At 72.0% G+C, this 56,971-nt stretch carries 56 protein-coding genes (1 of these 56 cut by a window edge); 12 read left to right on the top strand and 44 right to left on the bottom strand.

Annotated elements, in window-relative coordinates; genetic code table 11:
- Window positions 1-676, bottom strand: partial view of a site-2 protease family protein gene (locus tag ABZ805_RS14795; protein WP_358439618.1) — the 5' portion only. 608 nt of this gene lie to the left of the window's left edge; only the first 676 of its 1,284 coding nucleotides appear in the window; its start codon is at window positions 674-676; its stop codon lies off the left edge, out of view.
- Window positions 676-1,974 (bottom strand): 1-deoxy-D-xylulose-5-phosphate reductoisomerase, encoded by a 1,299-nt coding sequence (dxr, locus tag ABZ805_RS14790; protein ID WP_358439615.1) that lies wholly within the window; start codon window positions 1,972-1,974, stop codon window positions 676-678. Before dxr ends, ABZ805_RS14795 begins: the two co-directional genes overlap by 1 nt.
- A gap of 163 nt (window positions 1,975-2,137) precedes the next feature.
- Between dxr and ABZ805_RS14785 the strand changes: the two genes are divergently transcribed.
- The 4 genes from ABZ805_RS14785 to ABZ805_RS14770 all read left to right on the top strand — a co-directional run bounded on the left by ABZ805_RS14785 (window position 2,138) and on the right by ABZ805_RS14770 (window position 4,800).
- Window positions 2,138-2,416 (top strand): GlsB/YeaQ/YmgE family stress response membrane protein, encoded by a 279-nt coding sequence (locus tag ABZ805_RS14785; RefSeq protein ID WP_358439612.1) that lies wholly within the window; start codon window positions 2,138-2,140, stop codon window positions 2,414-2,416.
- Window positions 2,417-2,606: 190 nt separating this feature from the next.
- Complete coding sequence (locus ABZ805_RS14780) at window positions 2,607-2,891, top strand: DUF2631 domain-containing protein (RefSeq protein ID WP_358439610.1); 285 nt, start codon at window positions 2,607-2,609, stop codon at window positions 2,889-2,891.
- 158 nt (window positions 2,892-3,049) lie between these two features.
- Window positions 3,050-4,105, top strand: a complete 1,056-nt coding sequence (locus ABZ805_RS14775; protein WP_358439607.1) for a hypothetical protein — start codon at window positions 3,050-3,052, stop codon at window positions 4,103-4,105.
- Window positions 4,106-4,311: 206 nt separating this feature from the next.
- A complete protein-coding gene (locus ABZ805_RS14770) occupies window positions 4,312-4,800 on the top strand; it encodes a carbonic anhydrase (protein ID WP_358439605.1) in 489 nt (162 codons plus the stop codon).
- A 423-nt stretch (window positions 4,801-5,223) separates the two neighbouring features.
- On the opposite strand, the gene rlmN is transcribed toward ABZ805_RS14770, so the two are convergent.
- Window positions 5,224-6,333: a 23S rRNA (adenine(2503)-C(2))-methyltransferase RlmN gene (gene rlmN, locus ABZ805_RS14765; RefSeq protein ID WP_358439602.1), complete on the bottom strand. Its 1,110-nt coding sequence runs from the start codon at window positions 6,331-6,333 to the stop codon at window positions 5,224-5,226.
- A 112-nt stretch (window positions 6,334-6,445) separates the two neighbouring features.
- Here rlmN and ABZ805_RS14760 point away from each other — a divergent pair, with 112 nt between their 5' ends.
- Genes ABZ805_RS14760 through ABZ805_RS14745 form a run of 4 tightly spaced genes read left to right on the top strand, consistent with a single transcriptional unit; the run spans window position 6,446 to window position 9,717 of the window.
- Window positions 6,446-7,399, top strand: a complete 954-nt coding sequence (locus ABZ805_RS14760) for a metal ABC transporter substrate-binding protein (RefSeq protein WP_358439599.1) — start codon at window positions 6,446-6,448, stop codon at window positions 7,397-7,399.
- Complete coding sequence (locus ABZ805_RS14755; RefSeq protein ID WP_358439596.1) at window positions 7,396-8,118, top strand: metal ABC transporter ATP-binding protein; 723 nt, start codon at window positions 7,396-7,398, stop codon at window positions 8,116-8,118. Before ABZ805_RS14760 ends, ABZ805_RS14755 begins: the two co-directional genes overlap by 4 nt.
- A complete protein-coding gene (locus ABZ805_RS14750) occupies window positions 8,115-8,993 on the top strand; it encodes a metal ABC transporter permease (protein WP_358439594.1) in 879 nt (292 codons plus the stop codon). The genes ABZ805_RS14755 and ABZ805_RS14750 overlap by 4 nt, the downstream gene beginning before the upstream one ends.
- Window positions 8,994-9,036: 43 nt before the next feature.
- Window positions 9,037-9,717: a metal-dependent transcriptional regulator gene (locus tag ABZ805_RS14745; protein WP_358439592.1), complete on the top strand. Its 681-nt coding sequence runs from the start codon at window positions 9,037-9,039 to the stop codon at window positions 9,715-9,717.
- A gap of 3 nt (window positions 9,718-9,720) precedes the next feature.
- On the opposite strand, the gene ABZ805_RS14740 is transcribed toward ABZ805_RS14745, so the two are convergent.
- The 7 genes from ABZ805_RS14740 to rpsB form a co-directional block, all read right to left on the bottom strand.
- On the bottom strand, window positions 9,721-10,200 hold the full coding sequence (locus ABZ805_RS14740) for a hypothetical protein (RefSeq protein WP_358439589.1): 480 nt from the start codon (window positions 10,198-10,200) through the stop codon (window positions 9,721-9,723).
- A gap of 443 nt (window positions 10,201-10,643) precedes the next feature.
- Entirely contained in the window at window positions 10,644-11,387 is a 744-nt protein-coding gene (locus ABZ805_RS14735; RefSeq protein WP_358439586.1) for a class I SAM-dependent methyltransferase, read from the bottom strand.
- A 30-nt stretch (window positions 11,388-11,417) separates the two neighbouring features.
- Window positions 11,418-12,263 carry a phosphatidate cytidylyltransferase gene (locus tag ABZ805_RS14730; RefSeq protein WP_358439584.1) on the bottom strand — a complete coding sequence of 282 codons (846 nt, stop codon included), beginning with the start codon at window positions 12,261-12,263 and terminating at the stop codon, window positions 11,418-11,420.
- A gap of 182 nt (window positions 12,264-12,445) precedes the next feature.
- Window positions 12,446-13,003, bottom strand: a complete 558-nt coding sequence (frr, locus tag ABZ805_RS14725) for a ribosome recycling factor (RefSeq protein WP_358439581.1) — start codon at window positions 13,001-13,003, stop codon at window positions 12,446-12,448.
- Window positions 13,004-13,100: 97 nt separating this feature from the next.
- Window positions 13,101-13,850 carry a UMP kinase gene (pyrH, locus tag ABZ805_RS14720; RefSeq protein ID WP_358439578.1) on the bottom strand — a complete coding sequence of 250 codons (750 nt, stop codon included), beginning with the start codon at window positions 13,848-13,850 and terminating at the stop codon, window positions 13,101-13,103.
- Window positions 13,851-14,040: 190 nt separating this feature from the next.
- Entirely contained in the window at window positions 14,041-14,856 is an 816-nt protein-coding gene (tsf, locus tag ABZ805_RS14715; RefSeq protein ID WP_358439575.1) for a translation elongation factor Ts, read from the bottom strand.
- A gap of 207 nt (window positions 14,857-15,063) precedes the next feature.
- Entirely contained in the window at window positions 15,064-15,891 is an 828-nt protein-coding gene (gene rpsB / locus ABZ805_RS14710) for a 30S ribosomal protein S2 (protein WP_358439572.1), read from the bottom strand.
- Between the two features lie 579 nt (window positions 15,892-16,470).
- Here rpsB and ABZ805_RS14705 point away from each other — a divergent pair.
- Window positions 16,471-17,088, top strand: coding sequence for a M23 family metallopeptidase (locus ABZ805_RS14705; RefSeq protein ID WP_358439570.1), 618 nt, complete (start codon window positions 16,471-16,473; stop codon window positions 17,086-17,088).
- Here the strand turns inward: ABZ805_RS14705 and whiG are convergent.
- The 21 genes from whiG to ftsY all read right to left on the bottom strand — a co-directional run bounded on the left by whiG (window position 17,069) and on the right by ftsY (window position 38,726).
- A complete protein-coding gene (gene whiG, locus ABZ805_RS14700) occupies window positions 17,069-18,163 on the bottom strand; it encodes an RNA polymerase sigma factor WhiG (protein WP_358439567.1) in 1,095 nt (364 codons plus the stop codon). The genes ABZ805_RS14705 and whiG overlap by 20 nt on opposite strands.
- A complete protein-coding gene (locus ABZ805_RS14695; RefSeq protein WP_358439565.1) occupies window positions 18,138-19,115 on the bottom strand; it encodes a tyrosine recombinase XerC in 978 nt (325 codons plus the stop codon). Before ABZ805_RS14695 ends, whiG begins: the two co-directional genes overlap by 26 nt.
- A gap of 91 nt (window positions 19,116-19,206) precedes the next feature.
- A complete protein-coding gene (locus ABZ805_RS14690; protein ID WP_358439563.1) occupies window positions 19,207-20,352 on the bottom strand; it encodes a DNA-processing protein DprA in 1,146 nt (381 codons plus the stop codon).
- Between the two features lie 97 nt (window positions 20,353-20,449).
- A complete protein-coding gene (locus tag ABZ805_RS14685; protein ID WP_358439562.1) occupies window positions 20,450-21,967 on the bottom strand; it encodes a YifB family Mg chelatase-like AAA ATPase in 1,518 nt (505 codons plus the stop codon).
- Window positions 21,968-22,381 carry a YraN family protein gene (locus tag ABZ805_RS14680; protein WP_358439559.1) on the bottom strand — a complete coding sequence of 138 codons (414 nt, stop codon included), beginning with the start codon at window positions 22,379-22,381 and terminating at the stop codon, window positions 21,968-21,970.
- Window positions 22,382-22,683: 302 nt separating this feature from the next.
- Window positions 22,684-23,010, bottom strand: coding sequence for a DUF2469 domain-containing protein (locus tag ABZ805_RS14675; protein ID WP_224959986.1), 327 nt, complete (start codon window positions 23,008-23,010; stop codon window positions 22,684-22,686).
- A 30-nt stretch (window positions 23,011-23,040) separates the two neighbouring features.
- Window positions 23,041-23,808, bottom strand: a complete 768-nt coding sequence (locus tag ABZ805_RS14670; RefSeq protein ID WP_358439556.1) for a ribonuclease HII — start codon at window positions 23,806-23,808, stop codon at window positions 23,041-23,043.
- A 2-nt stretch (window positions 23,809-23,810) separates the two neighbouring features.
- A complete protein-coding gene (gene lepB / locus ABZ805_RS14665; RefSeq protein ID WP_358439553.1) occupies window positions 23,811-24,725 on the bottom strand; it encodes a signal peptidase I in 915 nt (304 codons plus the stop codon).
- 286 nt (window positions 24,726-25,011) lie between these two features.
- Window positions 25,012-25,371: a 50S ribosomal protein L19 gene (rplS, locus tag ABZ805_RS14660; RefSeq protein ID WP_224959983.1), complete on the bottom strand. Its 360-nt coding sequence runs from the start codon at window positions 25,369-25,371 to the stop codon at window positions 25,012-25,014.
- 208 nt (window positions 25,372-25,579) lie between these two features.
- Window positions 25,580-26,350, bottom strand: coding sequence for a tRNA (guanosine(37)-N1)-methyltransferase TrmD (gene trmD / locus ABZ805_RS14655; RefSeq protein WP_358439550.1), 771 nt, complete (start codon window positions 26,348-26,350; stop codon window positions 25,580-25,582).
- 68 nt (window positions 26,351-26,418) lie between these two features.
- Complete coding sequence (gene rimM / locus ABZ805_RS14650; protein WP_358439547.1) at window positions 26,419-26,949, bottom strand: ribosome maturation factor RimM; 531 nt, start codon at window positions 26,947-26,949, stop codon at window positions 26,419-26,421.
- A gap of 7 nt (window positions 26,950-26,956) precedes the next feature.
- On the bottom strand, window positions 26,957-27,196 hold the full coding sequence (locus ABZ805_RS14645; protein WP_184481725.1) for an RNA-binding protein: 240 nt from the start codon (window positions 27,194-27,196) through the stop codon (window positions 26,957-26,959).
- Window positions 27,193-27,636, bottom strand: a complete 444-nt coding sequence (gene rpsP / locus ABZ805_RS14640; RefSeq protein ID WP_358439543.1) for a 30S ribosomal protein S16 — start codon at window positions 27,634-27,636, stop codon at window positions 27,193-27,195. The genes ABZ805_RS14645 and rpsP overlap by 4 nt, the downstream gene beginning before the upstream one ends.
- A gap of 326 nt (window positions 27,637-27,962) precedes the next feature.
- Entirely contained in the window at window positions 27,963-28,754 is a 792-nt protein-coding gene (locus ABZ805_RS14635; RefSeq protein WP_358439540.1) for a type II CAAX endopeptidase family protein, read from the bottom strand.
- A gap of 159 nt (window positions 28,755-28,913) precedes the next feature.
- A complete protein-coding gene (locus ABZ805_RS14630) occupies window positions 28,914-29,990 on the bottom strand; it encodes an amidohydrolase family protein (protein WP_358439537.1) in 1,077 nt (358 codons plus the stop codon).
- Window positions 29,987-31,564 carry a signal recognition particle protein gene (gene ffh / locus ABZ805_RS14625; protein ID WP_358439533.1) on the bottom strand — a complete coding sequence of 526 codons (1,578 nt, stop codon included), beginning with the start codon at window positions 31,562-31,564 and terminating at the stop codon, window positions 29,987-29,989. The genes ABZ805_RS14630 and ffh overlap by 4 nt, the downstream gene beginning before the upstream one ends.
- A gap of 171 nt (window positions 31,565-31,735) precedes the next feature.
- Window positions 31,736-33,703: a DEAD/DEAH box helicase gene (locus ABZ805_RS14620; RefSeq protein ID WP_358439530.1), complete on the bottom strand. Its 1,968-nt coding sequence runs from the start codon at window positions 33,701-33,703 to the stop codon at window positions 31,736-31,738.
- Between the two features lie 330 nt (window positions 33,704-34,033).
- A complete protein-coding gene (locus ABZ805_RS14615) occupies window positions 34,034-34,618 on the bottom strand; it encodes an AAA family ATPase (protein WP_358439527.1) in 585 nt (194 codons plus the stop codon).
- A 517-nt stretch (window positions 34,619-35,135) separates the two neighbouring features.
- Window positions 35,136-35,474: a P-II family nitrogen regulator gene (locus tag ABZ805_RS14610; protein WP_358439525.1), complete on the bottom strand. Its 339-nt coding sequence runs from the start codon at window positions 35,472-35,474 to the stop codon at window positions 35,136-35,138.
- The gene (locus ABZ805_RS14605; RefSeq protein ID WP_358439522.1) at window positions 35,471-36,808 is read right to left on the bottom strand and encodes an ammonium transporter; all 1,338 of its coding nucleotides are present in this window, start codon (window positions 36,806-36,808) and stop codon (window positions 35,471-35,473) included. Before ABZ805_RS14605 ends, ABZ805_RS14610 begins: the two co-directional genes overlap by 4 nt.
- Before the next feature lie 376 nt (window positions 36,809-37,184).
- On the bottom strand, window positions 37,185-38,726 hold the full coding sequence (ftsY, locus tag ABZ805_RS14600) for a signal recognition particle-docking protein FtsY (RefSeq protein ID WP_358439519.1): 1,542 nt from the start codon (window positions 38,724-38,726) through the stop codon (window positions 37,185-37,187).
- A gap of 108 nt (window positions 38,727-38,834) precedes the next feature.
- On the opposite strand from ftsY, the gene ABZ805_RS14595 reads away from it, so the two are divergent.
- Together ABZ805_RS14595 and ABZ805_RS14590 are read left to right on the top strand one after the other, a co-directional pair.
- Window positions 38,835-40,043, top strand: a complete 1,209-nt coding sequence (locus ABZ805_RS14595; RefSeq protein ID WP_358439516.1) for an anhydro-N-acetylmuramic acid kinase — start codon at window positions 38,835-38,837, stop codon at window positions 40,041-40,043.
- Window positions 40,040-41,551 (top strand): sodium:solute symporter, encoded by a 1,512-nt coding sequence (locus tag ABZ805_RS14590; protein ID WP_358439513.1) that lies wholly within the window; start codon window positions 40,040-40,042, stop codon window positions 41,549-41,551. The genes ABZ805_RS14595 and ABZ805_RS14590 overlap by 4 nt, the downstream gene beginning before the upstream one ends.
- A gap of 119 nt (window positions 41,552-41,670) precedes the next feature.
- On the opposite strand, the gene ABZ805_RS14585 is transcribed toward ABZ805_RS14590, so the two are convergent.
- From ABZ805_RS14585 to ABZ805_RS14565, 5 genes are all read right to left on the bottom strand, one after another.
- Window positions 41,671-42,252 (bottom strand): hypothetical protein, encoded by a 582-nt coding sequence (locus tag ABZ805_RS14585; protein ID WP_358439510.1) that lies wholly within the window; start codon window positions 42,250-42,252, stop codon window positions 41,671-41,673.
- Window positions 42,253-42,355: 103 nt separating this feature from the next.
- Window positions 42,356-43,219: a protocatechuate dioxygenase gene (locus ABZ805_RS14580; protein ID WP_358439507.1), complete on the bottom strand. Its 864-nt coding sequence runs from the start codon at window positions 43,217-43,219 to the stop codon at window positions 42,356-42,358.
- Window positions 43,220-43,323: 104 nt separating this feature from the next.
- A complete protein-coding gene (gene smc, locus ABZ805_RS14575; RefSeq protein ID WP_358439504.1) occupies window positions 43,324-47,160 on the bottom strand; it encodes a chromosome segregation protein SMC in 3,837 nt (1,278 codons plus the stop codon).
- 102 nt (window positions 47,161-47,262) lie between these two features.
- Window positions 47,263-47,577: an acylphosphatase gene (locus ABZ805_RS14570; RefSeq protein ID WP_358439674.1), complete on the bottom strand. Its 315-nt coding sequence runs from the start codon at window positions 47,575-47,577 to the stop codon at window positions 47,263-47,265.
- 501 nt (window positions 47,578-48,078) lie between these two features.
- Window positions 48,079-48,477: a hypothetical protein gene (locus ABZ805_RS14565; RefSeq protein ID WP_358439501.1), complete on the bottom strand. Its 399-nt coding sequence runs from the start codon at window positions 48,475-48,477 to the stop codon at window positions 48,079-48,081.
- Between the two features lie 223 nt (window positions 48,478-48,700).
- Here ABZ805_RS14565 and ABZ805_RS14560 point away from each other — a divergent pair, with 223 nt between their 5' ends.
- Window positions 48,701-49,591 carry an NBR1-Ig-like domain-containing protein gene (locus tag ABZ805_RS14560; protein ID WP_358439499.1) on the top strand — a complete coding sequence of 297 codons (891 nt, stop codon included), beginning with the start codon at window positions 48,701-48,703 and terminating at the stop codon, window positions 49,589-49,591.
- Between the two features lie 334 nt (window positions 49,592-49,925).
- Here ABZ805_RS14560 and ABZ805_RS14555 read toward each other — a convergent pair whose 3' ends face one another.
- The 8 genes from ABZ805_RS14555 to ABZ805_RS14520 all read right to left on the bottom strand — a co-directional run bounded on the left by ABZ805_RS14555 (window position 49,926) and on the right by ABZ805_RS14520 (window position 56,619).
- Entirely contained in the window at window positions 49,926-50,555 is a 630-nt protein-coding gene (locus ABZ805_RS14555) for a nucleoside/nucleotide kinase family protein (RefSeq protein WP_358439496.1), read from the bottom strand.
- Complete coding sequence (locus tag ABZ805_RS14550; RefSeq protein WP_358439493.1) at window positions 50,552-51,913, bottom strand: sugar porter family MFS transporter; 1,362 nt, start codon at window positions 51,911-51,913, stop codon at window positions 50,552-50,554. The genes ABZ805_RS14555 and ABZ805_RS14550 overlap by 4 nt, the downstream gene beginning before the upstream one ends.
- 205 nt (window positions 51,914-52,118) lie before the next feature.
- Entirely contained in the window at window positions 52,119-52,931 is an 813-nt protein-coding gene (locus ABZ805_RS14545) for an ESX secretion-associated protein EspG (protein WP_358439671.1), read from the bottom strand.
- A 2-nt stretch (window positions 52,932-52,933) separates the two neighbouring features.
- Complete coding sequence (locus tag ABZ805_RS14540) at window positions 52,934-54,196, bottom strand: hypothetical protein (protein ID WP_358439490.1); 1,263 nt, start codon at window positions 54,194-54,196, stop codon at window positions 52,934-52,936.
- A 24-nt stretch (window positions 54,197-54,220) separates the two neighbouring features.
- Window positions 54,221-54,760 carry a DUF3558 domain-containing protein gene (locus ABZ805_RS14535; RefSeq protein ID WP_358439669.1) on the bottom strand — a complete coding sequence of 180 codons (540 nt, stop codon included), beginning with the start codon at window positions 54,758-54,760 and terminating at the stop codon, window positions 54,221-54,223.
- A 65-nt stretch (window positions 54,761-54,825) separates the two neighbouring features.
- On the bottom strand, window positions 54,826-55,188 hold the full coding sequence (locus ABZ805_RS14530) for a hypothetical protein (protein ID WP_358439487.1): 363 nt from the start codon (window positions 55,186-55,188) through the stop codon (window positions 54,826-54,828).
- 231 nt (window positions 55,189-55,419) lie between these two features.
- A complete protein-coding gene (locus ABZ805_RS14525) occupies window positions 55,420-56,025 on the bottom strand; it encodes a DUF3558 domain-containing protein (RefSeq protein ID WP_358439666.1) in 606 nt (201 codons plus the stop codon).
- Window positions 56,026-56,061: 36 nt separating this feature from the next.
- Window positions 56,062-56,619, bottom strand: coding sequence for a DUF3558 domain-containing protein (locus ABZ805_RS14520; RefSeq protein WP_358439663.1), 558 nt, complete (start codon window positions 56,617-56,619; stop codon window positions 56,062-56,064).
- Window positions 56,620-56,971: the final 352 nt, after the last annotated feature.

Genomic DNA, 56,971 nt, shown 5'->3' with positions numbered 1-56,971 from the left:
CCACCACGATCGGCACCGAGCCGGACGAGGCGCGGATGGCCTTCTGCAGCTCGGTCCACGACGTGTAGGGCGTGCCGTTGAACTCGACGATCCGGTCGCCGGGCCGGAAGTCGGCGGCCGCGGCGGGCGACGGCGGCGCACCGGGCGGGCAGGTGCCCTTGTCCTGCGCGTCGGCGGACACCACGCACTCGCTGATGGACGAGACGGTGGTGGTGAGCTCGGGCTTGCCGTAGCCCATCAGGATGCCGGCGAAGATGAGCACCGCGAGGATCAGGTTCATGATCGGCCCGGCGGCCATCACGATGATCCGCTTCCACGGTGCGCGCTGGTAGAACTGCCGGTGCGCGTCCTCCGGGGTGACCTCCTCGGCGGCGGCCTCCCGGGCGTCCTCGATCATCACGCGCCACGGCGCGGAGGAGGCGGTGCGCCCGTACTCCTCGTCCCGCTTCGGCGGGAACATGCCGATCATGCGGATGAAGCCGCCGAACGGGATCAGCTTCACCCCGTACTCGGTCTCCCCCGGCTTGCGGGACCAGACGGTGCGGCCGAAGCCGACCATGTACTGGGTGACCTTGACGCCGAACAGCTTCGCGGTGAGCAGGTGACCGAGCTCATGCCAGGCGATGGACAGCAGCAGTCCGACGAAGAACAGGACGATGCCGACGATGACCAGCATCACTGCACCTTCCCTGCCGCTACGAGCTCGCGGGATTTCACTCGGGCCCACTCCTCTGCTGCGAAGACCTCGTCCACGCCCTGCGGTTCACCGCGCCACTGGTCGGCCGCCGCGAGGGTCCGCTCCACAGTCTGCACGATGCCGGTGAAACCACTGTTTCCTCCGACGAACGCGGCCAGCGCCTCCTCGTTCGCCGCGTTGAAGATCGCGGGCAGGCAGCCGCCGGTGGAACCGGCGTGCCGGGCCAGCGAGACCGCGGGGAACGCCTCGTCGTCGAGCGGCTCGAACGTCCACGAGGAGGCCTCGGTGAACGACAGCGGCGGCGCGGCCTTCGCGATCCGGTTCGGCCAGTCCAGGCCCAGCGCGATCGGCAGCCGCATGTTCGGCGGGCTGGCCTGCGCCAGCGTCGACCCGTCCACGAAGGTGACCATGGAGTGCACGATCGACTGCGGGTGCACCACCACGTCGATCCGGTCGTAGTCGACGTCGAACAGCAGCCGCGCCTCGATCAGCTCCAGGCCCTTGTTCACCAGCGTCGCCGAGTTGATCGTGACGACGGTGCCCATCGCCCAGGTCGGATGCTTGAGCGCCTGCTCCAGCGTGACGCCCGCTAGTTCCTGCCGGGTGCGGCCGCGGAACGGCCCGCCGGAGGCGGTCAGCACCAGCCGGTCCACCTCGTCGGCCCGGCCGCCCGCCAGGCACTGCGCCAGCGCGGAGTGCTCGGAGTCGACCGGCACGATCTGGCCGGGCTTCGCCGCCCGCAGCACCAGCGAACCGCCCGCGACCAGCGATTCCTTGTTCGCCAGCGCCAGGGTCGCACCCGTCTCCAGCGCGGCCAGCGTCGGCTTCAGCCCGCGCGAACCGTCCACCGCGTTGAGCACCACGTCGGCCGGGGTGCTCTGCACCAGCTCGGTCGTCGACTCCGGCCCGGCGAGCAGCCGCGGCAGCCGGAACCCGCCGGTGGAGTAGCCGAGCCGCTGCGCCTCCGCGTACAGCGCCAGCTGCACGTCCTCGGCCGCGGTGCCCTTGGCGACGGCGACCGCGTCGACGTCGAACTCCAGCGCCTGCGCGGCCAGCGCGGCCGGGTCGCTGCCCCCGGCGGCGAGGCCCGCGACGCGGAACCGGCCGGGGTTGTTCCGGATCACGTCCAGCGCCTGGGTTCCGATCGACCCCGTCGACCCGAGGATCAGCACGCTGCGCGGGGTCCCGCGCGCGGCGTTCGGCTCGGCGGCACCTGCCTGGCCGCTGGGGACGGGGGATTCGGGGCGCGCGCTCGAGGCGGGGGTCGCGGTGTCCATCACCCGCCATTCTTCCCGAAGGAGGCGCCCACCGGTCGCTCGCGGTGCGCGAACCCGCGATCAGCGTCACGATCGGGGGGTAGGCCCCGGGCATCGGACGCCTGGACCAGCGGTCAGCGCCGCTGGCACAGCGTCCACTCACCAGGCAGGAAGGGGTAGCGCCATGGGCATCATCGGATGGATCGTTCTCGGGTTGATCGTGGGCGCCATCGCCAAGTTGATCATGCCGGGCAAGGATCCGGGCGGGATCCTCGTCACCTTGCTGCTCGGTGTGGTCGGGGCTTTCGTCGGCGGCCTGATCGGGAAGTGGGTGTTCAACGTCGGGCTGGACAGCTTCTGGTCGTGGCGGACGTGGCTGCTGGCCATCGTCGGTTCGATCATCGTGCTGGGCATCTACCGGCTGATCGTCGGCCGGACCGGGAAGGCCGCCAAGGGGGGCTAGCGCTCTCCGTCCACTCCCAGGAAGCCGCGGAACGGGTTCGCCCGTTCCGCGGCTTTGCGCTGTGGCGGGGGTGCGTCACCAGGGCACCGGCGCGCACCCGCCCTATGCGAAGATGGCCTACGCGTGGCGCGTGCCGCGCCGAGTAGCAGGTTCAACCGCCCCGGTGGCCGGTTGTGGCGCAGGAGGGTACGTGGCGAGCACGGAACTGGAGACCAAGCCCAGTCAGGCCATCGACCCGGCAGACGAGCCGTCGGTCGAGTGGGGCTGGCACGGCGGATTCCCCAAGGCCACGCAGGCCGCCGGCTGGTTCACCGTCTTCGCCATGCTGATCATGCTGGTGGGCAACCACCAGGGCATCCTCAGCGGCGGGCACGCCTTCAAGACCGAGGACATCTGGCTGATCGGCATCGCCGTGATCGTCGCGATCGGCCTGCTGGCCGACCTGCGCCGCCGCCGCAAGGGCTTCCGCCGCTGAGGCGGTGCGTCACCCGGGGCCTTGCCCCGGTTGGGACGTTCGAGTGGCAGCGTGCACCCGCTCGGCGGAGCGGTCCCCGAGCCGACCTGCGACGATGATCAGCACCTGAGTCGAGGTCGCCCGATCGGGTTTGCCACGGGAGGTCTACGTTTCGCTGCGTGGGCCACTACCCGGAGCCGCAATTGCACCGGTGGGTCCTGGCACGGCTGGGGGCGGCGGGCGATGAGCTCGCCGGATTGCTGGGTGCTCGGGGCCGCGACCGGATACCGCACGAGTTCCTGGCCGATCCTGCGCGGATCGACGCGCACGCGCTCTGCCTGGAGCTGGACGAGCGCAGCGCCGTCCGCTCCCTCCGATTGCCCGAGGCCTTCCTCGACGAGGTGGCCGGGGCCCGTGCGCCGGAACGGCTGCCCGAGGTGCTGCACGAGGTGGAACGCCTCGACCGGCTGCGGGAGCTGCGGCTGCCGCCGGACGTGTTCGCCGACGTCCCGCCGGAGACCGTCGACTGCTGGCGGCACCGGGCGCTGAACGGCCTGCCCATCGAAGCGGCGAGCGCCCGGTTGCCGCTGCTGGCCGCGTTGTGCTGGCACCGGCAGGGCGAGCTGACCAGGGAACTGCTGACCGTGCTGCTCGCGCTGATCGACGAGCTGCGGGCGCGCGCCGGGGCGCGGCTGCGGGCGGCGGAAGCGGAGTTCGACGGGCGCTGGGGATCCTGGTCCCCTCCCGCGGACCACGTGAACGCGCTGCTGCACCGCCCCGCGGAGCCGGTCCGGTGCAGGGCCGCCCGGGCCGCCCTGCACGTCACCTACACCTCCGACCACCGGGAACTGCTGGCCGCGCTGCTGCACGTGCTGGACTTCCGCAGCAGCGACCGGCGCCGCTGGCCGCTGCTGGCGGCCTTGGGGGAACTGCTCGAAGGCCCCACCCGGGTGTGGGGCGAGGGCCGCTACCTGCCGTCCGGGGTCGACGTACCGGTGCGCGGCGTGGTGCCCGCGGGCTGGCTGGTCGGCGTGGTGGACCGGCACGGCCGGGTGGACCGGACCGGCTACGAGCTGTGCGTGCTGCTGACCTTGCGGGAGGCCGTGCGCGAGGGCGCGGTGACCGTTCCCGGTTCCGCCGAGCCGCGCGCGGGCATCGGCCGTGCGATCGGCGAGTGCCTCTCCTGGCCCCCGGACGCGGCGGCGCTGAGCACCACCGGTCCGCCACTCGGGTGACGCGGCGTCCCACCACGTGGCGCGCCCTTGCGCGCACCGCGCGTCGCGCATGGAGTGGGCGGATGACCGGTGCGGTGCTCACCCCGTTCTGGCCGGCTCGGCGTGGATCGCTGTTCGACCAGGCGTGTCGACGGGCCGCGCAACCCCTGCGCGGCCGCTCCCGCTCGGCACGCCCACCGGCCAGCACGACGAGGAGGTCACCGATCATGTCGGTCACCGATGAACTGCTCCGCAACAACGAGGTCTACGCGGCGGGCTTCGCCGGCCCGCTCCCGCTGCCGCCGTCGAAGCACGTCGCCGTGGTGGCGTGCATGGACGCCCGGCTGGACGTCTACCGCGCGCTCGGGCTGCGCGAAGGCGAGGCGCACGTGATCCGCAACGCGGGCGGGGTGATCACCGCGGACGAGATCCGGTCGCTCGCGATCAGCCAGCGCCTGCTCGGCACCGAGGAGATCGTCCTCGTCCACCACACCGACTGCGGAATGCTCACGTTCACCGACGAGGAGTTCGCCGCCACCCTGCGGCAGGAGACGGGGGTCGAACCGGGCTGGACGGCCGAGGCGTTCGACGACGTCGCCGCGGACGTCCGGCGATCGCTGCGGCGGATCCTCGACGACCCGTTCATCCCGCGGAAGAGCTCGGTGCGCGGGTTCGTCTTCGACGTCGCCACCGGGAAGCTCGACGAGGTGAGCTGACCCGCCCGGGGCCGACCGGACAGCGCGGTGCGAGGGGAAGGAGCGCTGTCCGGCCGGCGACGACCCGATGCCGGTCGGGGGGTCTCGACATCGGACCTGGTGGTCCGGCGTCGCCGGGACCACGGCCAGCATGATCTCCGCGCAGCGCGTATTTCCAGAGGCCCCACACGGTCGATGGACATCCCTTGCGCGGGCCGCGCCGCAGCGGCGCCGGAACCGCAGCACCGGCCCGCACCGCACCGTTCGCGCAGGTCAACGAGGAGCGCCCGGCACCGGGCGATGCGTGCGGATGCAACCGGATCGGCGGTGCGGCGCTCCGGGAACCTGCCGATCCGGATCATCCGACTTGATGAAGCGGCGTGGCGACGATCTCCGGGCGAGCTGATCCGGGCTCAGGCGGCCGGGGTGAGCCCGGCTCGGCGGTCAGGCCTCGGCGGCGAGCTGCCCGCAGGCCGCCGCGATCTCCTGGCCGCGGGTGTCGCGGACGGTGCACGGCACGCCCGCGTCGCGGACGCGCTGCACGAACTCGCGCTGCACCGGCTTCGGCGAGGCGTCCCACTTGCTGCCCGGCGTCGGGTTCAGCGGGATCAGGTTCACGTGCGCGAACTGCCCGAGGTGCTTGTGCAGCAGCTTGCCCAGCAGGTCCGCGCGCCACGGCTGGTCGTTGATGTCCCGGATGAGGGCGTACTCGATCGACACCCGGCGGCCGGTGTGGTCGGCGTAGCCGCGCGCGGCCTCCAGCACCTCGGCGACGTTCCACCGGTTGTTCACCGGCACCAGCGTGTCCCGCAGTTCGTCGTCCGGGGTGTGCAGCGACACCGCCAGCGTGACGTGCAGCTGCTCCTCGGTCATCCGCTTGATCGCGGGCACCAGGCCCACGGTGGAGACCGTCACCGAGCGCTGCGACAGGCCGAGGCCCTCCGGCGCGGGGTCGCAGATGCGGCGCACCGCGGAGATCACGCGCTTGTAGTTCGCCAGCGGTTCGCCCATGCCCATGAACACCACGTTGGACAGCCGACCCGGCCCGCCGGGCACCTCGCCGTCGCGCAGCATCGCGGCCGCGGTGCGCACCTGGTCCACGATCTCCGCCGTGGACAGGTTCCGCTGCAACCCGCCCTGCCCGGTCGCGCAGAACGGGCAGGCCATGCCGCAGCCCGCCTGGCTGGAGATGCAGACGGTGGCGCGGTCGGTGTAGCGCATCAGGACGCTCTCGATGAGCGTGCCGTCGTGCGCCCGCCACAGCGTCTTGCGGGTGGTGCCCTCGTCGGTGTCCAGCGTCCGCACCTGCGTGAGCAGGGTGGGCAGCAGGTCCGCGCCGAGCTTGGCCCGGCTCGCGGCGGGGATGTCGGTCATCGACTCCACGTCGGCGTTGAGCCTGCCGAAGTAGTGGTGCGCGAGCTGCTTCGCGCGGAACGGCTTCTCCCCGAGCTCGCCCACCGCGGCGCGGCGCTCCTCCACCGACAGGTCGGCGAGGTGACGAGGGGGCAGACCGCGCTTGGGCGCGTCGAAGACCAGCGGAAGTGAAGTCGACATAGCGCCCACCAGTGTCCCACGGCCCGGAGCCGACCTCGTCGGCACGTCCGGGTCGGCACGCCGAGGACCCGCGGCCCTGGTTCGACCCCACCCCATCGGTTAATGTTTCGGCGTGCCGAAATTTCACTCTCCAGCGCGGCGAACTTTCCGCGGCAGGCGGGCCGCGGCGGGTCTCGCCGCGGTGGCCGCGGCGCTGCCGCTCGTCGCCGGGTGCGGCGCCGGGCTCGGACGGGCCGACGACGGCAAGCCCTCGGTGGTCACCACCTTCACCGTGCTCGCCGACATGACCAGGGCCGTCGCGGGCGACCGGATCACCGTCGACTCGATCACCAAACCGGGCGCCGAGGTGCACGGCTACGAACCCACCCCCAGCGACCTGCTCACCGCGGCGAAGTCCGACCTGGTGCTCGACAACGGGCTCGGCCTGGAGAGCTGGTTCGCCCAGTTCGTGGAACGCAGCGAAGCCCCGCACGTGACGCTCAGCACCGGCGTCGACCCGATCCCCGTCGAAGCGGGCGGCACCCGCGGCGCCGCCAATCCGCACGCCTGGATGTCCCCGCGCAACGCCGAGATCTACGTGGCGAACATCCGCGACGCGCTCACCCGGATCGACCCCGCGCACGCCGCCGAGTTCCGCGCCAACGCCGACGCCTACACCCGGCGGCTCGACGAGATCGACCACTACCTGCGCACCGAGCTCGACCGCATCCCCCCGCAGCAGCGGGCGCTGGTCACCTGCGAAGGCGCCTTCTCCTACCTGACCAGGGACGCCGGGCTCCAGGAGGCGTACCTGTGGCCGGTCAACAGCGAATCCGAAGGCACCCCGCAGCAGATCAAGAACACCACCCGCTTCGTGCAGCAGCGGCGCGTGCCCGCCGTGTTCTGCGAATCCACCGTGAACGACAAGGCGCAGCGCCAGGTCGCCGAGGAGACCGGGGCGCGGCTCGGCGGCACCCTCTACGTCGACTCGCTGTCCGAGCCCGGCGGACCCGTGCCCACCTACCTGGACCTGCTGCGGCACGACGCCGAGACCATCGTCGCCGGACTCTCCGGAGGTGCCCGATGAGCGTGCGGGCCAGTCACGTCACCGTCTCCTACCGCGACACGCTCGCCCTCGACGACGTGACCGTGGACATCGCCTCCGGCCAGGTCTGCGGGCTGCTCGGGGTCAACGGCTCGGGCAAATCCACCCTGTTCAAGGCGCTGATGGGCCTGGTGCGACCGGACCGCGGCGAGATCCGGCTGCTCGGCCGCGACCCGAAGCGCGCCCGCCGCGACGGGCTCGTCGCCTACGTGCCGCAGTCCGAGGCGATCGACGCCACGTTCCCCGTCACCGTCGCCGACGTGGTGCTGATGGGCCGCTACGGGCGGATGGGGATCACCCGCCGCGCCCGGCCCGCCGACCGGGCCGCGGTCGCCGACGCGCTGGACCGGGTCGGGCTCACCGACCTCGCGCGCAACCCCATCGGCGCGCTCTCCGGCGGTCAGCGCAAGCGCGCGTTCGTCGCCCGCGGCATCGCCCAGGGCGCCGAGCTGCTGCTGCTCGACGAACCGTTCGCCGGGGTCGACAAGGGATCCGAGGCGATGATCGCCGCGCTGCTGCGGGGACTGCGCGACGAGGGCCGCACCATCATGATCTCCACGCACGACCTCGCGGGCGCCCCGGCCCTGTGCGACGAGGCCGTGCTGCTGCACCAGCGGGTCCTCGCACAAGGCCCCGTCGACGACGTGCTCGCCCCCGAAGTGCTCGCCCGCACCTTCGGCGTGCCGGGAGGAATCCGATGAACGACCTCGCGATCTGGCTGCTCGAACCCCTCCAGTTCGGCTTCATGCGGCGCGCGCTGCTGGTCAGCGTGGTGGCGGCGCTGGTGTGCGCGGTGCTGTCCTGCTGGGTGACGCTGATCGGCTGGTCGCTGCTCGGCGACGCCGTCTCGCACGCCGTGCTGCCCGGCGTGGTGCTGGCCTACGTGTTCGGGCTGCCGTTCTCCGTCGGCGCGTTCCTGTTCGGCGGCCTGTCGGTGGCCATGATCGGCGCGGTGCGCGGCACCACGAAGCTCAAGGGCGACACCGCGATCGGCGTGGTGTTCACCGGGCTGTTCGCGCTGGGCGTGGTGCTGATCTCGCGCATCCCCAGCCAGGTCGACCTCAACCACATCCTGTTCGGCAACGTCCTCGGCGTCACCGACGGCGACATCGCGCAGGTGCTGGTGATCAGCGCGATCACGCTGGCGGTGGCGATGCTGAAGCGGCGCGACCTCACGCTGTACGCGTTCGACCCCACCCACGCGCACGCCATCGGGCTGCGGCCGCAGCGGATCGGCGCGCTGCTGCTGACGATGCTGGCGCTGACCGTGGTCGTCGCGCTGCAGGCCGTCGGCGTCATCCTGGTGACCGCGATGCTGATCACGCCGGGGGCGACCGCGTTCCTGCTCACCCGGCGCTTCCACCGGATGCTCGCCGTGGCCGCCGCGCTGTCGGTCGGCAGCGGCGTCGCGGGCACCTACCTGAGCTTCCACCTGGACACCTCGACCGGCGGGATGATCGTGTGCTGCCAGGCCGCACTGTTCCTGCTCACCTACCTGTTCGCCCCCGGACAGGGCCTGCTGCGGGAGCTGCGGCGGCGGCACGCGCGGCGCGCGGAAGCGGCCACCGCCGGATAGTCCACCCACTCGTGGCACCGCCCGGTCTCCTATCGTGGGTGCCATGACGAGCATGGCCGAACGCCCCTCGGCGTCCGTGGAGGACTACGTCCGGGCGATCTACGGGCTCACCGAGCGCGGGGTGGCCGTGACCAACGCGACGCTGACGCAGCGGCTGGGGCTCAGCCCCTCCTCGGTGTCCGGGATGATCACGAAGCTGGCCCAGCTGGGGCTGGTCACGCACATCCGCTACCGCAGCGTCGAGCTCACCGCCGACGGCCGCCGGCTCGCCTACGACGTGCTGCGCAGGCACCGGCTGCTGGAGCTGTTCCTGGTGGAGGTCCTCGACTACACCTGGGACGAGGTGCACCCGGAGGCCGACGCGCTCGAACACGCCGTCTCCGACGAGCTCATCGAGCACATCGCCGCGAAGCTCGGCCACCCCACCCACGACCCGCACGGCGACCCCATCCCCACCGCGGACGGCGTCGTCGAGAAGCCCACCACCCGGCTGCTCGACCAGGTCGAACCGGGCACCATCGGCACCATCGCGCGGGTCTGGGACACGGACTCGGAGCTGCTGCGCTACCTCACCGACCACGGGATGACCCTCGGCGCGCGCATCGAGGTGGTGGAACGCAAACCGTTCGGCGGACCGCTCGTGGTGCGCGTCGGGGAGGCCGCGGAGGCCGAGACCCACTTCCTCGGCACCGAGATCGCCGGCACCCTGTCCATCCGCAGCTGAGGCTCAGGAGGCGCGGCGGTCCTGCCCGGGGTGCTGCGGCTCCTCGGCTTCCTGCTCCCCGACTTCCGGTTCCTCGACTCCCGGCGCCTCGTCCTCGGCGCCGCTCGCCCCGTAGAGCTCGTCGGCGAGCAGCCGGTCGTGCAACTCGTCGGTGCGGTGCGCGCCGAGCACCGCGAGCAGCAGGTCGAAGCGGTGGTCGGTGAGCACGATCGCGACGTAGGCGAAGCCCCCCAACCCGCCCAGCACTAGCGCGGACACGAACCGGGCGGGCACCTCGTCCTGCACCAGCAGCACCACCGCGACCGCCAAGGCCAGCACCGAGGTGAACGCGACCGCCCTGGCCAGCATCAGCCGCCGCCACAGCGTCCGGAAGGTGGGGTGCTGCCGGGACAGCTCGCGGACCAGCCTGGCTCGTTCCCGCCGGTCCATCCGCGCGACCTGGCTCAACCCCGCGGTGACCGGACCACCCGCGTGAATGGCCATCTGGTCGCTCCTGTTGCACGTGTTCGCGGCGGGATCGGGTCGGTCGCCTGCCGTCTCGGGGTTCGCAGCGGGCCGGTGTTCCGCACCGCGATCGGCTTCCGATCGCCACGCCGCGTGCCGCGGTGGCGTCGTCGCCGCATCGCCCCGGCGGGCACCACACTCCGTCACCACCACAAGTCGATCACGGCGGAGGTCTCCGAACAAGGCGTCATTCGGGGGCCGCCGAACTACGATCCGGACACTCGGCGGTGACCGCGATCGAGTACGCCAGTCGTCTTGATCGTCCGGTCGGTTGGTCTTGCCAGCCATTCGGGAGACATCGCTACTTTACGTGTCGGTAACCGCGCGTCGATCACCAAAAACACGCTTCTACCAGGAGTTTTCCGAACTCGCGAGAAACGATCGGTATTCGGATGAAATGCTCGAGCACCACGAATCGCGCACTACTCGCCCGAAGTTCGGAAACCCCGGACCAGCCCTACCGGACGAGTGCGAATGCGCATCCGATAACCCACTTCGAACTCGCATCCCGAGATCTGCCGCAACGCGCGGCGCGCCACCTTCGGCGAGAACTCGATCCCCAGCACCGCCGCCAGCTCGGCCCGATCCGCGAACCGCCACACCGCGCGCACCGATTCGCTGCGGAAGCCGTGCAACTGGAAGAACCGCTCCACCGCCACCGGGTCGAACCGCGGCGAATCAGCGCGCATCCAGTCGCCGTACGGCGGGCACGCCCCGTCCAGGTCGACGATCGCGAGCGTGCCGCCCGGCCGCAGCACCCGCTCCGCCTCCACCAGCCCCGGCTCGCAGCCCGGACCGAAGAAGTACGCCGTGCGCGCGTGCACCAGGTCCGCGCAGGCGTCCGGCAGCGGCAACCGCTGCGCGGGCGCCTCGTGCACCCGCACCCCCGGCAGCCCGGCCACCCGCTGCCGCGCCCGCTCCACCAGCGGCGGGTGCGGCTCCACGCCCACCACCGACCGCGCCGACTCCGCGAAGACCCCCAGGTGGAACCCGTCGCCGCAGCCCACGTCCACCACGTCGCCGCCGGACCAGTCGCAGCCCGCGCGCAACGCCGCCCACAGCGCACCGGATACGTCCTGCGCCCGGTTCTCCCGCTCGTAGACGTCCGGCCAGTGCCAGATGTTCGGACTCGGCGTGATGCGGGGCGGATCGCCCGATCCGATCACCGGGCGGATCCCGTCACCGCACGACCCCGATCATTGCGGGAGCAACCAGAACAGCATCATCCACGCCACCACCGCGGACGGCAGCAGCGAATCCATCCGGTCCATCAGGCCACCGTGCCCGGGCAGCAGGTTACCCATGTCCTTGATCCCGAGGTCCCGCTTGATGACCGACTCCATCAGGTCGCCCAGCGTCGCGCTGCACACCAGCGCGGCCCCGAACAGCGCGCCCTGCCACCACTCGCCGCCCAGCAGCAGCACCACCGACAGCACGCCCGCCACGGTCCCCGTCACCATCGACCCGCCGAAGCCCTCCCAGGACTTCTTCGGGCTGATCGACGGCGCCATCGGATGCTTGCCCAGCAGCACCCCGAACGCGTAACCACCGGTGTCCGACGCCACCACACCGATCATGAAGCACAGCGCGCGGAACGCGCCGTCCTCCGGCCCCACCAGCATCGCCGCGAACGAAGCGAACAGCGGGACGTACGCGGCGGTGAACACCGACGCCGTCACATCGCGCAGATATCCGTCCACGCCGAGCCGGAACCGCCACGCCAGGCAGCCCAGCGTCGTGATCGTGAACGCCACCAGCACCCCGCGCAGGCCGAACGGCCAGGACAGCCAGATCATCAGCTGCCCGCCGATCAGCACCGGCAGCATGCTCACCCGGATGTCCGCGCCGCGCCGCAGCGCCCCGGCCAGTTCCACCGTGGACACCGCGGCCGCCACCGCGACGATGCCGATGAACAGGTGCCGCAGCATCAGCAGCGACAGGATCACGGCGGCGCCGAGCACCACGCCGACCCCGATCGCCGCGCGCAGATCACGACCCGCCCGGGACGGGCGCGACGGCTGGTCCGGTGCGGAAGCGGACATCCCGGACTCACCTTCGCGCTGGCTGGTCGTCACCGAAGGTCGCCCGGGTCCAGCACACCCGGCACCCGGGCGGCCGACGGCCTGACCCCGGGCGGACACGAGCGGAAACGACCAGACGCCCACACGGGCGCCGCCGGCGAAAGCGGCCCGGCAGCCGCGAACCACAGTTGCAAGACAGCCTCTCAAACTTCGAGGAGCTCTGCTTCCTTGTGCTTGACGAGCTCGTCGATCTGGGCCGTGAAGCGGTGGGTGAGGTTGTCCAGCTCCTTCTCACCGCGAGTGCCCTCGTCCTCGCCCGCGTCGCCGTCCTTGACCGCGCGGTCGATGCCTTCCTTGACCTTGCGCCGGATGCCGCGGATCGTGATCTTGCCTTCCTCGCCCTTGTGCTTGGCGAGCTTGGCCATCTCCTTGCGGCGCTCCTCGGTCATCTGCGGGATCGCGATCCGGATCAGCTGACCGTCGTTCGACGGGTTCACGCCCAGGTCGGAGTCCCGGATGGCCTTCTCCATCGCCGCGAGCTGGCTGGCGTCGTACGGCTTGATGACGACCAGCCGGGCCTCCGGCACGCTGACGCTGGCCAGCTGGTTCAGCGGGGTCGGCGAACCGTAGTAGTCGACGACGATGCCGGAGAACATCGCCGGATTGGCTCGGCCGGTGCGAACCGTGGCCAGGTCGTCCTTGGCCACCTGCACCGCCTTCTCCATCTTCTCCTCGCCGTCGAGGAGGGCCTCGTCGATCACGGTTGCTCCTTAGGTGTGGCGGCCGAATGTACGTGCAGTGCGCGCCGCGCGACGCGGTGAAGCGCCGCCAGCGGACCGGATCAGGATCTCAGCAGCGTCACTGCGACGCTGCGGCAGGGGTGCTGACCAGGGTTCCGATCTTCTCACCGCGCACCGCGCGGGCGATGTTCCCCTCCTGCAGGAGGTTGAACACCAAGATCGGCATGGCGTTGTCCATGCAGAGGCTGAACGCGGTCGCGTCGGCGACCTTCAGGCCGCGTTCCAGCACCTCGCGGTGGCTGACCGAGTCGAAGCGCACCGCGGTCGGGTCCGTCTTCGGGTCCGCGGTGTAGACGCCGTCCACGGCCTTCGCCATCAGCACGACCTCGCAACCGATCTCCAGCGCGCGCTGGGCGGCGGCGGTGTCGGTGGAGAAGTACGGCATCCCGGTGCCCGCACCGAAGATGACCACGCGGCCCTTCTCCATGTGCCTGCTCGCGCGGCGCGGGATGTACGGCTCGGCGACCTGGCCCATCTCGATCGCCGTCATCACCCGGGTGTCGATGTCGTGCTCGCGCTCCAGGAAATCCTGCAGCGCCAAGCAGTTCATCACCGTGCCCAGCATGCTCATGTAGTCGCCGCGGGCGCGCTCCATGCCGCGCTGCTGCAGCTCGGCGCCGCGGAAGAAGTTCCCGCCGCCGATGACCACGGCGACCTCGACCCCGCTCGCGACGACCTCGGCGATCTGCCGGGCCACCGTTCCCACCACGTCCGGATCGACGCCGACGGCGCCACCGCCGAACATCTCACCGCCCAGCTTGAGCAGCACACGCCCGTAGCCGTCTTCCGACGCGACGTCGTCGGTCACTGGGTTCCTCCCGGAGGGCCGTTGTTCCACGGTGATCGTGCAGCACCACCTGTGCTGCGCTGCGCGAACGCCCCGCCCTCCCACTGGGCGGAGGCGGGGCGTGCGGGTCGCGAACCCCGCCACCGGGATCGTCCGGTGGCGGCGACGCGGAACCGGCGCGGCGATCGGAGGACCGCCGCGCCGGGAGGGATCAGGCCTGGCCGACCTCGAACCGCGCGAAGCGGGTCAGGGTCACGCCTGCCTCGTCCAGCAGGGCCTTGACGGTCTTCTTGTTGTCCTGCACCGACGGCTGGTCGAGCAGCACGTTCTCCTTGAAGAAGCCGTTCAGGCGACCCTCGATGATCTTCGGGAGGGCCTGCTCCGGCTTGTTCTCCGCGCGCGCGGTCTCCTCGGCGATGCGGCGCTCGTTGGCCACCACGTCCGCCGGGACGTCGTCGCGGCTGAGGTAGGTGGCCTTCAGGGCCGCCACCTGCATCGCGGCGTTGCGCGCGGCGTCCTCGTCGGAGCCGGTGTACTCGACCAGCACGCCCACGGCCGGCGGGAGGTCCGCGGCGCGGCGGTGCAGGTAGGTGGTCACCTGGCCGTCGAAGACGACGACGCGGCGCAGCTCCAGCTTCTCGCCGATCTTGACGGCGAGCTCCTGCACGGCCTCACCGATGGTCTTGTCGCCCAGCGGGGCGGCCTTGACCGTCTCCAGGTCGGAGGAGTTCGCGGCCTTCGCGGCCTCGACGACCTTGTCGGCCAGCGCGATGAACTCGTCGTTCTTGGCGACGAAGTCCGTCTCGCTGTTCAGCTCGATCATCGCACCGCCCGCGGCGGCGACGAGGCCCTCGGCGGCGGAGCGCTCGGCGCGCTTGCCGATGTCCTTGGCACCCTTGATGCGCAGGACCTCCACGGCCTTGTCGAAGTCCCCGTCGGTCTCGGTGAGGGCCTTCTTGCAGTCCATCATGCCGGCGCCGGTCAGGTCACGGAGACGCTTGACGTCGGCCGCAGTGTAGTTCGCCATCGTGCGGGTCCGTCCTTTTTCGGAATGTGTGCACAGCGGAAGATCAGCGGCGGCAGCGGAGGCAGCACGTGCGTCCGCGGCCGCTCGCGACGCGAATGGGCGGCGGGTCGTGCTCGACGCCCGCCGCCGCAGGGCCCCGGCTCGCGGTGCGGCCGGGTGGCCCGATGATCGTGCCGGTCACCGCGAGGGTGACCGGCACGGTCGAGATCAGGACTGGGCGGGCTCGTCGGCCTTCGCCGCACCCTCGTCGGAGCCGGTGGTGAGCAGCTGCTGCTCCCACTCGGGCAGCGGCTCCTCGCCGGTCGGCTGGGGCTTCTCCTCGCCCTCGGCAGCGCCGTTGCCGCGGCCGCTGCGGGCCATCAGGCCGGCGGCGACACCGTCGGCGACCACGCGGGTCAGCAGCGCGGCGGAGCGGATCGCGTCGTCGTTGCCCGGGATCGGGTAGTCGACCTCGTCCGGGTCGCAGTTGGTGTCCAGGATCGCGACGACCGGGATGTTCAGCTTGCGAGCCTCACCGACGGCGATGTGCTCCTTCTTCGTGTCCACGATCCAGACGGCGCTGGGGATCTTGGACATGTCGCGGATGCCGCCGAGGGTCTTCTCCAGCTTGTCCTTCTCGCGGGTCAGCATCAAGATTTCCTTCTTGGTGCGCCCCTCGAAGCCGCCGGTCTGCTCCATCGCCTCCAGCTCCTTGAGCCGCTGGAGACGGCGGTGCACCGTCTGGAAGTTCGTGAGCATGCCGCCCAGCCAGCGCTGGTTCACGTAGGGCATGCCGACGCGCAGCGACTGCTCCGCGATCGCTTCCTGCGCCTGCTTCTTGGTGCCGACGAACAGGATCGTCCCGCCGTGCGCGACCGTCTGCTTGACGAAGTCGTACGCCGCGTCGATGTACGACAGCGTCTGCTGCAGGTCGATGATGTAGATGCCGTTGCGCTCGGTGAAGATGTAGCGCTTCATCTTCGGGTTCCAGCGCCGGGTCTGGTGCCCGAAGTGCACGCCGCTGTCGAGCAGCTGCTTCATGGTGACGACGGCCATGGCCTTGTTCGCACCTCTTGTGTCGGGCGCACCGCCGAGCGGTGCGCGGGTTTCGGTTCTCGCGGCGAGCCGGGTGGCCTGCCGCCCTGGTGCCCGTGTTCGATGCCCTCACCCTGGCCTCGACGGCCGGGACCTCGAGGGCACCGCTGCCGCACCGGACCGGCGAACCCGCTCCCCGTTCCCGGTCGTGCCGGGAGGTCGACGCCGTCGAGCGTCGCGGGAGCTGGAGTTGTCGGTTCCCGAGCCGGTCGTGCTCCGACCCGATCGGGATCCCGGTGGCGACGCGCGGACACGCGAAGTCGGATCCGTGCGCACACGAAACCGCGGTCACAGTGTACTCGACCGGCAAAGCCCCTCCGGGCGCGGTCACGAGTTGTCCACAGGTCGCCGATCCGTCCACAGATTCCCGGATCGACCCTGTCGGCGGCGGACGGCACCGGTCAGGGTTGAACCATGCTGCCGCTCCCCCGGAAACTCCGCTCCTGCCCTGGTGACCGACGTGCCGGGCGCTCCGCGCAGGCCCGTGCGCGCCACGCGGGGAGGACCTCCGCGCTCGCGCTGCTGCATGCGCTGCTCCCCGTGGCGCTCATCCCCGTGGCGCTGCTGCCGGCGGCGCTGCTGCCGGTATCGCCGCTGCCGGTATCGCTGCCGCCGGCGGTCGTGCCGGTCTCCGCGGAGGCGGCCGGTCCCGCCGCGTCCGATCCCCGGCCGCCGCCCGTCGAAGCCGCGGGCACTTCCGGAGGCGCTTCCGGGTTCCTCCTGCCGTCGCCCGGTTCCGCGGTGTCGCGGCCGTTCCAGCCGCCGACCACCGCCTACGGTCCCGGCCACCGGGGCGTGGACCTGGCCGGGGCGCCCGGGGACGTGGTGCTCGCCGCCGGGCCCGGCGTGGTGCGCTTCGCCGGTGTCGTCGCGGGCCGGCCGCTGGTGTCGGTCGAGCACGCCGGTGGGTTGCGCACCACCTACGAACCGGTCCGGGCCCTGGTCGAGCCCGGCGGGCGGGTCGAGGCGGGCACGCCGCTCGGCCTGCTGGAGCCGGGGCATCCCGGTTGTGCGGCACCGGCCTGCCTGCACTGGGGTGCTCTCCGCGGCGGGCGCTACCTGGACCCGCTGCTGCTGCTCGGCGGCGGCGAGGTCCGGTTGCTGCCGTGGTCCGGCGAGCCCCGCCCGGCCGCCGAGCTCACCCCTGCGGTTCGGTGAGCTTGCTGCGCAGCCGCAGGACCGCGCGGGTGTGCAGCTGGCAGACCCGGGACTCGGTGACTCCGAGGACCTTGCCGATCTCGGCGAGGGTCAGGTTCTCGAAGTAGTAGAGCGTGACCACGACCCGGTCGCGGTCGCTGAGCCGCTCCACCGCCTCCGCGAGCTGCCTGCGGCTGTCCCGGTCGACCAGGGCGGCCACCGGGTCTTCGGCACGGTCGTCGGGCAGCGTCTCGGCCAGTGAAGCGGTGCCGCCCCAGCCGACGCTGATCAGGTCGTCGAGCGCGACGACGCTGGTCATCTGCAGCTGCGCGAACAGCTCGTGCAGCTCGTCGGCGGAGACGTCGAGCTCGTCGGCCAGCTCCACGTCGGTGGCGTGCCGCTGCAGCTTCGCTTCGAGCCGCTCCAGCGCACGCTCCAGGTCGCGGGCGCGGCTGCGGACCGAGCGCGGCACCCAGTCCTGCGCGCGCAGGTCGTCCAGGATGGCGCCCCGGATCCGCTGCATCGCGTAAGTCTCGAACTTCAGGCCGCGTTCCGGCTCGAACTTCTCGATCGCGTCGACCAGGCCGAATATCCCGGACTGCACCAGGTCGGAGACCTCGACGTGCGAGGGCAGCCCGGTGCCGACCCGGCCCGCGACGTACTTGACCAGCGGCGCGTAGTGCAGCACCAGGCGGTCCCGCAGGCCCTGGTCGCGGTGTTCGCCGAAGGCCTGCCACAGCGCGACGATGCCCGCTTCGACCTCGTCGGCGCTGCGCTGGTCGTCCGGCACCAGGTACGGCAGGCGTGCGGACACCGGCGGCTTCGCCGCGTCAGCCTCCTGGTCGCCCCTGGATCGGGTGGCGCGCTCCGGCTGCGACGCGGCCCGCTCGGAAGCGGCCGCGCCCTCGGACTGCCGGCTGCCGTTGACCTTCGCGCCGTTGGTCGCGGAGCCCGTGCCACGGCCGTTTCGGCTGCGCTGCGCGGTCGGCTCGCCGGGGAGATTCGTCCTCGACGACGTCGATCTCGATGTCGCTTCCGTGGCCACGGTGCGGGCACCGCCCCCGGCGTCGTCAGGAACGGGGGTGGGTTCGGTCATGAATCGCCTTCAGCCGGTCGACGGTCACGTGGGTGTAAAGCTGGGTCGTTGCGAGCGTAGCGTGACCAAGCAACTCCTGAACGCTACGTAGGTCTGCTCCTCCTTCGAGCAGATGGGTCGCAGCCGAATGACGCAGCCCGTGCGGACCGAGGTCGGCCGCGCCGGGCACGGACCGCACGGCGTCGTGCACGACCCGGCGGGCCATGCGCTGGTCCAACCTCCCGCCGCGGGCGCCGAGGAAGACCGCGGGCCCGGACCGGTCGGTGCACAGCGCGGGCCGTCCCGCCGACAGCCACCGTTCCAGTGCCGCATCGGCTGGTACGCCGAACGGCACGGCTCGTTCCCGCCTGCCCTTGCCCAGCACCCGCAGCAGCCTGCGCTCGCGATCGAGGTCATCGAGATCGAGACCGCACAGCTCCGCGACCCTGACGCCACTCGCGTACAGGAGTTCCAGCAGTGCGTGGTCGCGCAGCGCGACCGGGTCGCCCTGCTCGGCACCGGCCGCCGAGGCCGCCATCGCCGAATCGGCCTGGTCGGCGCGCAGCACCGCGGGCAGCGAGCGGTGCTTGCCCGGGGCGGCCAGCCGCGGCCCCGGGTCCGCGGCCAGCAGGCCGGTGCGGTGCGCCCAAGCGGTGAAGGTCCGCACGGACGCCGCCCGGCGGGCCAGCGTCGCCCGGCTGCTGCCCTGGGCGTGCTGCCCGGCGAGCCAGGACCGCAGCGCGGGCAGGGTCACCGCGTCCAGGCCCGCGCCGGGGCCGGCGTGCGCGGTGACGCCGGCCAGCAGCGAGGTCACGTCTCCGAGGTAGGCCCGCACGGTGTGCTCCGAAAGACCGCGCTCGGCGGCGAGATGCCGCTGGAACCGGTCCACGGCATCGCCCAGCTCGGCGGGCAACGCCGCCCGAGCCGCCCGCAGGTCGGTTCTCGCGGTCGTGCCGGACCGTGTGCGTTCCATAACGCAAACGCTCGCTTCTGGACGGGGTCCGGTCAAGGGGGCCACGCCGTGAACACGCTCCCATCGGCGCCGCGCGCGGATCGCGGACCGTTCATCCGCCGGTCGCGATCCAGCCGCCCTCCTTCCGCTCGACCAGCCCGGCCAGTTCCAGTTCCGGCAGCAGTGCGCGCACCGTGCGCAGCGGCAATCCGCACTCGCGCGCCAGCCTGCCGGCATCGGCGCCGATGCAAGCAAGAACCGCATCGTGCAGTCGCCGTGCGCGCGGCTCCAGCGCATCGGTGGGACGCGCCACGGCCACCGGGTCGACCGGTGGCGCCGAGCCGAGCGGATTGATCATTTCGAGCACCTGGGCCGCGGAGGTCACCAGCACCGCCTTGCCCGCGCGGACCATGTCGTGGCACCCCACCGAGCTCGCGGAGGTCACCGGCCCCGGCACCGCCATCAGCGGAAGCCCCAGCGCATCGGTGGTGTTGGCGGTGTTGCCCGCCCCGCTGCGCGCCCCCGCCTCCACGACGACGGTGCCGTGCCCGCTCGCGGCGATCAGCCGGTTGCGCACCAGGAACCGGTGCCGTCGGGGTGTCGTGCCCGGCGCGTACTCGGTGGCCACCAGTCCCTGCTCGGCGATCGTCCGCAACAGCCGTCCGTGCCCGGCCGGGTAGTCGACGTCGATGCCGCACGCCAGGAAGGCGACGGTGGTGCCGCCCGCCGCCAGCGCGCCGCGGTGCGCCGCGCCGTCGATCCCGTAGGCCGCGCCGGAGACCACGGCGACCCCGGACGAGGCGAGGCCGTGCCCGAGCTCCGCCGCCAAGTGCTCGCCGTAGCCGGTGGCCGCCCGCGCCCCGACCACGGCCACCGAGGACGCCAGCGCCGGGCCGAGTGCCGCCCGACCCCGCACCCACAGGGCCAGCGGCGCGGCCAAGCCCGGAATCCCGATCTCGGCCGCTCCGGTCAGCAGTGCGAACCGCTCCGCGGGCCAGTCCGGGTCCTCCGGGATCAGCAGCCGGGCCCCGGCGCTCCGGGTGGCCGCGAGGAGTTCGGCGCCGGAGACGTGCTCGCGGCGGGCCTCCACCTCGTCGGCCACCGCTCCGGGTGCGGCGCCGCGCCGCACCAGGTCGGCGACCTTGATCGGGCCGTGCTCGGCGACGCATCCGGCCAGCGCGGGTGCCGGTGGTTCGGCGACCGCCGCGAGGTACGCGCGCGCCGCCCGGAGCCGCTCGTCCCGCGTCGTGCCGGTCATCGGACACCTCGCTCGCCGCGGAATTCCGCCGCAGGCGCGGAATCAACGCACCGTGCTCGATCGATGTGCAACGTCCGCACCACTTGCACCGAGCCGTTCATGCCGGCCTCCGTTCCCGGAACGCCAGCGCCGCGGCCACGTGCTCGGCCTCGGGCCGCTCCCGCCCGTCCAGATCGGCCAGCGTCCACGCCACCCGCAGGCACCGATCGGCACCGCGCGCGGTGACCGCACCGGCGTCCAGGCCGCGGTCCAGCAGCGCGGTCACCTTGCCCGGCAAGCCGAATTCGCGGCGCAGCACCGGCCCCGGCACCTCTCCGTTGGTCCGCCACCCGCGCGCCGACCACCGCTCGGCGGCGACCGACCGCGCGCGCGACACCCGAGCCCGCACCTCCTCCGACGACTCCGGTGGCGCACCACCGCGCATCGTCATCGCGGTGACCGGGCGCATGTCCACCCGCAGGTCGACCCGGTCCAGCAACGGGCCGGACAACTTGCCGAAGTAGCGGCGCCGCGCCTGCGGCGCGCAGTGGCAGTCGGCGTCCCTCGCCGGGGCGCACGGGCACGGATTCGTGGCCAGCACCAGCTGGAACCGCGCCGGGTAGCGCAACGTGCCGTCCCGCCGGGACAACCGGACCTCGCCCTCCTCCAGCGCGGTGCGCAGCGCTTCGAGCCGCTGCGGCCCGAACTCGCAGGCCTCGTCCAGGAACAGCGTGCCGCGGTGCGCCCGGCTGACCGCACCCGGTCGCGCGAGCCCCGATCCACCGCCGATCAAGCCGGGCACCGACGTGGAGTGGTGCGGCGCCACGAACGGCGGGGCGGCCACCAGCGGGGCGTCGCCGACGAGCTCACCGGCGACCGAGTGGATCGCGGTGACCTCCAGCGCCTCCTGCCGGGTCAGGTCCGGCAGCAACCCGCCCAACCGCCGCGCCAGCATCGTCTTGCCGGTACCCGGCGGCCCGACCAGCAGCAGGTGGTGCCCGCCCGCGGCGGCCACCTCCAGCGCCCACCGCGCCTCCGGCTGCCCCAGCACGTCCACCAGGTCCTCCGCGGCGACGGCGGGCCCGGTGGCCGACTCCGCCGGGTGGTCCACGAGCTCCGCCTGCCCGCGCAGCCAGCGGACGACCTCGGCGAGGTCGTGCGCGCCCAGCACCTCCAGCCCGTCCACCAGCTGCCCTTCGGCCAGGCCCGCCACCGGCACGACGGCCCGCCGCACCCCTTCCCGCCGGGCCGCCAGCAGCGCGGGCAGCAGCCCGCGCACCGATCGGAGCCTGCCGTCCAGCGCCAGTTCGCCGAACAGCACCGTGCCCTCGAGCAGCTGCGGCGGGACCTGCTCGGCGCCCGCCAGCACCGCGCAGGCCAGCGCCAGGTCGTACGAGGTCCCGGCCTTCGGCAGCGCGGCCGGCGAGAGCGCCAGCGTCACGCAGCTCTGCGGCCAGTCCTCCCGGGAGTTCTGCACGGCGGCGCGCACCCGGTTCTTCGCTTCCTGCAGGGCCGTGTCCGGCAGTCCGAGCAGCTGCACGTTCGGCAGCCCGCCCCGGCGCACGTCCGCTTCGATCTCGACCAGCCGACCGTCCACGCCGAACAGCGCGACGGCCCAGGTCCGCCGCAGCGCCATTCAGAACACCCCCGGCAGGTGGTCGAGGGTGATCGGCCCCTTCGGCGGCCACAGGATGGAGATGACGTCGAACCGCACCCGGCAGCCGACCAGCCGCCGCTCCGCGAGCCACGCCCTGGCCAGTTCCCGCAGCCGCCTGATCTTGTTCGGCCCGATCGCGTTCAGCGGCGCCCCGTAGTCGATGCCGGAGCGGGTCTTGACCTCGCAGAACACCACGAGGTCCCCGTCGGTTCCGATGATGTCGAGCTCGCCGTGCGCGGTCCGCCAATTCCGCGCGAGCACCGCAACGCCGAGTTCTTCCAGGTGCCGGGCCGCGAGCCGTTCACCGGCGCGGCCCAGCGCGTGCGTTCCTCCTTCGGAGAAGTCGGAGAGTTCGCCGCGCAACGGCCGGTGGTCGAGCGTGCGCACCGCCATGATGTCCTCCCGGGCTCGGAATGGGCCCGGAGCTGATCGCCGGGCTCCATTCCACAGTGCCCAGGCCGAACCGGGCCCACCAGACCCGATTGGGAAATCTGTGGATGGATCGAAGCCCTGTGGACAACTCCATCGAAAACGATCTATCGCGCACCATTCGTGAAATGCCGAACGGGTGACCACCCGCAGGTGATCACCCGTTCAGCCGACATCGAATCCGGCGACATAGCCCCGACGGCATCGGATCCGGAGACATCGGATCCGGAGGCGCCCGTCCCGCGCGCCCCGCCGCCCGCCGGCGCTCAGCTCCCGCCGAACGGACCGTTCTCCGGCAACCGGAGGTCGGGCTTGTCCAGCTCCTCCACGTTCACGTCCTTGAACGTGATCACCCGGACGTTCTTCACGAACCGGGCGGGCCGGTACATGTCCCACACCCACGCATCCGACATGGACACCTCGAAGTAGACCTCGGAATCGGAGTTCCGGACCTGCACGTCCACCGCGTTGGCCAGGTAGAAGCGCCGTTCGGTCTCCACGACATAGGTGAACTGCCCGACGATGTCGCGGTACTCCTTGTAGAGCTGAAGCTCCATCTCGGTCTCGTACTTTTCGAGATCCTCGGCGCTCATCGCAGTGCGAGCCCTTCCCCGTCGTTCGTCCTAGGTTCTCCCATTGTCCACCACTTCCCCCTCAGAAGCATCGAACAGACCGGGTTTGCTGGTGATCGCGCGCGGCGAACGCATCCCGTGCAACCGCGCGGCCGCCACCACGTTCGAGTAGGACCAGCGGTGCTCCGGGCTCGGACCGTGCGCGCGCATGCTCGCGGTGTGGTCGGCCGTGCAGTAGCCCTTGTGCCCGGCGAAGCCGTACCGCGGCCACCGCTCGTGCAGGTCGCGCATGATGTGGTCCCTGGTGACCTTCGCCAGCACCGAGGCCGCCGCCACGCAGGCGGCGACCAGGTCGCCCTTGAGCACCGCGACGCTCGGGGCCCCCAGCCCCTGCACCTTGAAGCCGTCGGTGAGCACGTACCCGGGGTGCACCGGCAGGCGCGCCACCGCGCGCCGCATGCCTTCCAGGTTGGCGACGTGGATGCCGAGCGCGTCCACGTCCTCCGCTTCGATGACCACCGTCGAGAACGCGTCGGCCCGACGCACGATCACCTCGTGGAGGCGCTCCCGCTCGGCCTCGGTCAACACCTTCGAATCGGTGAGCCCCTCGAACTTCCGGGCGTCCCCCGGTCGAAGGACGCAGGACGCGACCACCAGCGGACCCGCGCAGGCACCGCGCCCCGCCTCGTCGACACCGGCGACCGGACCCAACCCGCTGCGATCCAGGGCGCTCTGCAACGCCCAGTTCCCGCTGCTGCGGCGGATCACCGGACGCGGCGGGCGCCAACCCGCCCCGGCCGACGCGAGCCGTGCACCCACCGTCAGTGCCGCTCCTGGCGGCGCTGCCGGATGGCGGCGGTGAACTTGCGACCGGTCCACAGCACGGGGAAGGCCGCGGCGAAGCCGATGCCCACGGGGAGCCCGGTCTGCCACGCGGGCGCGCCGAGCGCGTCGGCCTGCGGGTCGTCCTCCCGGACGCTCTGCCAGCGCTGCGGCGGCAGCACGATGAACTGCGCCTTGCCGATCACGTGGTCCACCGGCACCGCGCCGTTGACGCCGCCCCCGCCCTGGAAGCGGGAGTCGTTCGAGTCGTTGCGGTTGTCGCCCTGCACCCACAGGTAGCCCGGCGGAACGGTGACCGGCCCGAAGTCGGGCTGCGTGTCGCCGCGAGCGGGCTCCCAGTAGATGTAGGGCTCGTGCAGCGGCTTCCCGTCGACGATCATGCGGTTCTGGTCGTCGCAGCACTCGACGGTCTGCCCGCCGGTGGCCATGACCCGCTTGACGAAGTCCTTCTCGTCGGGCGAACCGAACCCGATCAGCGACATGGCTCCCTGCATGAAGCCGGCCACCGGGTTCGAGGGCTCCTCGACGGTGAAGTCGTTCTTCGACCAGGTGTCGGGGCCGCGGAACACGACCACGTCGCCGGGGCCGGGGTCGGTGAACCGGTAGGAGATCTTGTCGACCAGCACCCGGTCGTTCTGGCAGCCGTCGCAGCCGTGCAGCGTCTGCTCCATCGACTGGGAGGGGATCACGTAGACCCGGGCCAGGAACGCCTGGATGAGGATCGTGAGCACCAGCGCGGTGACGATCAGGATCGGCAGCTCCCGCCAGAACGATCCCTTCCGCTCGCGCGAGCGGCCGCCCCGCGAGCGGCGACCGCCCTCATCGGCATGTTCGGCAGCCGCGCCTTCGCGAGGCTCTTCTTCTGGTCCGTTAGAGCGCATGACGTCGGCCACGCGGTCAGGCTACTGGAACCGCGGAGCACCCCGGCGGAGTCCCCCTGCCCGCCGACGCGGGCGCTCGCGGCGCGCTTCCCGCCCATGACGTGCGCGTTCGTCCGCTCCGGGCTGCCGGGTCGGGATCACCGCGGCGAGATCGGGAGTGTGGAGTGCCACGCGCCGCCGCGGCGTTCACCTGATCGTGGATCATGCGATTCGCCTGCAGGGCAACAAAAAGGACGACCCGGGTGCGCGGGGCACCCGGGTCGTCCGAAGAATCGCCCGTCGTCGCGGGCGGTCCGCATCAGGAAGCGGCGATCGGCTCCCGCTTCTCCTTGATCTTGGCGGCCTTGCCGCGCAGCTCGCGCAGGTAGTACAGCTTCGCGCGGCGGACCTGGCCGCGGGTGGCGACCTCGATCTTGGAGATGTTGGGGGTGTGCACCGGGAAGGTGCGCTCCACGCCGACACCGAAGGAGATCTTGCGGACGGTGAAGGTCTCGCGGACGCCCGCGCCCTGGCGGCGGATCACGACGCCCTGGAAGACCTGGTTCCGCTCGCGCGAACCCTCGATGACGCGGACGTAGACCTTCAGCGTGTCGCCAGGCCGGAAGGCCGGAATGTCGGAACGCAGCGACTGGGCGTCCAGAGCGTCCAGGGTGTTCATCGGTGGTCCGTCCTCATCCGTGTCGTAGGCACCCGTGCATTCGCGGATCGTGGCCCGGACTTAACCGCGGCCGCCGCCTGACACGGGGTTGGCTTGCGATGTGCGCGCCGAGACGGAACCCGGCTGCGGCAACCCGTCAAGTGTGCCAGACGCGCAGGCAGGCGCCGCAACCGACCCCGCGGAACGGCACCCGCACGCCTGGGCCCGGTCAGTCCGAGGCGTCCCCGGAGTCGTCGGCGCGCAAGGCGTCCAGCCGCGCGCGGTCCTTCTTGTCCAGCGCCTCGGCGGGCAACCGTTCCAGCAGGTCGGGTCGCCGGTGGTAGGTCCGGTCCAGCGCCTGGTCACGGCGCCAGCGGGCGATGGCGGCGTGGTTCCCGGAGCGCAGCACGTCCGGCACCGGCCGGTCCCGCCACACCTCGGGCCGGGTGTAGCTGGGGCCTTCCAGCAGGCCGTCGGAGAACGAGTCCTGCTCGGCCGAGGCCGGATTGCCCAGCACGCCGGGGAGCAGCCGGGCCACCGCCTCGACCATCGTCAGGGTGGCGACCTCGCCGCCGACCAGCACGTAGTCGCCGATGGAGACCTCTTCGACCGGCATCCGCGATGCCGCCTCGTCGACCACCCGCTCGTCGATGCCCTCGTAGCGGCCGCAGGCGAACACCAGCCACGGTTCCGCGGACCAGCGGACGGCGGTGCGCTGGGTGAACGGCCGGCCGGCCGGGGTGGGCACGATCAGCCGGGGCAGCTGCGGACCGGGACCGCACACCTCGTCGAGGGCTTCGCCCCACACGTCGGGCTTCATCACCATGCCCGGGCCGCCCCCGTACGGGCTGTCGTCCACCGCGCGGTGGACGTCGTGCGTCCAGTCGCGCAGGTCGTGCACGCCGACGGAGATCTTCTCCCGCTCGATGGCCTTGCCCAGCAGCGCGGCGCGCAGCGGAGCCAGGTATTCGGGGAAGATCGTGACGACGTCGATGCGCAACGGGTGGCCCTTCGAGCGGGAAGTTCCGGCGCGGGGCCGGGAGAGCAACGTGCCGGAGGGGCGACGGATCAGTCGTCGCCGAGCAGGCCCTCGGGCGGGTCGATGACGACACGCCCGGCCTCGAGGTCGATCTCGGGCACGATCTCGGTGACGAACGGGACGAGCCGTTCCACGTCGTCAGCGGTGCGCACCGAGAGCAGTTCGCCGCCGGGCGTGTGCAGCACTTCGCGCACCACGCCGACCTCGTCACCGGTCGTCAGCACCACCCGCAGACCTTCCAGCTGGTGGTCGTGGAACTCGTCCGGGTCGTCGGTCGGCGCGAGTTCGTCGGTGCGCACGGTCAGCGTGACGCCGCGCAGCTGCTCGGCCGCGTCCATGTCGTCCACCGACTCGAAGCGCACCAGCAGCCGCCCGGCGTGGGGCCGGGCGGCTGTCACGGTGAGCGTGTCCGATCCGGGCTTGCCGCGCCGCTGGACGCCGAGCACCGCGCCCGGCGCGAACCGCAGTTCGGGGCTGTCGGTGCGCACGTCGACGACGACTTCGCCGCGCACGCCGTGCGTCTTCGCGACTCTGCCCACGGCCAGTGCCGGACCGGTCATGCCGTCCTCATCGATCGGTGTCGACCACGTCGACCCGGATGCCGCGCCCGCCGATCCCGGAGATCACGGTGCGCAGCGAGGTCGCCGTGCGGCCACCGCGGCCGATGACCTTGCCCAGGTCGTCCGGGTTCACGTGGACTTCCAGGGTGCGGCCCCGCCGGGTGGTGAGGAGTTGGACGCGGACATCGTCGGGGTTGTCGACGATGCCGCGCACCAGGTGTTCGAGCGCGTCCGCGAGGACCGTCACGCCTGGCCGTCCTCGGACTTCTGCTCCTCAGCGGCCTCGGCCTCGGCCTTCTTGCCGCCCTTCTTCTTGGGCGTGGTGGCCTCGGCGACGGTGTCCTCACCGGCGGCGGCGAGAGCGGCGGCGAACAGCTCTTCCTTGCTCGGCTTCGGCTCGGCGACCTTCAGGGTGCCCTCGGCGCCCGGCAGGCCCTTGTGCTTCTGCCAGTCACCGGTGACCTCGAGGATGGCCTGCACCGGCTCGGTCGGCTGCGCGCCGACGCTCAGCCAGTGCTGCGCGCGCTCGGAGTCGACGATGATGCGGCTCGGGTTGTCCATCGGGTGGTACTGACCGATGGTCTCGATCGCCCGGCCGTTGCGGCGGGTGCGCGAGTCGGCGACGACGATGCGGTAGTGCGGCTCCCGGATCTTACCGATACGGGCCAGCTTGATCTTCACAGCCACGGGTGCTGGTGCTCCTCAGACTCTCGTTCGTGCTCGGGCGAGCGAACCAAGCCGTGTGGGGAAATACGGAGTGGATGGCTCATACGTCGATGGCCGCGGACGGTGAGAGGGACCGACTCGCAGCGAACAGGCGCTTATTCTGCCAGATGCCCCGCCCCGCCCCGCAGCAGGTCCCTCCCAGCACCCGCATCACGCCTGCGCAGCGGCCGGTGCCCGCCTCCCGTCAGCGGCGAAGCAACTGAGCAGCGGGCAGCGTCCGTCTCCTGCCAGCGAGGAAACCGCTGAGGTTCCGCCACCCACCGCTTCGCACCAGCAGCGGAGCGAAGTCACGTCGGTGTGATCACGCCGAGGGAGATGAGCAGGAGTCCCAGCGCAGGCAGGAAGTTGTTCACCTGGTGGGCGACCACGCTCGCGGTGAGCCTGCCGGTGCGCATCCGGGCGATCCCGATCGGGATCGCGATGATCAGCAGCAGCCAGGTGCGCTCCGGCTCCAGGTGCCCGATGGCGAACACGGCGGTGCTGAGCACGAACGCGCTGATCCGGCTCCACCGCAACCGCTCCATGGCGCCCCACAGCAGCCCGCGGTACAGCACCTCCTCGCACACCGGGGCGATCAGCCACACGTGCAGGAAGATCAGCACTGCCAGCGACGGCGACAGCTCCACCCCGTCGAGCAGGGTGCTGACCGCGGAGGTGGCGTTCTCCGGCCCCACCCACCTGATCCAGATCGTCGAGGCGATGGTGGTGCTGAGCAGCCCGACCAGTCCGATGCCGAAGCCCGCCTTGACGTCCTCCCACCGCCAGTACAACCCGAAGTCCAGCCGCGGACCGTTGCCGCGCAGCAGGGTGATCGCCACCGCTACGGCGGCCGACACCAGCGTCGGGAGCATCAGCATGCACACCAGCGCCGCCGAGAACCACTCGCTCTGCCGCGGGTCCCCGAACAGCGCCATCAGCATCGCCGATGCGATGAGGAACACCGCCTCGGCCAGGAAGAACGCGCCGAAGCCCCATCTGTGGTCGCGCGCGGCGGGCGGGGTGGGGACTTCGGTCGCGGTCCCGGTTCCCCCGTCCTGGGCGGAAACGCCTTCAGCTGGCTCGGGCTGCGGTACCTGCACGGGCGCCTCCGTCTCGAACGAGCGGCGTTCCGGGGCGTGCCCGGTATCCCCGCCGCTCGACCACGGGTGTTCCCAGCACGCCGAATGTCCGGCGGAAACGCCAGATTACCTTCGTCTTTCACCACCCCACATCCGCTTTCGGACGTGGTGGACCGTCGATCAGGTGACGACGGCGCCCCGCAGCACGATGCGGCGGGGATGGCGCAGCGCGCCGAGGTCCGCGCGCGGATCGGTGTCGTAGCAGACCAGGTCGGCGACCGCGCCGTGCTCCAGTCCACCGTGGCCGAGCCACGCGCGGGCGGCCCAGGACGCCGCGCCCAGCGCCTGCTCCGCGGACATGCCGACGCGGTGCAGTGCGCGGATCTCGTCGACGAGCACGCCGTGCTCGATGCCGCCGCCCGCGTCGGTGCCCGCGTACACCGGGACGCCCGCCTCGACCGCCTTGGCGACGGTGGCGTCGCCGCGGTCGTAGAGGGCGGTCATGTGGCTCGCGTAGTCCGGGTACTTGGTGGCCGCCGCGGCGAACGACGGGAAGTTCTCGATGTTCACCAGCGTCGGCACCAGCGCGGTGCCGTGCCGGGCCATCAGCTCGACGGTGTCGTCGGTGAGGCCGGTGCCGTGCTCGATGCAGTCGATGCCCGCGGCGAGCAGCCCGGGCAGCGCGTCCTCGCCGAACACGTGCGCGGTGACGCGGGCGCCGTGCTCGTGGGCGACGGCGATCGCCTCGGCCAGCACGTCCGCGCTCCACAGCGGAGTGAGATCGCCCGCGGCGCGGTCGATCCAGTCGCCGACGAGCTTCACCCAGCCGTCGCCGTAGGCGGCCTGCTCGGCGACGGCAGCGGGCAGCTGGGACTCGTGCTCCAGCTGGTCGGCGAGGTACGGGATGTAGCGCTTCGGCTTCGCCAGGTGCCTGCCCGCGCGGATGATGCGCGGCAGGTCGGCGCGCTCCTGCAACGGCCGGGTGTCGATCGGCGCGCCGCAGTCGCGGATGAGCAGGGTGCCCGCGTCCCGGTCGGTCTCGGCCTGCTGCGCGGCGACCTCCAGGTCGACCGGGCCGTTCGGGCCGATGCCGACGTGGCAGTGCGCGTCGACGAGCCCGGGCAGCAGGTAGCCGCCGTCGAACACGGTGGTCGCGCCGGGCAGCGGCGCGCGGCTGATCAGGCCGTCGCCGATCCAGAGCTCACCGGCTTCGCCCTCGGGCAGCAGCACGCCGCGCAGGTGCAGCGGCGCGCTCATTTCTTCTTCTTGCCGCCGAAGTTCAGCTTGGAGGGGTCGAACCCGGGCGGGAGCTCGTTGAGCCCGCCCTGCAACTGGGAGGTGTCCGGGGCGGCACCGGGCGCTCCACCACCGGGCATCCCGCCGGGGAACCCGCCCGGCGGCAGGCCGGGGAATCCGCCGGGCATGCCGCGCATGCCCTTCGGCGGGGTCGGCCCCTTGGCCTTGCCCTTGCGGTTCTTGCCCTTGCCCTTCTTGCCCTTCTTGCCGCCCCCGCCGCCGCCGAAGCCGCCGAACTGGCCGGCCATCTGCTGCATCATCTTGCGGGCTTCGAAGAAGCGGTTCACCAGGTCGTTGATGTCGCTGACGCTGACGCCGGAGCCCTTGGCGATGCGCTGCCGCCGCGAGGCGTTGATGATCTTCGGGTCGGTGCGCTCGGCGGGCGTCATGCCGTGGATGATCGCCTGCACCCGGTCCAGGTGCTTCTCGTCGAAGTTGGCGAGCTGGTCCTTCATCTGGTTCGCACCCGGCAGCATGCCCAGCAGGTTCTGCAGCGGACCCATCCGGCGGACCGCCTGCATCTGCTCGAGGAAGTCCTCGAGGGTGAGCTGCCCGGAGCCGAGCTTCTGCGCGGCCTGCTCGGCCTGGTCGGCGTCGAACGCCTGCTCGGCCTGCTCGATGAGGGTGAGCATGTCGCCCATGCCGAGGATGCGGCTCGCCATCCGGTCGGGGTGGAAGACGTCGAAGTCCTCCAGCTTCTCCCCGTTGGAGGCGAACATGATCGGCTGGCCGGTCACGTGCCGCACCGACAGCGCGGCACCACCGCGGGCGTCGCCGTCGAGCTTGGTGAGCACCACGCCCGAGAAGCCGACACCGTCCCGGAAGGCCTCCGCGGTCGACACCGCGTCCTGGCCGATCATCGCGTCGACCACGAACAGGACCTCGTCCGGCTGGACGGCGTCCCGGATGTCCGCGGCCTGGCGCATCATCTCCTCGTCCACGCCGAGGCGGCCCGCGGTGTCGACGATGACCACGTCGTGCTGCGCGCGCTTCGCCTCGTCGAGGCTGCGCCGGGCCACGTCCACCGGGTCACCGGTGCCGTTGCCCGGTTCCGGCGCGAACACCGGAATGCCCGCGCGCTCGCCGACGACCTGGAGCTGGGTGACCGCGTTGGGGCGCTGCAGGTCGCAGGCCACCAGCATCGGGGTGTGTCCCTGGCCGGAGAGCCACTTGGCGAGCTTCCCGGACAGGGTGGTCTTGCCGGAGCCCTGCAGACCGGCGAGCAGGATCACCGTGGGCGGGTTCTTCGCGTGCTCCAGCCTGCGGGTCTCGCCGCCGAGGATGCCGACGAGCTCCTCGTTGACGATCTTGACGACCTGCTGGGCGGGGTTGAGCGCGCCGGAGACCTCGGCACCCTTCGCGCGATCCTTGACACCCGAGATGAACGCGCGCACCACCGGCAGCGCCACGTCCGCTTCCAGCAGGGCGATGCGGATCTCGCGCGCCGTGGCGTCGATGTCGGCGTCCGAGAGCCGGCCCTTGCCGCGCAGGTTCTGCAGAACCGAGGTGAGCCGGTCGCTAAGGGTGTCGAACACGGGTTCTCGCCGCTCCTGAGTCGAATGATGTACCTGAGTACCTGGTCGAGGGTAACCGCACCCGGAATCGCCGGAGGCGACCGCCGGGCAGGTGCCCGCGTCCGAGCGGCGGGCGCGGGGCGGACGAGCGGGCGGCGCGGCCTCCACCGGGAGACCGCGCCGCCCTCGTCATCAGGTGCGGTCGCGGCTGGGGCGCTTGCCGTAGCCGCCGCCGGGACGGCCGCCCTGCTGCGGGGCGCGCGGGCCGCCCTTGCGGTGCGGGCGCGGCTTGTCCCGGCTCGGACGCGGACCGCGCCGCGCCAGGACCTCGCCGTCGGCGCGGGTGATCCGCAGGCCGCGCCCGGCGACCTGGGTCTTGCTGAGCTTGCGCAGCATGTCCTCGGGCAGGTTCGCGGGCAGCTCGATGAGCGTGTGCTCGGCCCGGATGTCGATGTGCCCGATGTGCTTGCTGTGCAGGCCGCCCTCGTTGGCCAGCGCGCCGACCAGGGCGCTCGGCGTGACGCGGTTGCGGCGGCCGACCTCGACCCGGTAGGTGTCGGTGTCGGTCCCGGCCGGCTCGTAGCCGCCTTCGCGGTGCCTGCGGTTGTCCTGCGGCTCCGGCTCCAGCAGCAGCGGGCGGTCGCCCTGCACCATGCCGGCCAGCGCGGCGGCGATCTCCGCGGCGGGCACGTCGTGGGTGCGCTCGTACTCCTGCACGAGGTTGTGGAACAGCTCCAGGCCGCCCTTCTCCAGGGTGTCGGTGATCCCCTGGGCGAAGCGGGCGAGGCGCTGGTCGTTCACGTCGTTCACGCTCGGCAGGTCCATCTGCTCGATGGACTGCCGGGTGGCCTTCTCGATGGAGCGCAGCATGTGCCGCTCGCGCGGGGAGACGAACAGGATCGCCTCGCCGCTGCGCCCGGCGCGGCCGGTGCGGCCGATGCGGTGCACGTACGACTCGCTGTCGTGCGGGATGTCGTAGTTCAGCACGTGCGAGATGCGCTCCACGTCGAGCCCGCGGGCCGCGACGTCGGTGGCCACCAGGATGTCGATGCGGCCTTCGCGCAGGTGCCCGATGGTGCGCTCGCGCTGCGCCTGCGGCACGTCACCGTTGATCGCGGCGGCGTTGAAGCCGCGCGCCTTGAGCTTCTCGGCGAGCTCTTCGGTGATCTGCTTGGTGCGGGCGAACACGATCATCGCGTCGAAGGTCTGCACTTCGAGGATGCGGGTCAGCGCGTCCAGCTTGTACGGGCCGCGCACCGGCACGTACTTCTGGGTGATGTTGGTGGCCGTGGAGGTCTTGGTCTTGACCGAGATCTCCACCGGCTCGCGCAGGTAAGACTGGCTGATCTTGCGGATCGCGCCGGGCATAGTCGCGGAGAACAGCGCGACCTGCCGCTGCGCGGGCACCGACTGCAGGATGCGCTCGACGTCCTCGATGAAGCCCATCCGCAGCATCTCGTCGGCCTCGTCGAGCACCAGGTGCTTGAGGTTGCGCAGGTTCAGCGACCCCTTGTCCAGGTGGTCGATGAGCCGGCCCGGGGTGCCGACGACGACGTGCGCGCCGCGCTTGAGCCCGGCCAGCTGCGGGCCGTAGCTCTGGCCGCCGTAGATCGGCAGCACGTTGAAGCCCGGCAGGTGCTTGGCGTAGCGCTGGAACGCCTCGGCGACCTGGATGGCCAGCTCGCGGGTCGGGGCGAGCACCAGGGCCTGCGGGCCGGGCGCGTCCAGGTCGAGGTTGGTGAGGATCGGCAGCGCGAACGCGGCCGTCTTGCCGGTGCCGGTCTGGGCCAGGCCCATCACGTCGCGGCCTTCCAGCAGCGGCGGGATGGTCTGCTCCTGGATCGGCGACGGCGTCTCGTAGCCGAGCTCGACGAGGACCTTGCGGACCAGCGGGTCCAGCGCGAGCGCGTCGAAACCGGACGGCCCGGACGGCTCGGTGCTCTCCTCGGCGGGGGCCTGCTCGACCGGAGCCTGCTCGGCGGCGGGCTGCTCGGCGGCGGGCTGCTCGGTGGCGGCCGGGGCCTGCTCGGCGAGCGCGGATTCGACGGACTCGACCGCGGCGGTGACCGCCTGCTCGCCGTTCAGGTCGGCGGCGGGCAGCTCGGAGCTCGCGTCGCCGGTCAGAAGCCCACCGGAAACTGCTTGATCGATTTGGGGCATGGGTGTAGCGGATCTCCTCGGTAGTGGTCGCCAGGGCTGAACCGGAATGCGTCACGGCCCTGCACCGACGTCCACTGCACGCGGCGATCGCAACAGTCAGGTCCGAACACAGCTCCGCCGTCGCCGTCTCCAAGGGCGGGCGATGCTGTTCGCGCATGTCAAGCCGCGCACACCTGGCACGCACACGCACTGTTGCCAGTCACTCGCAGCTCGCTGTCTCAGCCAGACGCGGCGGAATCTGCCCCCGCGTCGTCGTCCAGGGTAGCGATCAACCGTTCGGCCGGGCGAACCCACCCGTGCTATCGGGACGAATCTCACCTCGTCGCCAGGTCAGCGGGGGCCGAGCAGCCGCAGGCCGCCGGTCACGTCCGCTCGTGTGAAGAGGTGCACTTCCTGCCAGCCGAACGGTGCCCGCCCGGACAGCAGCGCCCGGTGCATCCGGCGCGCGCGGTGCACGTGCAGCTGGAACGAGTGGCCCCGGATGAGCCTGCCGCGGGCGTGCTGCCCGGCCAGCGCCTCCTCCGGTCCGGCGTGCAGCCACACCAGGATCCGGCGCCGCCCGGTGAGCAGCGCGAACATCACCAGCATCAGCCGCGTGGTGGACCGGGTGGAGGGCTCGTGGGCGACGACGCGGCCGCGGGAGCGCAGGCAGCACCAGGCGATGCGCGCGCGGTGCAGCGCGTGCACCAGCGGCCGGTACCAGCGGTACGGGACGGCGGCGGGCAGCAGCGCGCGGAGCCGGGCCCGGACCTGCTCGGAGTCCAGCACCACCGTGCCCGGTGGCGCGACCAGCTTGTGCAGCACGGTGCTCTTGCCCGCGCCGGGCAGTCCGGCCAGGACGACGAGCGCGCGGCGAGGGGCGCGCAGGGCGGGGGCTGGGCCGCCGTCCACGGCGGACTCGTCCGAAATGTCCACGACGTCCCCAGGTTACGCGAAGCGGATCTTGCGGCGGGCGCGCGGGCGGACGCGGGAATCCGGGGTGGCCCTACCCCTCGTGCGGGCCACCCCGGATTCCCCTTTCCCCCAGCCCCCTCTTACCCCAACCCCCACGGGATCCCGCTCCTCCCGGCCCCCACCGGCTCCCGGGATCCCTCCCTTTTCCTCCTCAAGTGCGCCGAGTCCCCCGACCCGGCCCACGTCCCCCATCTCCGCGCACCGGCCCTCCGGCGCGGTTCCCCCGGTGTTCCGGCTCCCCCAGAGCCGTGCCCGGCCACGTTCCGCCCGTTCCCGTCCGACCCCCAGGTGCGGGCGGGTCTCGCGGCTCGGCCTCGGCACGCGCTGAAGTCTGCCGCGACCGGGGACCCGGCAAGACCGTGAGAGCCCGCGGTGCCGCTGAGTAGAGCTACGCAATCCCATCGGCGGCGCACGACGCACGAAGCCGGGCGTGGACCGCGTGGTCCACGCCCGGCTGCAGGACGGTGCTCGCCCGGTGTCAGATCGCCGCCACCCCGGTCTCCCCGGTCCGGACCCGCACCACGGAGTCCACGGCGGTGACCCACACCTTGCCGTCACCGACCTTGCCGGTGCGGGCGGCGCGCACGATCCCGTCGACGACCTCGTCCACCGTCGTGTCGTCCACGACGACCTCGACCCGGACCTTCTCCACGAAGTCCACCGCGTACTCGGCGCCGCGGTACACCTCGGTGTGGCCCTGCTGCCTGCCGTAGCCCTGGACGTCGCTGACGGTCATGCCGAGCACGCCCAGCTTCCCCAGCTCGTCCTTGAGCGCGTCCAGCCTGCTGGGCTGGACGATCGCGGTCACCAGCTTCATGCGTTGCTGCCCTCCAACTCGCGGTCGGCACCGTCGGTGCGCACGGCCGGGCGGCGCGCGGAACGGCCGTCGCCGAAGTGGTACGCCGATTCGGCGTGCTCCGTCTCGTCGACGCCCTCCGCCTCGTCCTCCGGGCTCAGCCGGAAACCGACGGTGGCCTTGACGATCCAGGCCAGCAGCAGGCTCAGCGCGAACGAGTAGGCGAACACCACCACGGCGCCCACCGCCTGCCGCCACAGCTGGTCGAACCCGCCGCCGTAGAGCAGCCCGCTCACCCCGGCCGGCGCCGAATCGGAGGCGAAGAACCCGACCAGCAGGGTGCCGACGAGCCCGCCGACCAGGTGCACGCCGACCACGTCGAGGGAATCGTCGAAGCCGAACCGGTACTTCAGGCTCAGCGCCAGCGCGCACACCGCACCGGTGATCCCGCCGACCGCGATCGCGCCCACCGGTGTCACCGACGAGCAGGCCGGGGTGATCGCCACCAGACCGGCGATGATGCCGGACGCCGCGCCGAGCGTGGTGGCGTGGCCGTCGCGCAGCCGCTCGACCAGCAGCCAGGCCAGCATCGCCGCGCACGTCGCCACCAGCGTGTTCACCAGCACCACCGCGGCCGAGTTGTCCGCGGCCAGCGCGGAACCGGCGTTGAACCCGAACCAGCCGAACCAGAGCAGCCCGGCGCCGAGCACCACGAACGGCAGGCTGTGCGGCTTCCCGGTGCCCTTCGGCCAGCCCGCCCGCTTGCCGAGCACCAGCGCCAGGGCCAGCGCGGCCGCACCGGCGTTGATGTGCACCGCGGTACCGCCCGCGAAGTCGATGGCGGCGAGCCGGTTCGCGATCCAGCCACCGACCGCGGTCACGTTCCCCGCCTCGTCGGTCTCGTCGAACGCGAACACCCAGTGCGCCACCGGGAAGTACACGACGGTCGCCCACAGCGCCGCGAACAGCAGCCACGGGCCGAAGCGGGCCCGGTCGGCGATGGCGCCGGAGATCAGCGCGACCGTCAGGATCGCGAACATGGCCTGGAAACCGGCGAACGCCAGCGTCGGGATCGTCCCGGACAGCTGGTCCTCGCCGAGCAGCCCGCTCAGCCCGAAGAACTGCACCGGGTCACCCAGCAGCCCGAGGCCGCCGAGGTCCCCGCCGAACGCGGCCGAGTACCCGAACAGCACCCACAGCACGCCCACGACGCCCATCGCGCCGAGACTCATCATGATCATGTTGAGCACGCCGCGGGCGCGCACCATGCCGCCGTAGAAGAAAGCCAGCCCTGGTGTCATGAGCAGCACCAGCGCGGCGCTGATCAGCACCCATGCGGTATCGCCTGAATTCACGTCGCCTCCCCGTGCGAACCGGTTGGGCGCATCCTGGGGAATGCCTGTTTCAGGCGATCCGTCCGCTCGTTTCCCCGTCGTGAACTGTCCGCGTCCTCGTGTTACGGCGGCGTTCCCCGGTCACCGGCAGGTCACGCGCGGACTGCGGTCGGCGACACCCAGGGGCGCCCCGCTCGGTCCACGACCCGATCGACGGACTCGCGCTCGTCCGCGGCGGCCGCGCGGGTCGTCGTCCCGGACTCGATCGGTCCGTGTTCTCCGGGGCCGGGCGTGATCGAAAACCCGGGAGGCGGCAGTGGTCCGCGACGAGCGTTCCCCGGCGGCGCACCTGCTCCGCGCGCCGTCGGTTTCCGCGGCGTTCGCCGGGTGGCGCGGGTCAGCCGAGGAGGGCGTCGACGAAGGCGGCGGGTTCGAAGGGGGCCAGGTCGTCCGGGCCCTCGCCGAGGCCGACGAGCTTGACCGGGACGCCCAGCTCGCGCTGCACCTGGAACACGATGCCGCCCTTCGCGGTGCCGTCCAGCTTGGTGAGCACGATGCCCGTCACGTCCACGACCTCGGAGAACACCCGGGCCTGCACCAGCCCGTTCTGCCCGGTGGTGGCGTCCAGCACCAGCAGCACCTCGTCCACCTGGGCGCGCTTCTCGACCACCCGCTTGACCTTGCCGAGCTCGTCCATCAGCCCGGTCTTGGTGTGCAGCCGGCCCGCGGTGTCGATCAGCACCGCGTCCACGCCGCTGTCGGTGGCGCGGGAGACCGATTCGAACGCGACGCTCGCCGGGTCCTGGCCCTCGTTGCCGCGCACCACTTCGGCGCCGACCCGCTCGCCCCAGGTGGCGAGCTGCTCGACGGCGGCCGCGCGGAACGTGTCGGCGGCGCCCAGCAGCACCTGGTGCCCGTCGGCGACCAGCACCCGCGCCAGCTTGCCGGTGGTGGTGGTCTTGCCGGTGCCGTTGACGCCGACGACCAGCAGCACCGCAGGCTTGCCGCCGTCGGCCGGGTCGCCGTGCGGCAGGGCGCGCACCGAGCGCTGTGCGTCGGTGCTCAGCGCGTCGATGAGGACTTCGCGCAGCAGCGCCCGCGCCTCGTCGGGGGTGCGGACGCCGCGCGAGGCGATCTCGGTGCGCAGCCGCTCCACGATCTCGGTCGTGGTGGCCGCGCCCAGGTCGGCCAGCAGCAGCGTGTCCTCGACCTCTTCCCAGGAGTCCTCGTCCAGGTCGCCCGCGCCGAGCAGGCCCAGCAGCCCCTGGCCGAACGTGGAACGGGACCGGGACAGCCTGCCGCGCAACCGCTCCAGTCGGCCCGCGGTCGGTTCGATCTCCTCGACCTCGGTGACCGGTTCGGCGGCGGGCGCCGGTTCCGGCGGGGTCTCGACCCGGTCCTGGTCGGGCACGCGGGTCGCGGTGCCGGTCGAGTCGTCGCCGGGGATCTCGTCGGCGACGACCGCGCCGCCGCCGGAGCCGTCCTGGACGCGTTCGACGTCGGTCTCGGTCGAACCGGTATCGGTGTCGGTGTCGGATCCGGTGGTGTCGGCCGGCTGTTCGCGGGGCGTGCCGGTCTCCGCTTCGACTTCACCCTCCGCAGGCAGCGGCACGTCCACGATGCCGCGGCGCGCGCTGTCCCTCGGCTCGGCGGCGTCGTCACCGACCCCGGGCTGCCCCTCGGTCTCCGGGCGCTCCCGGACCGGGTGCTCCGGCTGCTCCGCCTCCGCGGGCGGCGCGGTCGCCGCACCGCTGGAGAAGCTGAAACCACCACCCGCCTGGTAGCCACCGCCCTGCACCGCCGGGCGCTCCGCCTCCTGCTCCCGCAGGCTGATGCGGCGCCTGCGCGCCAGCACGATGCCGGCGACCACGGCCAGCACGAGCAGCACGGCGACGACAACGGCGATCAGGATCAGGTTCGAGGTGGACACGGCGCCCATCCTCGCACCCGCCCGGAGCAGCAGCGGGACAACCCCAAGGTGGGCGATTCACCAACAATGGCGGAAAGGCGCTTGCATCCCCCAGCTCGGTGCAATACACCACTGGACATGTCCTCATGGCGAGTCCTCGGGCTGCTCTCCGGCACGTCGATGGACGGCATCGACGTCGCCGCCGCCGAACTGAGCACCGCGGGCGACGGCGTCGCCGCACTGCGGCCGCTCGGGTTCGCCGAGGTCCCCTACCCGCCCGCGCTGCGGGAACGGCTGGCGGCCGCGCTGCCGCCCGCGGCCGTGGACGCGCACGAGTTCTGCGTGCTCGACACCGAGATCGGCCGCGCCTTCGCCGACGCGGCCCGGCACGGCATCGCCGAGTTCGGCGACGCCGACCTGATCTCCTCGCTCGGCCAGACGCTCTACCACTGGGTGGAGGACGGGCGGGCGCGCGGCACCACCCAGCTCGGCCAGCCCGCGTGGATCGCCGAAGCCACCGGGCTGCCGGTGATCGCCGACCTGCGCGCCCGCGACATCGCCGCGGGCGGGCACGGCGCCCCGCTCGCCGGGGTGCTCGACGCGTTGTGGCTCGCCGACCGGCCCGGCCCGGTCGTCGCGCTCAACATCGGCGGCATCGCCAACATCACCGTCGTCGGCGGCCCGGAACCGCTCGCTTACGACACCGGGCCCGGCAACGCGCTGCTCGACGCCGCCGCCGCGCGCGTCACCGGTGGTACGGCGGCCAGCGACGTCGACGGGCGGCTCGCCGCGGCGGGCCAGGTGCGGGCGGAACTCCTCGACCGGCTGCTCGCCGACGGCTACTACCGGTCGGAGCCGCCGAAATCGACCGGCAAGGAGCACTTCAACGCCGCCCACCTCGACGAAGCCCTCCGCGGCGCCGGGTTCGACGGCCACGAACCCGACGGGCCCGACCTGCTCGCCACGCTCACCGAGCTCACCGCCGCCACCGTCGCCGACGCCTGCCACCGGCACGGCGCGCGCGAGGTCGTCGCCTCCGGTGGCGGGGTGCGCAACCCGGCGCTGCTGGCCGCGCTGCGGCGCAGGCTCGGCACCGGGGTGGACCTGCACGTCAGCGACGACCTCGGGCTGCCCGCCGCCGGCAAGGAGGGCTACCTGGCGGCCCTGCTGGGCTGGCTGACCTGGAACGGGCTGCCCGGCAACGTGCCCGGCACGACCGGTGCCGACGGGCCCCGGCTGCTCGGCTCGATCACCCCCGGGACCGGACCGCTGCGCCCGCCCGAGCCCGCGGCCGCACCCGTGCGGAGCCTGCGCATCACCCATTCCACGACACTGGAGGCCGAATGAGGTCGATCGATCTCATCGTGATCGGGCTGTACCTGGTCGCGATGCCGCTGCTGGGCCTGCTGCTGAGCGGCAAGCAGCGCAGCTCGCAGGAGTACTTCGTCGGCAGCCGGACCCTCCCGTGGTGGGCGGTGTGCTTCTCCGTCGTCGCCACCGAGACCTCGACGTTGACCGTGATCAGCGTGCCGACCGTCGCCTACCTCGGCACCTTCACCTACCTGCAGCTGGCCATCGGCTACCTGATCGGCCGGATCATCGTCGCGTTCGTGCTGCTGCCCAAGTACTTCGCCGGGAACCTCGTCAGCGCCTACGAGTTCCTCGGGAAGCGGTTCGGCACCGGGTTGCAGGGCACCGCATCGGTGACCTTCCTGATCACCCGGCTGCTCGCGGACGGGCTGCGGCTGTTCGCCACCGCCATCCCGGTGAAGGTGATGGCCGAGGTGTTCGGGCTCGACATCTCCTACTGGCAGATCGTGCTGGCCCTGTCGGTGCTGACCGTGATCTACACCTACCTCGGCGGGATCAAGGCCGTGGTGTGGGTGGACGCGATCCAGATGTTCGTCTACGTGGCCGGGGCCGTGCTGACCGCGGTCGTGCTCGCCGGGGACCTGCCCGGGGACTGGCTCGCCACCGCCTGGCAGGAGGGCAAGTTCCAGCTGTTCGACTTCGGCTCGTCCATCGTCACCGAGCAGTACGCGTTCTTCACCGCGGTGATCGGCGGCGCGGTGTTCGCGATGGCCTCGCACGGCGCCGACCAGCTGATGGTGCAGCGGCTGCTGTCCTGCCGGAACCTGCGGGACAGCCAGCTCGCGCTGATCACCAGCGGTGTCGTGGTGGCCGTGCAGTTCGCGCTGTTCCTGTTCATCGGCACCCAGCTGTGGTCCTTCTACCAGGGTGCCGATCCGGCGGCGCTGGGCATGGGCAGCGATGACGAGCTGTTCCCGCGGTTCATCGTGACCGAGCTGCCGCCCGGCGTGTCCGGGTTGCTGATCGCGGGCATCCTCGCCGCGGCGATGAGCACCCTGTCGTCCTCGCTGAACTCGCTGTCCACCTCCACCGTCAGCGACCTGTACCGGCGCATCGGCGGCAGCGGGGCGGACGATTCGAGCGTGCTGCGGCTCGGCAAGGTGTGGACGCTGATCTGGGCGCTGGTGTTCGTGGTGTTCGCGTCCCTGTTCAGCAACACCGACAACCCCGTCGTGGAGATCGGGCTGAGCATCGCCAGCTACACCTACGGCGCGCTGCTCGGCGCCTTCCTGCTGGGAATGCTGGTGAAGCGGGCGCGGCAGAGCGACGCGATCACCGCGTTCGTGGCGACGCTGGTGGTGGTGCTGGTGCTGGCGTTCGGGGTGACGTTCCCGGACGGCGAAGGCGGCGAGGCGTCGCTGGCGTTCCCGTGGTTCACGCCCGTCGGGGTGCTCGTCACGCTGCTCGTCGGCGGCCTGCTGTCGCTGCGGCACCCGGCGCCGCCCGAAGCGGAGAAGGCCGCGGCCACCGCCGACTCCGCCTGACATCGCAGGTGAACGGCCCACTCGCGCGGGCGGGTGGGCCGTTCACCACCGACTCGTTGTTATTAGCGAGTGCGGGATGATCAGTGTGATCAACGATCAGCACTGCTCGCGCGGGCGGATCAGAGCAACAGCAGCGGCAGGATCGCCACCAGCAGGCAGAACACGAACCAGCCGATCAACAGCCCCACGATCAGCCGGCGGTTCGGCGTCGCCTGCGGGCCCGGCCCGATCGCCCCCGCACCGAACGTCACCATCGGCGCCCGGTAGAACACGTCGACCTGCCCGCCCGCGTGCACCGGGACCACCGCGGTCGCGGAACCGAACCGCCACAGGTAGTTCACGTGCAGCTCGACCTGGTACTGCCCCGGCGGCACGTCGACCACCGTCCTGCCCCACCGCGCGACCGGACCCGGTCGCCCGTTGATCGTGATGCCCGGCTTCAGCAGGCCCATCGTGAACGCCAGCGGGTCGTACGAGGAGTCCAGCACGAGGCGCCCCGCGCCCGCAGGCGGCGCCGTCGCCGGGTGCGTCGGTTGCTGGCCCGGGTACGGCTGCGGGGCCGGTCCCGAGCTCGACTGCGGCGGCGGAACCGGTCCGGATCCCGGGTACTGCGGGATCGGACCCGAACTCGGGTACGGCTGCTGGACAGGTCCGGACTGCGGCTGCGGAAGCCCCGGATGCGGGCTGTTCGGCTGGGACACGGGGCCTCCTGAACGGGCGCGAAGATCGCGAGTCACACCGTAGTTCGCACCGCCGCTCGAGGGGGCCGGTTCCGCAGAACCGGCCCGACCCACCGGGCAGGGATCAGGCGCCGTCCTGGTCCGAATCGGCGGAGAGCACGATCGACGCCAGGTAGCCGTCGTCCTCCGGCACCACCTTCAGCAGCATCGAGTCCTCGAAGATGTTGTCGCCGTCGTTGAACGTGTCCCGCCCCGTGTGCTCGCTGTAAGGCGCCCGCGCGAACACCGCCGAGTTCAGCTGCTCGTCGAACATGAGCTGGCTGGTCAGCACCCGCTCGTTGCTGACGTGCACCATCACGTGGACGTGCACCGTGCGGCCCGTGTACCAGCCGGGCCAGATCGTGGTGAACTCGACGACGCCCTCGGCGTTGCTGACCTGGGCGCCGCGCAGGTAGCGCTTGTCGTCGGTGGGCACCAGGTCCTGGTCGCCACCGCCGCCACCGGGTCCGCCACCGCCCGGCTTCTCGCCGTTCTCCGGCGGCGGTCCCGGCGGCATGCCACCGCCGCCACCGGAGGACTGGTCCTCGGCCCCGGAGTACAGCCCGGCCGCATCGCAGTGCCAGATCTCCACGACCGCGTTCGGCAGCGCCGCGCAGGTCTCGCTGTCCTGCACCTTCAGCGCCAGCCGCAGCCGCACGCCCTGCCGGTCCTCCCGGATGTCGCTGCGGACCTTGTCCGCGTCGAAGTAGTACGGCCCCTGCGTGGTGTCCGGGGTGAGCGTGCAGGTGTTCACGTCGGAGAACAGGTCCGACGCGTCGGTGGCGGTCTGCGGGGTGAGCGCCTGGCTCTCCCCCGTGGAGGTGGTGACGGTGGTGCTACCGCCGGCCTGCGACCCGCACGCCGCCAGCAACGTGCCCAACCCGATCGAGCCGACGCCGGCGAACATCGATCGCCTGCTGACCCGCTGCCCTTCGTGGTGATCCGACATGCCGCCCTCTTTCGCAGTCTCGTTCGCGGAACGAGCTCGAAGTTAGAGCGGCGAGCTGCGAGGAGGCTGGGAACCGGCTGCGAGATCACCGGGCGTCCGGCGGATCAGTCCGCGGCGGGTTCCCCGGCCGCCGGATCCTCCGGAGCGGGCACCGCGTCCGGAGCGGGCGCCGCGTCCGCCGTGACCGGAGCGGGCACCGCGTCCGGAGCGGGCACCGCGTCCGGAGCGGGCGCCGCGTCCGCCGTGACCGGAGCGGGCACCGGTTCCTGCTGCGCCGACGTGGGCGCCGCGTCCGCGGGCGCCGCGCCATCGGCCACCGCTTCCGGCGCCGGGCCCTCGCCGGACTTCTCGGCCTTCCCGGACTTCCCGCCGCGCAGCCGCTGCGAGATGACGGTGGTGATCCCGTCCCCGCGCATGCTCACGCCGTACAGCGCGTCGGCGATCTCCATCGTCGGCTTCTGGTGCGTGATGATGAGCAGCTGCGAGGTGCTGCGCAGCTGGTCCAGCAGGATGATCAGCCGCCGCAGGTTGGTGTCGTCCAGCGCCGCCTCGACCTCGTCGAGCACGTAGAACGGCGACGGGCGCGCTCGGAAGATCGACACCAGCATGGCGACCGCCGTCAGCGACTTCTCCCCGCCGGACAGCAGCGACAGCCGCTTGACCTTCTTGCCCGGCGGCCGCGCCTCCACCTCGATGCCGGTGGTGAGCATGTCGTCCGGGTCGGTGAGCACCAGCCTGCCGTCGCCGCCGGGGAACAGCACCGAGAACACCTTCTCGAACTCGGCGGCGACGTCGTGGAACGCGGACTGGAAGACCTCCAGGATCTTCTCGTCGACCTCCTTCACGACGTCCAGCAGGTCGCGGCGGGTGGACTTGATGTCCTCCAGCTGGGTGGACAGGAAGCGGTAGCGCTCCTCCAGCGCCGCGTACTCCTCCAGTGCCAGCGGGTTCACCTTGCCCAGCAGCGACAGGTCCTTCTCGGCGCGCTTGGCGCGGCGTTCCTGGGTGGCGCGGTCGTAGGGCACCGACGGCGGCGTGGTGACCTCTTCGCCGCGTTCCTTCGCCGCCTCGTACTCGGCGACCTCGGCGGGGCTCGGCGGGACCGGAACCGTGGGGCCGTACTCCTCGGCGAGGTCGTCGAGGCCGATGCCGAAATCTTCGATGATCTTGGATTCGAGCTGTTCGATGCGCAGCCGCTGCTCGGCGCGCACCACCTCGTCGCGGTGCACCGCGTCGGTGAGCTTCTCCAGCTCGCCGCTGAGCTCCCGCACCCGGGCGCGCACCGCGCCCAGCGCCTGCTCGTGCTCGCTCTGCAAGGCCTGCGCGGTGTCGCGCTCCTCCGTGGCCGCCCGCAGCGACACCGCAATGCGCTCCAGCGCGGTCTCGGCACCGTCCACGACGGCCTGCGCGACGCGGGCGCCGCGCTCCCTGGCCTGGCGGGCCGCTTCGGCGCGGGCGCGGGCTTCGCGCTCCTGCCGGGCGGCGCGGCGCAGCTGGTCGGCGCGGCCCTGCACGGCGCGGGCGCGTTCCTCCGCGGTGCGCTGGCCGAGGCGCGCGTCCATCTCCTCCTGGCGCAGGGTGCCGAGCTCGCCGCCGAGCCGGTCGCGCAGTTCGGTGTCCGGTTCGGCCTGCTCCTCCTGCTCGTTCTTGACGGCGGCGAGGCGCTCCTCCAGCTCGGCCAGCGAGGCCAGCGCCTGTTCGCGGGACTGCTCGACCTTCGCGCGCTGCTGGCGGACCCGCTCCACCTCGGCGGCCGCGGACTGGGCGGCCTTGCGCAGGCTGGAGACGCGTTCGGAGCTGCGGGCGGCGGCGATCTTCGCCTCGTTGATCTGCTCCTGCACGGCGCGGACCTCGTCGCGGCGGGACTGCTCCTCGGCGCGGGCGCCTTCCAGCGCGGCCGAGTGCTGCTCCTGGCGGCGCTGCGCGGCGGCGAGCTCCTGCTCGGCTTCGGCGACGGCGGCCTGCACCTCGATGACGCTCTGCCCGTCGTCGGAGCCGCCGGTGGCCCAGTGCCCGCCGAGCACGTCGCCGTCGCGGGTCACCGCCCGCACCTCGGGGTTCCGCCGCACCACGTCGCGGGCGGCGGGCAGGTCGTCGACGACCGCCATCCGGTCCAGCGCCGTGGTCACCGCCGCGCGCAGCCCGTCCGGGGCGCGCACCAGGTCCACCGCCCAGCTCGCCCCCGCGGGCAGCTGCGGCCAGCCGGTGCGGTCCGGTTCGCCCGCACCGCCGACGAGCACCCCGGCCTTGCCCGCGGCATCGGACTTGAGCAGTTCCAGGGCGCGCACCGCGTCGTCCACTCCGGACACGGCCACCGCGTCCGCGACGGCGCCGAGCGCGGCGGCCAGCGCGGCCTCCGCACCGGTGTCCACGGTCAGCAGCGCCGCCACCGAACCGAGCAGGCCCGGCACCTTCTCCCCCGCGCCGAGCAGCGCGCCCGCACCGTCCTTGCGGTTCAGGCCCATCGACAGCGCCTCGACCCTGGCCTGCCAGGACGCGATCTCGCGTTCGGCGGCGCGCTCGGCCTTGACCAGTTCCTCCACCCGGGAGCGGGCGGCGTCGCGGGCCGCGGCCGCGTTCGCCTGCCGCTCGGGCAGGCCCGCGTCGTCGGATTCCTGGCCGCCGCTCTCCGCTTCGGCGTCGGCGAACGCCGTCTCGGCGACCTCGGCGCGCTCCTGCGATTCGGCCAGCGAGACGTTCAGCCGCTCCAGCTCGTCGGAGGTGGCGCTCGCCTTGCTGCGCATCGACTCGACCTGGCCGGAGAGCCGGGCGACGCCTTCGCGGCGGTCGGCGATGGCGCGGACCGCGGCCATGTGCTCGCGCTCGGCGTCCTTGAGCCGGTCCTCCAGCTCGGAGCGGCGGCGCACCACCTCGGCGAGGACTTCGCGGGCCGTCTCGACCTCTTCGCGGAGCTCGATCTCCTGCTCGGCGGCCTCTTCGGCTTCGGCGTCGAGCTGGTCGGGGTCGCGTCCGCTGCGCTGCTCGGTGTTCTGCGCGGTGAGGTGCTTGTGCCGTTCCGCGGCGAGGCGCAGCGTGCCGTGCAGCCGTTCTTCCAGCGCGGACAGCCGGTACCAGGTGTCCTGGGCGCGGTTGAGCCGCGGCGCGTCGGCGGCGACCTTCTCCTCCAGCCCCTTCTCCTCGGACTGGGCGAATTGCAGGCCGCGTTCGACCTCGGCGCGCTTGGCCTTCGCCTCTTCCTGGTCGGCCTGGTCGCGGGCCAGCTCGGCGCGGGAGGACAACAGGTCGTCGGCGATGAGCCGCAGCCGGGCGTCCCGCAGGTCGGCCTGCACGGTCTGCGCCTTGCGGGCGATCTCGGCCTGCTTGCCGAGCGGCTTGAGCTGGCGGCGCAGTTCCCCGGTGAGGTCGGTGAGCCGGGTCAGGTTGGCCTGCATCGCGTCGAGCTTGCGGAGCGCCTTCTCCTTGCGCTTGCGGTGCTTGAGCACGCCCGCGGCCTCTTCGACGAGCCTGCGGTGCTCGTCCGGCTTGGCCTGCAGGATGGAGGCGAGCTGGCCCTGGCCGACGATGACGTGCATCTCGCGGCCGATGCCGGAGTCCGACAGCAGTTCCTGCACGTCCATCAGGCGGCAGCTGTTGCCGTTGATCTCGTACTCGCTGGCGCCGTCCCGGTACATCCGGCGGGTGATCGACACCTCGGTGTACTCGATGGGCAGCGCGCCGTCGGAGTTGTCAATGGTGAGCGTGACCTCGGCGCGGCCCAGCGGGGCGCGGCCGGAGGTGCCGGCGAAGATGACGTCCTCCATCTTGCCGCCGCGCAGGTCCTTGGCGCCCTGCTCGCCCATCACCCAGCGCAGCGCGTCCAGCACGTTCGACTTGCCGGAGCCGTTGGGCCCGACCACGCAGGTGATGCCGGGTTCGAAGCGCAGCGTGGTGGCCGAGGCGAAGGACTTGAACCCCTTGAGCGTCAGGCTCTTCAAGTGCACGGCTGCGATCGACCTTTCCGCGAGTGCTGCCTGCGTGCGGCGTTCGGCAGAGCCTACCCGCCGCGATGTTCACCACCGGCGGAACCGGGCCCGGCGGGCGGGTCAGCGTTCGACGAACCCGGTGCGGTCGCCCTTCGGCTCGGACCACTGCTCGGCCACGTGCTCGACCGCGCCGGGGGTGTCGCCGGAGCGCAGCGCGGCCAGCAACCGCTCGCAGGCCTCCCGCGGACCTTCGGCGACGACTTCGACGCGGCGGGCGGGCAGGTTGGTGGCGCTGCCGACCAGGCCGAGTTCGAGGGCGCGGGCCCGGGTCCACCAGCGGAATCCGACGCCGTGCACGTGCCCGTGCACCCAGGCGGTCAGCCGGGCCTGCTCGGCGGTCGCGGAAGTGTCGTCGAGATCGCTCACACCTCGCATGATGCCCGTCGCCCGGGGCCGCACCGACCGCGCCCCGCACGCTCCGCGATCATCCATCACTCGAAGGTGTGGCCGCGGTGACTTCTCCCGGCGAATCACCAGCGCACGGCCCGGATGATCGACGGCGGGCGCGGCACCCGGGCCGAACGGGGCTTGCCCCGGCGGCTACCGTGTCGCGAGATCCACGCGCAACGTCCGGAACGTCGAATTCCGCCCGAACCGGACGCCGCCGGTATCAGCGGTACGGGTGCGCCGGCCCGTGCCGTCGGGACTGAACGAGTGGGACACGATGGACCCTTTAGCACCTGACCCCGCCGCGCAGGCCGGGGAACCGACCGGGACGCGGTCGCGAAGACTCGCCCTGTGGGCGACGACCGGAGTGGTCGTGGCCACCGGTTTCGCCGCCTCCGCGGCCGTCGTCGTCGGTGATCACGAGCGGGATGCGGCCGAGCGGTTCCCCGCCGTCTCGCCGAGCGAGACGACGCTGCAGACCACCACCGGCTACCCGGGGGCGCCGCAACCGGTGGGACCGCCGCAGCTGGCCCCGCCCGCGGGCACGTCCGCCGCGGACATCTCGTCCAGCGAGGCGGAGCTGACCAGCGAGACCGCGGAGAGCAGCTCCCGGCCGCCGGACGACGGTTCCGCACCGCCGCTCCCGCCGAGCCCGACCTGGGTTCCGCCGGACACCGGCACCCCGAAGCCGCCGCCTCCGCCGCCGACCACGTCGGAACCGGAGCCGCCGCCCACCTCGACGACTCCGCCGCCGACGAGCCCGCCGGACACCTCGGAGCCCACGCAACCGCCGACGGAGTCCACCGGCTCCACCGGCCCGTCGGCCTCGCGCACCGAAGCGCCGACCACGCGCAGCAGCTCCGCCGAGGAACCGACCACCTCGGCCACCTCGTCGGCACCGTCCTCCGCCGACTCGACCGGCTGATCGTTCGCGGCCGTTCGGCCGGACCGGCTGCCCCGTTCGCCCGGCACCGGCGGTCGAACGGGGCAACGGCCGCGCCGCGGCGCAAGGGGCCCGCCGAACCGTGCTAGACACGGAGTTCCACGTCCCCGAACGCGCCGCGCCGACCGCTGCTCGCGCGCACGACCACACCTCCACGAGGCATCCACGATGAGCGAATCAGAGGCGACCCCCGCTGCCGGTGGCAAGCGGGGGCGCAAGCAGCTGCGACCCGACCCGGCCGACGGGCCGGTCGCCGCCTTCGCCTACCGGTTGTGCGAGCTCAAGGAATCCGCGGGCGACCCGTCCTACGACCGGATGCGCACCGATTTCGGGGCGGCCGCGTCGAAGTCGGCGTTGTCCTCGGCCGCGCGCGGGCAGGACCTGCCGTCCTGGGAGACGACGTGGGAGTACGTGCGCAGCCTCGCGGTGGGCGCGCTCGGGCAGGACGCCGACACGGTGCGCCGCGAGTGGTCCCGCCGGTGGGAGCACGCCAGGGCCGCCGCCGAGCAACCGTCCGCGCCGGAGGCCGAACCCGCGGTGCGGCGCGACGCTCCCGCCGCCGAACCCGACCCGGAGTCCGGCCCGGACCGGGCGCGCCGCCGCGGCTGGATCCTGGCGGGCACCGGTGCCGCGGTGGTGCTGGTGGCGGTGGTGCTGGGCTGGTACCTGCTGTCCGGCCCGGAGCGACCCATCCCGGGCGACGCGTCGGTGATGCTCGGCGAGACGGTGCCGGACGACACGCCGATCCCCGCCGGGACGAGCTTCGTGAAGTCGTGGGACATCAAGAACGTGGGCCGCGTGCCCTGGACCGGGCGCTACCTGGAGCAGACCGGGGAGCGCGTCGGGGACGCCGAGTGCACCGCGCCGCAGCGGGTGTGGATCCGGGACACCCCGGCCGGCGAGCAGGTGCGGATCACCGTTCCGGTCGTGGCGGGCGAGAAGACCGGCCAGTGCAAGATCGCCTGGAAGATGGTCGACGAGCACGGCGAGCTGTTCTTCCCGGATCAGGCGCTGCGCCCGGTGTTCTTCGACATCCGCGTGACGCCGGGTTCCGCCTGACCCGTTCCGGAGGGGGTGCCTCCGCCCGTTTTTCCGGGACGAAGGCACCCGCCGTCCGTCTTCCCCAGGGGTTGGTCTCGGATTCCCCATGTCCGCGCCTCTCCCGGTGGTTCGAGTGATCGCCGCAGACGTACCGGTCGCGGAATTCCGCGGCCGGTTCCCCACGTGCGGCGATCGCTCCGGCAGCCTGCGGGCGATCCCCCAGAAGGTCGTCCGCCGCTGCCGTGCCGACTACGTTGCCAGCCGCTGCGGGCCGCGTCGAGCGATCATTGGCCGCGACCGCCGGGAACAATGTCCGCGCAGGTAGGCGAATTGTCCACGGGACAAAGCGGGCTCAGGCCGGGTCGCCGGTGACGAGCAGATCGGCCCTCGCCCGGGTGGGTGACACGAGGTCGGCGTTGCGCTCGTCGCTGCGCAGCACCCAGTCCCGCGCCTCCGCCGGGGAACGGCCGTAGCGGACGTGCCGGGCGATGAGCCGGGACAGGCGTTCGCCGTCATCGGGCGCGAGGAACCACGATTCGTCGAGCAGTTCCCGCACCCCGTCCCACGGTGGTGAATCCAGCAGCAGGTAATTGCCCTCGGTGATCACCAGCGGTGTTTCCGGGTGGATCGCGATGGAGCCCGCGTACGATTCCTCGACTTCGCGGTGGAATTCGGGCGCGTACACCGTTTCCGCGCCTTGGTTCCGGATCCGGTGCAGCAACGCCACGTATCCGGCGGCGTCGAAGGTATCCGGAGCGCCCTTCCGGTCGTGGCGGCCCAGCCGGTGCAGTTCGGCCTCGGCGAGGTGGAAGCCGTCCATCGGCACCAGCACCGCCGCCGGGCCCAGCTCGGCGAGCACCGCGTCGGCGACGGTGCCCTTGCCCGCGCCCGGCGCGCCGGTGATGCCGAGGACGCGCCGGGTGCCGCTCGCGGCGAGCGCGCGGGCGCGGCGGACCAGTTCGTCGAGCGCGACGGTGCTCATGCGCGCGCCTCCCCGCGCAGCGAGGTCTCGATGTCCTCCAGGCTGCGGCCCTTCGTCTCGGGCAGCTTCCGGTACAGGTAGGTGAGCCCGACGATGCCGAGCACCCCGTAGATCCAGAACAACCCGGTCGCGGTGAACGCGTTGATCAGGGTGAGCACCGAGATGGAGATGACGAAGTCCAGGCCCCAGTGCGTGACGGTGCCGATGCTGGACGCCTTGCCGCGCACCGCCGTCGGGAACACCTCGCTGTTGATCAGCCAGATGGCGAGGCCGAGGCTGGCGGCGAACGCGGCCTCGTAGAGCATCAGCCCGATCGTCAGCAGCGTCCCGAGCCCCTGCACGCTCGGCAGCAGGTACAGCGCGCCGAGCCCGAACAGCACCACGATCACCACGCTGGTCCCGCCGATGAGCAGCGGCCGCCGCCCGACCCGGTCGATGAGCAGCAGCGCGATCGCGGTGAACACCATGTTGGTGGCGCCGATGCCGACCGAGGACAGGATCGCCGCCGAATCACCGAGCCCGGCCTGCTTGAGGATCGTCGGCGCGTAGTAGATGACGGCGTTGACGCCGACGAGCTGGTTGGTGGCGGCGACGGCGACGCCGAGCAGCACCGCCGGGCGCAGCCGCGGGCCGAACAGGTCGCGGTAGGTGAACCGGCGCTCCTCCCGCATCGTCTCGCTGATCTCGGCGAGCTCCGCTTCCGCCTCGTCCGGGGTGCGGGTGCGCAGCAGCGCGGCGCGGGCCTGCTCGGTGCGGCCGCGCGCCAGCAGCCAGCGGGGGCTCTCGTCGAGCATGAACAGCCCGGCGAGCATCAGCAGCGACGGCACGGCGGCCAGCCCGAGCATCCAGCGCCACCCGCCGCTCTCGGCGAACGCGTAGCCGACCAGGTAGGACGCGAAGATCCCGATCGTGATCATCAGCTGGTTCATCGACACCAGCCGGCCGCGCAGCGCGGGCGGCGCGATCTCGGCGATGTAGGTGGGCACCACCAGCGAACTGGCGCCGATGGCGAGGCCCAGCACCACCCGCGCCGCGATCAGCACGGCCACGTTCATCGCGAGCGCCGACAGCAGCGCGCCCACCGTGAACACGGCCGACACCAGCAGCAGCGTGCGCTTGCGGCCGAAACCGTCGACGACACGACCGCCTCCGACGGCACCGGCGATGGCGCCGAGCAGCAGCGAGGCGACGACGACCTCCTGCATGCCGTCGCCGAGCCCGAAAGCGGGGGCGATGTAGAGCAGCGCGGCGGAGATGACGCCGGTGTCGTAGCCGAACAGCAGTCCGCCGAGCGCGGCGATGGTGGCGGCACCGACGACGGCGCCGCGTCCGGTCCCGGGTGTGGCTGCGGTGCTCATGCTCGGTGCGTCCTCCTGGGTCGTTCTTCCGCGGCTCGGCCGACGAGACGCTAGAGGACGACCGCCGTGATGACCAGCGCCGGTGCGGAGCGGGGATGTGGCACGCGGGGTGGCGGGCTCGCCCGCGGCGGAGCCCGGGGTGTGCGGCCCGCTGCGGGGCTGGAGTGAGCGGCTCGTGGGCCGGGCCCCGTCACGGCCGTGCCGCTCAGCCCTCGGTGTCCTCGGCCGTCTCGGTGATCAGTTCGCGCACGTAGTCGGCGAGCCGCCGGTTGTCGCAGGGCGCGACCGTGCTCCACCGCCGCCCGTCCCCGCTGGTCCGCACGCTGTGCAGGTACCGGCCGTCCGGGGTGTCGTGGAAACCGACGACGCGGTCCGCGCGGCGCGGCACCGTCGACCGGCTCCGGGTGTGCTCCACGCCGAACTGGCCGCGCATGCCCATCCCGTCGGCCATCCTCGCCAGCACCGCGGCGTCGTCGGCCACCACGCCCTGCCCGCGCAGCTCGTCCTCGAACACCCGCAGGTCCTGACCTGCGCGGGCGCTGGCGTCGAGCAGCACGTCGTTCGGCACGCTCACCGGGCGTCCGCCGCCCGGGGGTCCCTCCCCGGCGACGGACACGACGGCTTCGGGCAGCGAGCTCCCCCGCACCGGCGTGAACTCCACGACGTCACCGTCGACGACCGTCACCAGGCCCGCGTTGCCGTTCGCGGAACCCGCAGCCCGGATCGACCGGTCCGGCGCCCAGATCCGCAGGTCCACCGACAGCTGCGGCCGGTCCAGCAGCACCAGCAGGTCAGCGAAGTCCTCGTCCAGCCGGTTCTCGCCGGGTTCGGCGAGCCGCCGCGCCCGCAGGTCCGCCCACGCCTGGGCGACGAGCCGGGCGCGCTCGGTGTGCGTGGCGCCGGGGCTGGGCACCGTGAGCACCGCGTGCCTGCGCCCGGTCAGCCCTTCCGCCTCGCACACCACGTCGAACTCCAACGCGGAGAGCACGATCTGCTCGCCATCGGCTCCGGGACGCACCGTCAACCCTGCTTCTTCCGGTCGTCACCCGGGTCGTCCGCGCCGAACACCGGCGGGGCCACCAGGCGGTTGTCGTCGAACGGGGTTTCCTCTTCGTAGTACTTGTTCTCGTGCTCGGCGTCGTCACCGGACTTGCCCTGGCCGCGGGTCGCCGCCGGGCCCATCGCCGAGCCCGGCGCGGGCTTGCTCGTCGCCGAGCCGCTCGCCGTGCGCCCCGCCGTGGTGTCCCCCGGTCCGCCGACACCGGACGAACCGCCGCGCAGCGAACCGGCCTTGCCCTTGTCCGCGCCCGCCGAACCACCGCGCACGCTGCCCTCGGGCGCACCGGCCTTGCCGCCGAGCATCTTGCTCGCCGCGACCGCGCCGATCCCGGCGACCGCCGCCCCACCGGCACCGATGCCGAGGACGCCACCCAGACCGATGCCCGGCTTCCCGTCCTCGTCCGGGTGCGGCCCGGAACCGGGCTCGCCCGCGCCGCGGCGCGGTTCCTCCTCGGCGCCGCTGCGACCGCCCGGAGCGCGGTCGTCGTCCGGGGAACCGCCCGGGCGCTCGCCGCTGCGACCACCGGGGCCACCGCCGACCGCGCCGCCGATCCCCAGGCCCGCGCCTCCCCCGGCACCACCCGGCGCCGACCCGGACGATCCCGGCGAGGCGAACGCGCCGATGCCGCCGCCCGCCACACCGCTCGCCGTCGCCGACTGCGCGGACACCGCCGCGGGCTGCATCTCCGGCATCGGCTGGAAGTTCTCCGCCTGCGATACCGTCGTGTCCCGGTACGAGGTCAGAGCCTGCTGCGCGACCTGCTTGCGGCCGTCGATCTTCTTGGCCTCTTCGTCGTAGTCGCTCGTGTAGCCGAAGTAGCCCAAGCCCTTCTCGATGAAGTTCTCGGACTTGTCGTTGTGCATCTCCGACTGGTTCGGCAGCGTGTTCTTCGCCGACTCGTAGCCGCGGCCCTGCGCCTCCACGCTCGTCGCCGACGTCGCCAGCGGGTCCTGCGACTGCTGCATCACCGCCGACTGCTGCTTCGTCGCCTCCTGCGCGATCGAGCCCGCGTTGCCGGTCCACTCGATCTCCAGCTTGCCGAGCTCCACCCGCAGCGTCTCGTCCAGCTCCGTCACGATCTGCGCGCACTGCTGCAGCGCCGACGCGGCCTGGTCCATCGACTCGGTGCCCCGGCCGTCCTTGATCCGGCCGATCCAACCCAGCAACTCCGGGATGTCGAAACCCTCGAAGCGCAGGTTCCTGATCGGGTTCAAATCCTCCACACCGGCCCCCTGGATTCCGCTCTCTCAGCCCTGCGCCTGCAGGTTCGACACGGCGAACTCCGCCGCTTGCTTGGCTTTGGCGCACAGGTCCTGGTTGCTGACGGTGCCGGTCAAGGTCGGGCTGTAGAAGACCTCCAGCGTCTGGCCCTCCGCCACGTCAACGTCCACCCGACACCCGAGCGCCTCCAACCCCGCGCTCCCCTGCCCCTGCTTGGCGGGAAAGCCTTCGATCACATACGCCGCCGCTGTTTCCGGGAAGGGTTCACCGGACCGGTCGTAGGCATCGTCGATGCCCTGGTTCAATGCTTCGATCTCGATCGAGACATCGGGCTCGGCACCGGGAATGCTCAGCCAGACACAACCGGGTGCTTCCCCGGGGGCTGCCGCATCCGAACGCCCCACGCCCACCTGGATCTGCTGCTCCGGAGTGAGCAGGCCGCAGACGTCCGCGCTCTGCTTGTTCACGACCGGCAGCTCCCGGGGGCGATCCGGGGCGGGTTGGGGTGCCGGAGTCGAGGTTCCAGATCCACTCTCCTGGCCCTGGCTCAGCGCGCACCCAGTCACGGACAGCGACACCAACGCCGTCAGGACCGCCCAACGGCCCAGCGAGAAAAACACGCGCACCGCCCTCACTCCACGTCGCTGAACTTGAACGACGACTCGATCTCCTCGTCGGTGAATCCGTACGCGCGCGCGGCTTCGCCGAGTTGGTTCGCCAACTCCTGCACGTTCAAGACGTACGAGTGCAACCGTTCAAAGTGCGCCTCAGGACCGACCACCAGGTTCTTGTTCCACACGGCAGATGCGGCGTTGCTGATCTCGTCGTCGGCCGCGGGCCTCACCATCAAATCCTTGCGAAGACGCGCGAGCTTGTTCTGCGCATCCTCCGCCGCTTCCCCGATCACCCGCCGCGCCGCCAGGACGTTCTCCGGGGTGACGGTGATGGTCTGGCCCGGCCCGCCCGGGGCGGGGGGCGGTGCTGGTGCGGTCATCGCGGGGAACCCCCTAGTCGCGGCTGCTGATCACCAGTGCGACGCAGACAGTAGCAGCGGCGGTTCCACCCCAGACCCGACTTCCACCAACTTCACACCGACCGCACAGCCACCACCCGAACGGGCCCCGACCATCGTCGGAGACGAGATCGTCGAGCGCCTCCGAACGCGTCTTCGGCGTTCCCGGCCCAGCCCCACGCTCTTCCGCACTACGACGCCCCTGAGCTGTTCTCAACCCTGCGCCTGCAGGTTCGACACGGCGAACTCCGCCGCTTGCTTGGCTTTGGCGCACAGGTCCTGGTTCGAAACGTCGTCGCCACCGATCGACGTGGTGCCGACTTCGAGCGTCTGGCCTTCCGCAGCATCGACGTCGACGAAACAACCGAGGTTCTCCGCGCCCGGGATCTGCCCTTGTAACGCACCGAAGCCCTGACCCAACGTGAAAATCGCGGCGACGTTCGACGAACCGTCCGACTTCTGGCTCTGCGAGTCTTCGAAGCTCAACGGCGCAACCGCGATCGTGAGTCCCACACCGGAGGTCTCCTGCCCGCTCAACCACGTGCATCCCGGAGTGTCGAACGTACCCGACTCGGCTTGAGGCACACCCCTACCGACACCGAGCGTCCCGACCTGTTCCGGTGTCAGCACTGCGCACACCGCATCTTCCTGCATTCCCGCGACGGGAAGGTCCCGGGGGCGTTCGGGGAGACCGAGGCCAGAACCAGCGCCCTGATCGGTGGCAGGAGGCGGTGCGGCGGGAGCCTCGTTGAGAGCGCACCCGGCCAACAGCGCGGGGACGACGACCAGCAGTCCCAGCTTCGAGCAAACCGAAGTCACGCCGTTCCGCGTCACGAGGCCCTCCGATCCGCTCTCTCAGCCCTGCGCCTGCAGGTTCGACACGGCGAACTCCGCCGCTTGCTTGGCTTTGGCGCACATGTCCTGGTTGCTGACGGTGCCCGCGATCGTGGGGGTGTAGAACACCTCGAGAGTGCTCTGCTCAGCGACGTCGACGTCGACTCTGCACCCCATCCCTTCCAGCCCGGCGCCGCTCTGGGCTTGCCGCGCCGGAAAACCTTGCACGGTGTACGACGCCGCAGTCTCCGCGAACGGCTCACCCGCACGCTCCGCTGCCTCGGCGAGCCCCATGGGGACGGACTGGATCTGAACTCCCGCGTCAGGATTCGCGCCAGGGAGGCTCAACCAACCGCAGCCGACTTCTTCCCCGGTCAACGGCCGCGAGCGCCCCACCCCCACGGCCGCTTGCTGATCAGCCGAAAGCAACGTGCACAACTCCGGGCTCTGCTTCCCTGACAGGGCCAAATCCCGCGGCCGCTGCGGGCCGGGCTGTGGCGCGGGCGCACTGCCTTCAGGCGAAGGCCCTGGCTCTTCCCCTCCACCTAGCGCACACCCGGTCCCGGCCAACCCGACCACCGCGAACACCACAGCCCAACGAACGACACCGAAAAGCACCTGCACATCCTCCTACAACTGAGCTTCGCTCGACTGGAACGAAGCCGAGATCTCCTCATCAGCGAAGCCGTAGGCATTCGCCGTTTCACCGAGGCGACTCGGCCAGTTGCTCGACGCCGCGGGGCTCCTGCGGCGTGAACTCGACGGCCTCCGCCGGTTCTCGATCCCCGGCGCGCCACCAGCACGTTATCCGGCGCGGCCGTGGTGGCCTGGCCGCGCTAGGAGCTGTTTAGGAATTGGTTTTGGTGAGGTCGCGGAGCCAGATGTTGATGGTGGCGATGTGCACGGTGGCTTCGTAGCGGACGGCGAGTTT

The organism is Saccharopolyspora sp. NPDC047091, from assembly GCF_040643635.1.
Taxonomy (GTDB): domain Bacteria; phylum Actinomycetota; class Actinomycetes; order Mycobacteriales; family Pseudonocardiaceae; genus Saccharopolyspora_C.
This window is presented reverse-complemented; position numbering and strand designations above follow the sequence as displayed.

Coding starts and splice junctions, on each gene's coding strand:
- dxr (WP_358439615.1), bottom strand. CDS start 1,974: ATGGACACCGCGACCCCCGCCTCGAGCGCGCGCCCCGAATCCCCCGTC.
- ABZ805_RS14785 (WP_358439612.1), top strand. CDS start 2,138: ATGGGCATCATCGGATGGATCGTTCTCGGGTTGATCGTGGGCGCCATC.
- ABZ805_RS14770 (WP_358439605.1), top strand. CDS start 4,312: ATGTCGGTCACCGATGAACTGCTCCGCAACAACGAGGTCTACGCGGCG.
- rlmN (WP_358439602.1), bottom strand. CDS start 6,333: ATGTCGACTTCACTTCCGCTGGTCTTCGACGCGCCCAAGCGCGGTCTG.
- ABZ805_RS14755 (WP_358439596.1), top strand. CDS start 7,396: ATGAGCGTGCGGGCCAGTCACGTCACCGTCTCCTACCGCGACACGCTC.
- ABZ805_RS14750 (WP_358439594.1), top strand. CDS start 8,115: ATGAACGACCTCGCGATCTGGCTGCTCGAACCCCTCCAGTTCGGCTTC.
- ABZ805_RS14745 (WP_358439592.1), top strand. CDS start 9,037: ATGACGAGCATGGCCGAACGCCCCTCGGCGTCCGTGGAGGACTACGTC.
- ABZ805_RS14740 (WP_358439589.1), bottom strand. CDS start 10,200: ATGGCCATTCACGCGGGTGGTCCGGTCACCGCGGGGTTGAGCCAGGTC.
- ABZ805_RS14730 (WP_358439584.1), bottom strand. CDS start 12,263: ATGTCCGCTTCCGCACCGGACCAGCCGTCGCGCCCGTCCCGGGCGGGT.
- tsf (WP_358439575.1), bottom strand. CDS start 14,856: ATGGCGAACTACACTGCGGCCGACGTCAAGCGTCTCCGTGACCTGACC.
- rpsB (WP_358439572.1), bottom strand. CDS start 15,891: ATGGCCGTCGTCACCATGAAGCAGCTGCTCGACAGCGGCGTGCACTTC.
- whiG (WP_358439567.1), bottom strand. CDS start 18,163: ATGACCGAACCCACCCCCGTTCCTGACGACGCCGGGGGCGGTGCCCGC.
- ABZ805_RS14695 (WP_358439565.1), bottom strand. CDS start 19,115: ATGGAACGCACACGGTCCGGCACGACCGCGAGAACCGACCTGCGGGCG.
- ABZ805_RS14690 (WP_358439563.1), bottom strand. CDS start 20,352: ATGACCGGCACGACGCGGGACGAGCGGCTCCGGGCGGCGCGCGCGTAC.
- ABZ805_RS14685 (WP_358439562.1), bottom strand. CDS start 21,967: ATGGCGCTGCGGCGGACCTGGGCCGTCGCGCTGTTCGGCGTGGACGGT.
- ABZ805_RS14680 (WP_358439559.1), bottom strand. CDS start 22,381: ATGGCGGTGCGCACGCTCGACCACCGGCCGTTGCGCGGCGAACTCTCC.
- ABZ805_RS14675 (WP_224959986.1), bottom strand. CDS start 23,010: ATGAGCGCCGAGGATCTCGAAAAGTACGAGACCGAGATGGAGCTTCAG.
- rplS (WP_224959983.1), bottom strand. CDS start 25,371: ATGAACACCCTGGACGCTCTGGACGCCCAGTCGCTGCGTTCCGACATT.
- rimM (WP_358439547.1), bottom strand. CDS start 26,949: ATGACCGGTCCGGCACTGGCCGTGGGCAGAGTCGCGAAGACGCACGGC.
- ABZ805_RS14630 (WP_358439537.1), bottom strand. CDS start 29,990: ATGAGCGCGCCGCTGCACCTGCGCGGCGTGCTGCTGCCCGAGGGCGAA.
- ABZ805_RS14620 (WP_358439530.1), bottom strand. CDS start 33,703: ATGCCCCAAATCGATCAAGCAGTTTCCGGTGGGCTTCTGACCGGCGAC.
- ABZ805_RS14610 (WP_358439525.1), bottom strand. CDS start 35,474: ATGAAGCTGGTGACCGCGATCGTCCAGCCCAGCAGGCTGGACGCGCTC.
- ftsY (WP_358439519.1), bottom strand. CDS start 38,726: ATGGGCGCCGTGTCCACCTCGAACCTGATCCTGATCGCCGTTGTCGTC.
- ABZ805_RS14595 (WP_358439516.1), top strand. CDS start 38,835: ATGTCCTCATGGCGAGTCCTCGGGCTGCTCTCCGGCACGTCGATGGAC.
- ABZ805_RS14590 (WP_358439513.1), top strand. CDS start 40,040: ATGAGGTCGATCGATCTCATCGTGATCGGGCTGTACCTGGTCGCGATG.
- ABZ805_RS14580 (WP_358439507.1), bottom strand. CDS start 43,219: ATGTCGGATCACCACGAAGGGCAGCGGGTCAGCAGGCGATCGATGTTC.
- ABZ805_RS14570 (WP_358439674.1), bottom strand. CDS start 47,577: ATGCGAGGTGTGAGCGATCTCGACGACACTTCCGCGACCGCCGAGCAG.
- ABZ805_RS14560 (WP_358439499.1), top strand. CDS start 48,701: ATGAGCGAATCAGAGGCGACCCCCGCTGCCGGTGGCAAGCGGGGGCGC.
- ABZ805_RS14555 (WP_358439496.1), bottom strand. CDS start 50,555: ATGAGCACCGTCGCGCTCGACGAACTGGTCCGCCGCGCCCGCGCGCTC.
- ABZ805_RS14550 (WP_358439493.1), bottom strand. CDS start 51,913: ATGAGCACCGCAGCCACACCCGGGACCGGACGCGGCGCCGTCGTCGGT.
- ABZ805_RS14530 (WP_358439487.1), bottom strand. CDS start 55,188: ATGACCGCACCAGCACCGCCCCCCGCCCCGGGCGGGCCGGGCCAGACC.